The sequence below is a fragment of the Roseovarius sp. BRH_c41 genome (assembly GCF_000961715.1).
Taxonomy (GTDB): domain Bacteria; phylum Pseudomonadota; class Alphaproteobacteria; order Rhodobacterales; family Rhodobacteraceae; genus Roseovarius.
In genome coordinates this window covers 113,706-170,599 of record NZ_LADY01000047.1, presented here as the reverse complement: position 1 = coordinate 170,599, position 56,894 = coordinate 113,706, and the positions used below count along the sequence as shown (strand labels likewise).

At 63.8% G+C, this 56,894-nt stretch carries 53 protein-coding genes and 1 tRNA gene (2 of these 54 cut by a window edge); 20 read left to right on the top strand and 34 right to left on the bottom strand.

Translation table 11 applies throughout. The features are described from left to right. A protein-coding gene (locus tag VR71_RS14130) for an acetyl-CoA C-acyltransferase (protein WP_045684966.1) crosses the window boundary here: on the top strand, positions 1-403 show its 3' end. The gene continues 770 nt to the left of window position 1, outside the view; 403 of the gene's 1,173 nt are visible here — the last part of the coding sequence; its start codon lies off the left edge, out of view; its stop codon occupies positions 401-403. 6 nt (positions 404-409) lie between these two features. Here the strand turns inward: VR71_RS14130 and VR71_RS14125 are convergent, their stop codons facing one another. Next, on the bottom strand, positions 410-874 hold the full coding sequence (locus tag VR71_RS14125) for an N-acetyltransferase (RefSeq protein ID WP_045684963.1): 465 nt from the start codon (positions 872-874) through the stop codon (positions 410-412). 125 nt (positions 875-999) lie between these two features. Here VR71_RS14125 and VR71_RS14120 point away from each other — a divergent pair, with 125 nt between their 5' ends. Beyond that, positions 1,000-1,455 carry a GAF domain-containing protein gene (locus VR71_RS14120; protein ID WP_045684961.1) on the top strand — a complete coding sequence of 152 codons (456 nt, stop codon included), beginning with the start codon at positions 1,000-1,002 and terminating at the stop codon, positions 1,453-1,455. 328 nt (positions 1,456-1,783) lie between these two features. Here the strand turns inward: VR71_RS14120 and VR71_RS14115 are convergent, their stop codons facing one another. The 6 genes from VR71_RS14115 to VR71_RS14090 all read right to left on the bottom strand — a co-directional run bounded on the left by VR71_RS14115 (position 1,784) and on the right by VR71_RS14090 (position 9,086). Beyond that, on the bottom strand, positions 1,784-2,569 hold the full coding sequence (locus VR71_RS14115; RefSeq protein ID WP_045684958.1) for a carnitinyl-CoA dehydratase: 786 nt from the start codon (positions 2,567-2,569) through the stop codon (positions 1,784-1,786). After that, on the bottom strand, positions 2,566-4,611 hold the full coding sequence (locus VR71_RS14110) for an acetate--CoA ligase family protein (protein ID WP_045684955.1): 2,046 nt from the start codon (positions 4,609-4,611) through the stop codon (positions 2,566-2,568). The genes VR71_RS14115 and VR71_RS14110 overlap by 4 nt, the downstream gene beginning before the upstream one ends. A 231-nt stretch (positions 4,612-4,842) precedes the next feature. Next, a complete protein-coding gene (locus VR71_RS14105) occupies positions 4,843-6,003 on the bottom strand; it encodes an acyl-CoA dehydrogenase family protein (RefSeq protein WP_045684951.1) in 1,161 nt (386 codons plus the stop codon). A gap of 1 nt (position 6,004) precedes the next feature. After that, positions 6,005-7,414, bottom strand: a complete 1,410-nt coding sequence (locus tag VR71_RS14100; protein ID WP_045684949.1) for a carnitine 3-dehydrogenase — start codon at positions 7,412-7,414, stop codon at positions 6,005-6,007. After that, a complete protein-coding gene (locus VR71_RS14095; protein ID WP_045684948.1) occupies positions 7,414-8,175 on the bottom strand; it encodes an SDR family oxidoreductase in 762 nt (253 codons plus the stop codon). The genes VR71_RS14100 and VR71_RS14095 overlap by 1 nt, the downstream gene beginning before the upstream one ends. Further along, a complete protein-coding gene (locus VR71_RS14090) occupies positions 8,172-9,086 on the bottom strand; it encodes a 3-keto-5-aminohexanoate cleavage protein (protein WP_045684945.1) in 915 nt (304 codons plus the stop codon). Before VR71_RS14090 ends, VR71_RS14095 begins: the two co-directional genes overlap by 4 nt. 78 nt (positions 9,087-9,164) lie before the next feature. Between VR71_RS14090 and VR71_RS14085 the strand changes: the two genes are divergently transcribed. Next, positions 9,165-10,112 carry a GlxA family transcriptional regulator gene (locus tag VR71_RS14085; protein WP_045684943.1) on the top strand — a complete coding sequence of 316 codons (948 nt, stop codon included), beginning with the start codon at positions 9,165-9,167 and terminating at the stop codon, positions 10,110-10,112. Between the two features lie 6 nt (positions 10,113-10,118). Here VR71_RS14085 and VR71_RS14080 read toward each other — a convergent pair whose 3' ends face one another. From VR71_RS14080 to VR71_RS14065, 4 genes are all read right to left on the bottom strand, one after another. Then, positions 10,119-10,622: a periplasmic heavy metal sensor gene (locus VR71_RS14080; protein WP_045684941.1), complete on the bottom strand. Its 504-nt coding sequence runs from the start codon at positions 10,620-10,622 to the stop codon at positions 10,119-10,121. Further along, a complete protein-coding gene (locus tag VR71_RS14075) occupies positions 10,622-10,984 on the bottom strand; it encodes a hypothetical protein (protein ID WP_296430423.1) in 363 nt (120 codons plus the stop codon). Before VR71_RS14075 ends, VR71_RS14080 begins: the two co-directional genes overlap by 1 nt. After that, positions 10,968-11,561: an RNA polymerase sigma factor gene (locus VR71_RS14070; protein ID WP_009817602.1), complete on the bottom strand. Its 594-nt coding sequence runs from the start codon at positions 11,559-11,561 to the stop codon at positions 10,968-10,970. The genes VR71_RS14075 and VR71_RS14070 overlap by 17 nt, the downstream gene beginning before the upstream one ends. Before the next feature lie 75 nt (positions 11,562-11,636). Next, positions 11,637-12,113: an EF-hand domain-containing protein gene (locus tag VR71_RS14065; protein ID WP_045684935.1), complete on the bottom strand. Its 477-nt coding sequence runs from the start codon at positions 12,111-12,113 to the stop codon at positions 11,637-11,639. A 223-nt stretch (positions 12,114-12,336) separates the two neighbouring features. Between VR71_RS14065 and VR71_RS14060 the strand changes: the two genes are divergently transcribed. Beyond that, on the top strand, positions 12,337-12,726 hold the full coding sequence (locus VR71_RS14060) for a DUF983 domain-containing protein (protein WP_009817604.1): 390 nt from the start codon (positions 12,337-12,339) through the stop codon (positions 12,724-12,726). A gap of 21 nt (positions 12,727-12,747) precedes the next feature. Continuing rightward, the gene (locus VR71_RS14055; protein ID WP_009817605.1) at positions 12,748-13,440 is read left to right on the top strand and encodes an NUDIX hydrolase; all 693 of its coding nucleotides are present in this window, start codon (positions 12,748-12,750) and stop codon (positions 13,438-13,440) included. A gap of 213 nt (positions 13,441-13,653) precedes the next feature. Here the strand turns inward: VR71_RS14055 and VR71_RS14050 are convergent, their stop codons facing one another. Together VR71_RS14050 and VR71_RS14045 are read right to left on the bottom strand one after the other, a co-directional pair. Then, entirely contained in the window at positions 13,654-14,556 is a 903-nt protein-coding gene (locus VR71_RS14050) for an EamA family transporter (RefSeq protein ID WP_045684932.1), read from the bottom strand. A gap of 36 nt (positions 14,557-14,592) precedes the next feature. Further along, a complete protein-coding gene (locus VR71_RS14045; protein ID WP_009817607.1) occupies positions 14,593-15,609 on the bottom strand; it encodes a ribose-phosphate pyrophosphokinase in 1,017 nt (338 codons plus the stop codon). A gap of 101 nt (positions 15,610-15,710) precedes the next feature. On the opposite strand from VR71_RS14045, the gene VR71_RS14040 reads away from it, so the two are divergent. Next, a complete protein-coding gene (locus VR71_RS14040; protein ID WP_045685000.1) occupies positions 15,711-16,310 on the top strand; it encodes a 2-hydroxychromene-2-carboxylate isomerase in 600 nt (199 codons plus the stop codon). After that, a complete protein-coding gene (locus VR71_RS14035) occupies positions 16,231-17,130 on the top strand; it encodes an alpha/beta hydrolase (RefSeq protein WP_296430421.1) in 900 nt (299 codons plus the stop codon). The genes VR71_RS14040 and VR71_RS14035 overlap by 80 nt, the downstream gene beginning before the upstream one ends. Before the next feature lie 57 nt (positions 17,131-17,187). Here the strand turns inward: VR71_RS14035 and VR71_RS14030 are convergent, their stop codons facing one another. Continuing rightward, positions 17,188-20,046 carry a type I secretion protein gene (locus VR71_RS14030; protein WP_045684927.1) on the bottom strand — a complete coding sequence of 953 codons (2,859 nt, stop codon included), beginning with the start codon at positions 20,044-20,046 and terminating at the stop codon, positions 17,188-17,190. 167 nt (positions 20,047-20,213) lie between these two features. Between VR71_RS14030 and VR71_RS14025 the strand changes: the two genes are divergently transcribed. After that, complete coding sequence (locus VR71_RS14025; RefSeq protein WP_045684926.1) at positions 20,214-20,717, top strand: L,D-transpeptidase family protein; 504 nt, start codon at positions 20,214-20,216, stop codon at positions 20,715-20,717. Here the strand turns inward: VR71_RS14025 and VR71_RS14020 are convergent. Beyond that, on the bottom strand, positions 20,708-21,361 hold the full coding sequence (locus tag VR71_RS14020; RefSeq protein WP_045684925.1) for a YggS family pyridoxal phosphate-dependent enzyme: 654 nt from the start codon (positions 21,359-21,361) through the stop codon (positions 20,708-20,710). The two genes, VR71_RS14025 and VR71_RS14020, sit on opposite strands and share 10 nt — an antisense overlap. A 112-nt stretch (positions 21,362-21,473) precedes the next feature. On the opposite strand from VR71_RS14020, the gene VR71_RS14015 reads away from it, so the two are divergent. Continuing rightward, positions 21,474-21,977, top strand: a complete 504-nt coding sequence (locus tag VR71_RS14015) for a DUF3576 domain-containing protein (RefSeq protein WP_045684924.1) — start codon at positions 21,474-21,476, stop codon at positions 21,975-21,977. On the opposite strand, the gene VR71_RS14010 is transcribed toward VR71_RS14015, so the two are convergent. Further along, positions 21,958-22,596, bottom strand: a complete 639-nt coding sequence (locus VR71_RS14010; RefSeq protein WP_045684923.1) for a cation transporter — start codon at positions 22,594-22,596, stop codon at positions 21,958-21,960. The two genes, VR71_RS14015 and VR71_RS14010, sit on opposite strands and share 20 nt — an antisense overlap. Positions 22,597-22,669: 73 nt before the next feature. Between VR71_RS14010 and VR71_RS14005 the strand changes: the two genes are divergently transcribed. Then, a complete protein-coding gene (locus VR71_RS14005) occupies positions 22,670-23,122 on the top strand; it encodes a helix-turn-helix domain-containing protein (RefSeq protein WP_009817615.1) in 453 nt (150 codons plus the stop codon). On the opposite strand, the gene VR71_RS14000 is transcribed toward VR71_RS14005, so the two are convergent. After that, positions 23,083-24,324 (bottom strand): glycosyltransferase, encoded by a 1,242-nt coding sequence (locus VR71_RS14000; protein ID WP_045684919.1) that lies wholly within the window; start codon positions 24,322-24,324, stop codon positions 23,083-23,085. The genes VR71_RS14005 and VR71_RS14000 overlap by 40 nt on opposite strands. Before the next feature lie 149 nt (positions 24,325-24,473). Between VR71_RS14000 and leuS the strand changes: the two genes are divergently transcribed. From leuS to VR71_RS13980, 4 genes are all read left to right on the top strand, one after another. After that, positions 24,474-27,017: a leucine--tRNA ligase gene (leuS, locus tag VR71_RS13995; protein ID WP_045684916.1), complete on the top strand. Its 2,544-nt coding sequence runs from the start codon at positions 24,474-24,476 to the stop codon at positions 27,015-27,017. Beyond that, entirely contained in the window at positions 27,004-27,507 is a 504-nt protein-coding gene (gene lptE, locus VR71_RS13990; RefSeq protein ID WP_045684914.1) for an LPS assembly lipoprotein LptE, read from the top strand. The genes leuS and lptE overlap by 14 nt, the downstream gene beginning before the upstream one ends. Continuing rightward, on the top strand, positions 27,504-28,532 hold the full coding sequence (gene holA / locus VR71_RS13985) for a DNA polymerase III subunit delta (RefSeq protein ID WP_045684912.1): 1,029 nt from the start codon (positions 27,504-27,506) through the stop codon (positions 28,530-28,532). The genes lptE and holA overlap by 4 nt, the downstream gene beginning before the upstream one ends. Positions 28,533-28,751: 219 nt before the next feature. Then, entirely contained in the window at positions 28,752-29,339 is a 588-nt protein-coding gene (locus VR71_RS13980; RefSeq protein ID WP_045684997.1) for a glutathione S-transferase family protein, read from the top strand. Here the strand turns inward: VR71_RS13980 and VR71_RS13975 are convergent. From VR71_RS13975 to rpiA, 8 genes are all read right to left on the bottom strand, one after another. Further along, the gene (locus tag VR71_RS13975) at positions 29,315-30,487 is read right to left on the bottom strand and encodes a TIGR03862 family flavoprotein (RefSeq protein ID WP_045684910.1); all 1,173 of its coding nucleotides are present in this window, start codon (positions 30,485-30,487) and stop codon (positions 29,315-29,317) included. The genes VR71_RS13980 and VR71_RS13975 overlap by 25 nt on opposite strands. Continuing rightward, on the bottom strand, positions 30,484-31,827 hold the full coding sequence (locus tag VR71_RS13970; RefSeq protein WP_045684906.1) for a mechanosensitive ion channel domain-containing protein: 1,344 nt from the start codon (positions 31,825-31,827) through the stop codon (positions 30,484-30,486). The genes VR71_RS13975 and VR71_RS13970 overlap by 4 nt, the downstream gene beginning before the upstream one ends. Before the next feature lie 216 nt (positions 31,828-32,043). Continuing rightward, positions 32,044-33,453, bottom strand: a complete 1,410-nt coding sequence (locus VR71_RS13965) for a Do family serine endopeptidase (RefSeq protein WP_296430433.1) — start codon at positions 33,451-33,453, stop codon at positions 32,044-32,046. A gap of 198 nt (positions 33,454-33,651) precedes the next feature. Further along, complete coding sequence (locus VR71_RS13960; RefSeq protein ID WP_045684900.1) at positions 33,652-33,849, bottom strand: DUF2065 domain-containing protein; 198 nt, start codon at positions 33,847-33,849, stop codon at positions 33,652-33,654. Beyond that, positions 33,846-34,724, bottom strand: coding sequence for a protease modulator HflC (gene hflC, locus VR71_RS13955; protein WP_045684896.1), 879 nt, complete (start codon positions 34,722-34,724; stop codon positions 33,846-33,848). Before hflC ends, VR71_RS13960 begins: the two co-directional genes overlap by 4 nt. A 4-nt stretch (positions 34,725-34,728) precedes the next feature. Beyond that, complete coding sequence (gene hflK, locus VR71_RS13950) at positions 34,729-35,883, bottom strand: FtsH protease activity modulator HflK (protein ID WP_045684894.1); 1,155 nt, start codon at positions 35,881-35,883, stop codon at positions 34,729-34,731. A gap of 69 nt (positions 35,884-35,952) precedes the next feature. Next, positions 35,953-37,308 carry a glutathione-disulfide reductase gene (gene gor / locus VR71_RS13945; RefSeq protein ID WP_045684891.1) on the bottom strand — a complete coding sequence of 452 codons (1,356 nt, stop codon included), beginning with the start codon at positions 37,306-37,308 and terminating at the stop codon, positions 35,953-35,955. A gap of 9 nt (positions 37,309-37,317) precedes the next feature. Further along, the gene (gene rpiA, locus VR71_RS13940; RefSeq protein ID WP_040650512.1) at positions 37,318-38,106 is read right to left on the bottom strand and encodes a ribose-5-phosphate isomerase RpiA; all 789 of its coding nucleotides are present in this window, start codon (positions 38,104-38,106) and stop codon (positions 37,318-37,320) included. Between the two features lie 155 nt (positions 38,107-38,261). Here rpiA and VR71_RS13935 point away from each other — a divergent pair, with 155 nt between their 5' ends. Next, positions 38,262-39,776, top strand: a complete 1,515-nt coding sequence (locus tag VR71_RS13935) for a YifB family Mg chelatase-like AAA ATPase (RefSeq protein WP_045684887.1) — start codon at positions 38,262-38,264, stop codon at positions 39,774-39,776. Here the strand turns inward: VR71_RS13935 and VR71_RS13930 are convergent. Genes VR71_RS13930 through rsmI form a run of 4 tightly spaced genes read right to left on the bottom strand, consistent with a single transcriptional unit; the run spans position 39,763 to position 42,945 of the window. Continuing rightward, entirely contained in the window at positions 39,763-40,641 is an 879-nt protein-coding gene (locus VR71_RS13930; protein WP_045684885.1) for an alpha/beta hydrolase fold domain-containing protein, read from the bottom strand. The two genes, VR71_RS13935 and VR71_RS13930, sit on opposite strands and share 14 nt — an antisense overlap. Continuing rightward, positions 40,638-41,573, bottom strand: a complete 936-nt coding sequence (gene gshB, locus VR71_RS13925; RefSeq protein WP_045684882.1) for a glutathione synthase — start codon at positions 41,571-41,573, stop codon at positions 40,638-40,640. Before gshB ends, VR71_RS13930 begins: the two co-directional genes overlap by 4 nt. Positions 41,574-41,631: 58 nt before the next feature. Beyond that, complete coding sequence (locus tag VR71_RS13920) at positions 41,632-42,066, bottom strand: YraN family protein (protein ID WP_045684880.1); 435 nt, start codon at positions 42,064-42,066, stop codon at positions 41,632-41,634. A gap of 3 nt (positions 42,067-42,069) precedes the next feature. Then, on the bottom strand, positions 42,070-42,945 hold the full coding sequence (gene rsmI / locus VR71_RS13915; RefSeq protein ID WP_040651312.1) for a 16S rRNA (cytidine(1402)-2'-O)-methyltransferase: 876 nt from the start codon (positions 42,943-42,945) through the stop codon (positions 42,070-42,072). A gap of 88 nt (positions 42,946-43,033) precedes the next feature. Here rsmI and VR71_RS13910 point away from each other — a divergent pair, with 88 nt between their 5' ends. The 3 genes from VR71_RS13910 to VR71_RS13900 all read left to right on the top strand — a co-directional run bounded on the left by VR71_RS13910 (position 43,034) and on the right by VR71_RS13900 (position 49,735). Further along, positions 43,034-44,212 (top strand): penicillin-binding protein activator, encoded by a 1,179-nt coding sequence (locus tag VR71_RS13910; protein WP_045684878.1) that lies wholly within the window; start codon positions 43,034-43,036, stop codon positions 44,210-44,212. 46 nt (positions 44,213-44,258) lie between these two features. Then, a complete protein-coding gene (locus VR71_RS13905) occupies positions 44,259-47,024 on the top strand; it encodes a [protein-PII] uridylyltransferase (protein WP_045684875.1) in 2,766 nt (921 codons plus the stop codon). Positions 47,025-47,383: 359 nt separating this feature from the next. After that, positions 47,384-49,735, top strand: a complete 2,352-nt coding sequence (locus VR71_RS13900) for a DUF6851 domain-containing protein (RefSeq protein WP_045684873.1) — start codon at positions 47,384-47,386, stop codon at positions 49,733-49,735. Between the two features lie 121 nt (positions 49,736-49,856). On the opposite strand, the gene VR71_RS13895 is transcribed toward VR71_RS13900, so the two are convergent. Further along, positions 49,857-49,933, bottom strand: a tRNA-Pro gene (locus tag VR71_RS13895). A gap of 262 nt (positions 49,934-50,195) precedes the next feature. Between VR71_RS13895 and VR71_RS13890 the strand changes: the two genes are divergently transcribed. Next, positions 50,196-51,062, top strand: a complete 867-nt coding sequence (locus VR71_RS13890) for a GAF domain-containing protein (RefSeq protein WP_045684871.1) — start codon at positions 50,196-50,198, stop codon at positions 51,060-51,062. A gap of 122 nt (positions 51,063-51,184) precedes the next feature. Then, complete coding sequence (gene adh / locus VR71_RS13885) at positions 51,185-52,705, top strand: aldehyde dehydrogenase (protein WP_009817639.1); 1,521 nt, start codon at positions 51,185-51,187, stop codon at positions 52,703-52,705. Between the two features lie 285 nt (positions 52,706-52,990). On the opposite strand, the gene leuB is transcribed toward adh, so the two are convergent. The 4 genes from leuB to leuD all read right to left on the bottom strand — a co-directional run. Then, a complete protein-coding gene (gene leuB / locus VR71_RS13880) occupies positions 52,991-54,097 on the bottom strand; it encodes a 3-isopropylmalate dehydrogenase (protein WP_009817640.1) in 1,107 nt (368 codons plus the stop codon). Between the two features lie 78 nt (positions 54,098-54,175). Further along, positions 54,176-55,216 carry an endonuclease/exonuclease/phosphatase family protein gene (locus VR71_RS13875; protein WP_254656401.1) on the bottom strand — a complete coding sequence of 347 codons (1,041 nt, stop codon included), beginning with the start codon at positions 55,214-55,216 and terminating at the stop codon, positions 54,176-54,178. Between the two features lie 14 nt (positions 55,217-55,230). Further along, the gene (locus VR71_RS13870) at positions 55,231-56,043 is read right to left on the bottom strand and encodes a hypothetical protein (RefSeq protein ID WP_296430430.1); all 813 of its coding nucleotides are present in this window, start codon (positions 56,041-56,043) and stop codon (positions 55,231-55,233) included. A gap of 370 nt (positions 56,044-56,413) precedes the next feature. Further along, a protein-coding gene (gene leuD, locus VR71_RS13865) for a 3-isopropylmalate dehydratase small subunit (protein ID WP_009817643.1) crosses the window boundary here: on the bottom strand, positions 56,414-56,894 show its 3' portion. Its footprint extends 125 nt past the window's final position; only the last 481 of its 606 coding nucleotides appear in the window; its start codon lies beyond the right edge, outside the window; the stop codon is at positions 56,414-56,416.

Here is a 56,894-nt window from a genome sequence, read left to right as displayed (position 1 = left end):
GTCGCGCGCGGCAGCAGAGGCGCGGGGCTTGCAAATTCGCGCCCGGATCATGGGGCATGCGAGCCATGCGCAGGCCCCCGGCCTCTTTACCACCGCGCCGGTGCCTGCGGCGCGCAAGCTCTTGGACCGGCTGGGCTGGAGCGTGGCGGATGTCGATCTCTGGGAGGTGAACGAGGCCTTTGCGGTGGTGCCCATGGCCTTCATGCACGAGATGGGCGTGGCGCGGGAGCGGATCAACGTCAATGGCGGGGCCTGTGCGCTCGGTCATCCGATTGGTGCGTCCGGCGCGCGGATCATGGTGACGCTGCTCAACGCATTGGAAACACGCGGGCTGCGCCGTGGCGTGGCCGCCATCTGTATCGGTGGCGGCGAGGGGACTGCGATTGCGATTGAACGGGTCTGATGCTGATCAGGCCGCCTCTAGATCGCGCCGCATGGTGGCCATGCCCCGGCGGCGCGACAGTTCCTCGTATCCCGCCTTGCGATAGAGGTTGAGCGCGGGCGCGTTGTCGAGCTCCACCTTGAGGGTGATGGTCAGCGCGTTGAGTTGGCGCGCGGCCTCTTCGGCGAGGGACAAGAGCACCTCGCCGGTGCCGCCGCGCATACGTTCTTCGACAAAGACATAGGTGAGGTGGCGCACTTCGGGGCCGACGCCGACGCGCAGGGCGAAAAAGCCCACTTCGTGCCCGTCTTCGTCACAGAGATAAAAGGTCTCGTCCTCAAGATCGCCCACCCATTTCAGCGCCCATTCGCGCGCGTCGAACGGATGGCTGGCCTGCGGATTGACCAGCGCCAGATCATCCTTGTCAGTCAAAAGCCGCGCCAGCGGTTCCAGATCACGGGTCAGGTTGCGGTGCAGGCTCAGACGGGACATGTGTCGGTTTCCTTATAGTCGATGTCGGATTCGTATTCGGGGCGCGTCTTTGCCATGGTCGGGCACAGGATGCAACCGGATCGCAGGCTCTGGTATTGGATCGCAGGGCGTGGCATATCGCGGGCATGCGGATTGATTATGACCATATTGCACGGACCATCGCCGCGCTCACCGACGGGGAGAGCGACGAGGTTGCGCTGATGGCCACTGTGGTGTGCGAGGTGCATCATGCCGATGATCGGTTTGACTGGACCGGGTTTTACCGTGTGACAGCGCCCGAAATGCTCAAGATCGGACCCTATCAGGGCGGGCATGGATGCCTGAGCATCCCGTTTTCACGCGGTGTCTGTGGCGCTGCGGCGCGCATGGGCACGGTGCAATTGGTGCCGGATGTCGAGGCCTTTCCGGATCATATCGCCTGTGCCAGTTCCACCCGGTCCGAGATCGTGTTGCCGGTGCGGGATGGGGCGGGGCGGGTGATTGCGGTGTTCGATATCGACAGCGATCAACAGGCGGCCTTTACCGAGGAAGACGCCGCACGGCTTGGCGAGATACTGGCGGCTGTGTTCGGACGGATTTGAGGGGCTGGGAGGCGGCAGGACGGGTTTTGGCCTGAAGCTGTCGTTTAATTTGACACGCGCGCGGAACAAGGCGCGAAGCGCCGCCGCGCGATCGCTGGGCCGTCCGTCGCACCGAAGGTGCGCCGCTTTGCCTCGGCACGCCTTTGGCGTGACGGCCTAGCGATTTTGAGATGTAGTGCATCTCTTAGAAGTCATACGGACTTTGCTTGCATTAAGTGGCAGTTGCCGCCGTTGCATCGCTAGTCCCCGGCCCAGCGACCGCGCGGCTCATCGCTCAGGTCCAATGTCCCCTTCAGGCCATTCCCCGCTCTGCCCAATCGAAACCTAGTCAACGCCCCTTCCACACCGGATCACGCTTTTCGGCAAAGGCGCGCGCGCCCTCTTGCTGATCCTCAGAGGCGTAGAGACTATCCACCGTCTCGAACTGTCGCCGGGTGATCCGGTTCATCGCATCCTGAAAGCGTAGCGCCTCGGCCTCGCGCACGATTTCCTTGATCGCGGCATAGACGAGCGGCGGGCCACTGGCGATGGTCTGGGCCATGGCGCGGGCCTCGGTCATCAGCCGGTCGGCGGGATGGACGTGGTTGACCAGCCCCCAGTGCGCGGCCTCTTTTGCATCAAACCAGCGGCCCGTGATCAGGAGTTCCATGGCGATGTGATAGGGGATGCGTTTGGGTAGTTTCACGCTGGCGGCATCGGCCACGGTGCCGGACCGGATTTCGGGCAGGGCAAAACTGGCGTGCTCAGCGGCAAGGATAATGTCCGCCGACAGCGCCAGTTCCAGCCCGCCGCCACAGGCGATGCCATTGATGGCGGCAATCACCGGCTTGTTCATCCCGCGCAATTCCTGCAATCCGCCAAAGCCGCCGACGCCATAGTCGCTGTCCGGCGCCTCGCCCTCTGCGGCGGATTTGAGATCCCAGCCGGGGCAAAAGAACTTTTCGCCCGCCCCGGTCAGGATCGCCACGCGCAGCTCGGGATCGTCGCGGAACGCGCGAAACACCTCGCCCATGATCCGGCTGGTGGCGGCGTCGATGGCATTCGCCTTGGGGCGGTCCAGTGTCACCTCAAGCACGGCTCCGTTGCGTTCGGTGCGAATGGGGGTGTCGGTCATGGTCTCTCTCCCTTGGTAATGAGCGCATCCACGGCAACTGCGTCCTTGGCGGTGCAGAGGAGCGGGTTGATTTCCACCTCTTCCAGGCTGTCGGCATGGGCGGTCACATAGTCCTGAACCGCCATGACCGCCCGGAGGATGGCGGCGCGGTCGGCGGCGGGCTGGCCGCGATAGCCGCCCAGCAGGGGTGCAAGGCGCAGGCGGTTCAACGCCTGCGTAATGTCCGCCTCCGTCACCGGCAAGAGCAGGCAGGTTGTATCGCGCAGGATCTCGGTGAGCGTGCCACCCGCGCCCAGCGTCAGCACGAAACCATGCGCCGGATCACGCAGCACACCGATCAGCAGTTCCGCAATCGTGCCCGCGATCATCTCCTCGATCAGCCAGCTTTGACAGGGCATGGCGCGGGCCGTGGCCTCTGCCTCGGGACGGTCGCCCGCGTGGCGGACAAAGACCACGCCGCCGGCTTCGGTCTTATGCGCCAGCCCCTCGGCCTTGATCACCAATGGCAGGGGCATGGCGGTGAGGATCGGGGTGAGATCAGCAGCAGAGGTGGCGCGGCGGGCCTGCGGGATGCGCAAACCATGGGCGGCGAGCGCGGCCTTGGCCTCGGCCTCGGTCAAGGTGCGGGGCTGCGCGGGCGTGCCGGGCAGAAGCAGGGGGGCCGGTGTGGTGCGCGCCTGTCCCAGCCACGCGGCGTGGGCAATGGCGGCAAGACCATCATCCAGCCCGGCCAGTGGGATCAAACCGCTTGCAATGGCGCGCTCGGCCACGCTCTCGGACAGGCAATCGGGCAGGGTGGCGATCAGGGCGAGCGGCTTGCCCACCCGGCCTTGCGCCTCTGCGCCCGCCTCGAAAATACAGTCCCAGGCAGCGGGATCGCAGCGGTCGGGACGCGGAAAATCGGCGATCAGCACGCCGATGTCGGCGGGGCCATCAAGGGCGGCGGTGAATGTCGCGGCCATGGCAGGCACATCGCCCCAGATAAAGGTGTGGTAGTCCAGCGGGTTGGCCAGAGCCACCCGTGGTCCGAGGGCGGCGCGCAGGGCGCTGGCCTGTGCGGGGGTGAGCGGCGGCAAGGTAACGTCGTGTTCAAGGGCGGTGTCGGCCATCAGGCTCGCCTCGCCGCCAGAACAAGAGATCGAGGCTATAGCATTGCCCGGCAAGGGGCCTGCAAAATGCAGCAGTTTCAGGGTTTCCAGCATCTGTGGCAGGGATGTGACCTGCGCGATGCCCAACCGCGCCAAGAGGGCGGCCGCCCCCGCGCCACTCCCGGCCAATGAGGCGGTGTGCGATTGCGTGGCGGCGCGCGCTTGGTCCGAGCGCCCGGATTTGAGCGCAACGATGGATTTGCCCGCCTTGTGCCCAGCCTCGGCCAAGGCCTCAACGGCGCGCAGATCACCCACCCCCTCGATATGCAGGCCAAGGGCGGTGACGCGGGGATCCTCAAGAAGCGCACGGCCAAGGTCGGCAAGACCCAACTGCGCCTGATTGCCCACCGTCATGAGATAGGCAATCGGCAGGCCGCGCGCCTGCATGCTGAGGTTGATGGCGATGTTCGAGCTTTGCGTGAGGATCGCCACGCCGCTCTTGCAGCGTTGCCCGCCATGCTGATCAGGCCAGAGCAGCGCACCATCGAGGTAATTGACGAAGCCATAGCAATTGGGGCCGATAATCGGCATCGCGCCCGCCGCTTGCAGCAGTCGCGCCTGCATCTGCGCACCGTCGCCCAGCTCTGCCTCGGCCTCGAGAAAGCCTGCGGCAAAGCAGACAGCGCCGCCCGCGCCCATATCCCGAAGCTGCGCAATGGTTGTGATCGTCGCCTCGCGGTTAACGCCGACAAAGACCGCATCGGGCACGCCGGGCAGGGCGTCAAGCGACGGATAGGCGCGCGCGCCGCCGATCTCCGCCTTGGTCGGATGCACTGGCCAGACCGGCCCGGCAAAGCCCATGGCCGCGCATTGGCGGATGAGATTGGCACACCATGTGCCGCCGCCAATCACGGCGATGGAGGCGGGGCGCAGGAGGCGGGAGAGGTCACGCATGGGGCTGGCCTTGAGAAAAGAGGTCGGATGCCTCCGGCGGGGATATTTCTGGCAAGAAGAAGCGGCCATAACGGTCTGTTAACCGCGCATCGCTAATCATGTCCCACGGTACAGGCGGGGACGCCGATGACCGTGCAAGGAGAAAGGCATTGTCCTCTCCGGGGGATGGCCGGACGCCGGTCTCCCCCTTTCTTCTTGCTGCAAATATCCCCGCCGGTGGCATCAAAACTCTTACGCTCCCAAAGGCCGCAGCATCTCGCGGCTGATGATATGGCGCTGGATCTCGGACGTGCCGTCCCAGATGCGTTCGACCCGTGCATCGCGCCAGAACCGCTCGATCGGGAGGTCGTCCATCAGCCCCATACCGCCGTGGATTTGCAGCGTGGCATCGGTCACGCGGGCCAGCATTTCCGAGGCATAGAGCTTGGCGCTGGCGATCTCGCGGTTGGCGGGCAGGCCCTGATCGAGCCGCCAGGCGGCATTGAGGGTCAAAAGATCGGCCGCGTCGATCTCGGTGATCATGTCGGCCAGTTGAAAGCTGACGCCCTGGAACTTGCCGATCGCCTGCCCGAATTGTTCCCGCTCCGCCGCATAGCGCAGCGCGTGGTCAAAGCAGCGGCGCGCGCGGCCCACCGCCATGGTGGCTACGGTGATCCGCGTGGCGTAGAGCCAGTCGTTCATGACCGCAAAGCCGCCATCGACCTCGCCCAGCACCTGGGCACCCGGCAGGCGGCAATCGTCGAATTCCAGCACCATGTTCTTGTAGCCGCGATGGCTGACGGATTTGTATCCGTCGCGGATGGTAAAGCCCGGCGTGCCGCGATCCACGAGGAAGGTGGTGATCCGCTTTTTCGGCCCCTTGTCGGTCTGATCCTCGCCGGTGGCGACAAAGACGATGACGAAATCGGCGTGATCGGCGCCCGAAATGAAATGCTTGGTGCCGTTGAGCACCCAATCACCGCCATCCCGGCGCGCCGTGCATTTCATGCCGCGCACGTCCGATCCGGCCCCCGGTTCGGTCATGGCGAGCGCATCCATCCGCTCGCCGCGCACCGCCGGATGCAGGTAGCGCTCGATCTGTTCGCCCTTGCAGGCCATCAGGATATTCTGCGGCCGCCCGAAGAAATGCGTGAGCGCCATGGAGCCGCGCCCCAACTCGCGCTCGACAAGGGCGAACTCGAGGTGGCTGAGCCCCGCGCCGCCGACAGCCTCGGGAAAGTTGCAGGCGTAAAAGCCAAGGTCGATGGTTTTCTGCTTGATGGCTTGGGCCACGTCGGCGGGCACCTCGCCGGTGCGCTCGACAAGGGCTTCGTGGGGGTAAATCTCATTCTCGACAAAGCTGCGCACGGTGGAGACGATCATGTCCTGCTCGTCAGTCAATCCGAAATGCATGTCACGCCTCCTTGTGCCGTTTGGCGAGCGCCTCGACTCGCGCCAGCACATCGGCACGCGGATCACAGGATTTGCGGGAGGTGAGATCGACATGCAGCATGAACTGGTCGGAGGTGGCCAGAAGCGCGCTATCGCTCTCGCGCTTCATCTCGTGGAAACAGCGCAGCTTCTTGCCTTCGCCTTGGGTCACACGCGTCTCGACGCGGACATATTCGCCGGCATGGGCTTCGGCCAGAAAGCTGATGGTGTTCTCGACCGTGAAATAGCTGAGACCGCCCGCGATATACGCGGCATCCGCGCCGACATGGGCCATCACCGCATCGGCGGCGTCACTGAAAAGCTGGCCAAAGCGGCCCTCGTTCATATGGCCGTTGTAATCAGTCCAATCCGCTGGGATCACGCGGCGGGCACTGATAATGGGCGTGCTGTCGCTGAGCGGGGCAGTGATCGTTGCCTGATGTTCGTTGATCAGCCGTCCCGCCGCATTGCCCTGTTGGCGCAGCGCGCGCAGCATGGCGACAAGGTTATTGTCGCGTTTGCGTTCGAGTTCGCGGATCGTCAAATGACCCGATTGCGCATCCGATTGATCGGCGATCATCTGGGCCAAGTCCTCGGTCAGTTCCGGCACATCCATCAGCTTGGTCCAGGGCCATTGCAGACAGGGGCCAAACTGGTCGATGAAATGTTTCATGCCTGCCTCGCCACCCGCAATGCGGTAGGTCTCGAACAGGCCCATTTGGCCCCAGCGCAGGCCAAAGCCATAGCGGATGGCGTTGTCGATTTCCTCGGTGGTGGCGATGCCGTCCTTGATCAGCCAGAGCGCCTCGCGCCAGACGGCCTCAAGGAAGCGGTCGGCGATATGAGCGTCGATTTCCTTTTGCACATGCAGGGGGAAATGGCCGAGCGAGGTGAGGATGTCCTTGCTGCGCGCGATAAGGGTCGCGTTGTTTTTGTCGGTGGTCACCAGTTCGATCAGCGGCAAGAGGTAGACCGGGTTGAACGGATGGGTGACTACGATCTGTTCGGGGCGCGTGGCGCAGCCCTGCAATTCCGAGGGTTTGAAGCCGGACGTGGACGAGCCGATGATGGCCGCCGGATCGCAATGCTCTTGCAGGGTTTGAAAGACCTTGCGTTTCAGTTCCAGCCGCTCGGGCACGCTTTCCTGTATCCATTCTGCGCCCATGACGGTTTCGGACATTGTCGTGTGAAAGCTAAGCGTGCCTTCTGGGGGGAGGGCCACGTCATAGAGCATGGGCAGGGCGTGGCGGGCATTGGCCAGCACCGCGTCGATCTTGCGTGCGGCCTCTGGGTCGGGGTCGAACACCCGCACATCCCAGCCATTGAGGAGGAAACGCGCGGCCCAGCCGCCGCCGATCACGCCACCGCCGATGATTGCTGCTGTTCTCGTCATTAGACCATGCTCTCCGTATGTCCGTCCACGGCCAGTATCTGGCCCGTTATCTTGTTTGCTGCGGGGGAGGCGAGGAAAAGCGCCATATCCGCCAGATCATCCGCCGTGACCCATGTGCGCAGGCTGGTGCCGCGCGCGTAAAGCGTGCGAACCTCATCCTCACTCCGGCCAGAGGCGCGGGCCTCCATCTCCACGACACGCTCCATGCGCGGGCCTTCGACCGCGCCGGGGGCGATGGCGTTGACGCGCACGCCTGCGGGGCCAAGCTCCATCGCCAGCGTCTTGGTCAGCCCCACCAGCCCCCATTTGGCGGCCACATAGGGCGTGCGATAGGGCACGCCGTGCAGGCCCGAGGTGGAGGTGGTGATCAGGATCAGCCCCGCGCCTTGCGCCCGCATCACCCGTGCCGCCCATCGGCACGCGAGGAAGGTGCCAAAGAGGTTGACGCCGACACAGGCCTGCCACGCGGCATAGTCCAGATCCTCGATCCGGCCCGCAGGACCGCCGGTGCCGGCATTGGCGCAGAGCACATCGGCCCCACCCCATGTCGCCTCGACATCGTCCAGAAAGGCCGTCATCTGCGCCTCGTCGGTCACGTCGGCCTGATGCGCGATCATCGCGGGATGATCGGCCTGCATCCGGGCCACCGCATCGCCATCGGCATCGCAAATCGCCACCCGGTCGCCGCGTGCGGCAAAGCGTTCGGCCAGCCTGCGCCCGATCCCCGACGCGCCGCCGGTGATCACGACGCGCTGGTTCATCCGCGCGGGGCCCGTTTGGTGAGGCGCAGTTTCTGCCGGACCTCGGCGGGGGTCATCAGGCGCGCGCCCAGACCTTCGATAATGCCACGGGCACGCTCGACCAGTTGCGCATTGGTGGCCAGAACGCCCTTGTCGAGCATGAGATTATCCTCAAGCCCGACGCGCACATGCCCGCCCGCCAGCACCGAAGCCGCAACATAGGGCATCTGGTGGCGACCAAGGGCAAAGGCGGAAAAGGTCCAATTCTCTGGCACGTTATTCACCATCGCCATGAAGGTGTTGAGATCGTCCGGCGCCCCCCATGGCACGCCCATGCAAAGCTGCACCAGCGCGTCGGGCTCCAGAATGCCATCCTTGACCAGCTGCTTGGCAAACCACAGATGGCCGGTGTCAAACGCCTCAATCTCGGGCTTTACGCCCAGGTCTGTCATCATCCGGCCCATGGCCTGCAACATGCCGGGGGTGTTGGTCATGACATAATCGGCCTCGGCGAAATTCATCGTGCCGCAGTCGAGGGTGCAGATTTCTGGCAGGCATTCGGCGACATGGGCGACACGCTCGGTGGCACCGGCCATATCGGTGCCCTTGGGCGAGAGCGGCAGAGGCGATTCCACGCCGCCAAAGATCATGTCGCCACCCATCCCCGCCGTCAGATTGAGCACCACATCGGTGTCGCTGTCGCGGATGCGGTCGGTCAACTCGCGAAAGAGTTTGAGATCGCGCGAGGGCGCGCCGGTTTCGGGGTCGCGCACATGGCAATGCACCACGGCGGCCCCTGCCTTGGCGGCGGCAATCGCGCTCTCGGCGATGTCCTTGGGCGAGCGCGGGACATGCGGGCTTTTGTCCTGCGTCGCCCCCGATCCGGTGACGGCACAGGTGATGAAAACCTCGCGGTTCATGGTGAGCGGCATGGTATCCTCCGGCTTGGGTGTTGGCCTCAGCCTAACGTGCTGGCAGGGCGATTGAGTGTGCGCTATAAGACAATAATCATGCCGCAATGGACAAAATCATCCAGCGCCCCGGTGCGCATCGCGCTCCTGCTCTTTGACAGGTTCTCGAACCTGTGCCTTGCCAATTGTCTGGAGCCATTGCGCGCCGCCAATACGCTGGGGCCGCGGCGCGGGTTTGACTGGCAGATCCTGACACTGGACGGCGCGCCCGCGCGCTCATCCAGCGGGATCGAGGTGCTGGCGCATGGTGGGCTGGGGGCGCTGACCGCCTGCGATTACCTCTTTGTGCTGGCGAGCTACGATCACGACCGGCACGACACCGCCGCCACCCGCCGCGCGCTGCAAGGCGCGGCGCGGCGGGCGGAGGTGACGGTGGGGCTGGATAGCGGACCGTGGCTCTTGGCCTCTGCGGGGCTCTTGGATGGGCGGCGGGCGACGGTGCATTGGGACTTGCTCGATGCCTTTACAGAGCGGTTTCTGGCGGTCACGCCAGAACGCGCGCGGGTGCTGCGCGACGGGACGCGGATGACCTGTGCGGGGGCGATGTCGGCGCTTGATCTCACGCTGGGGCTGATCAGCGATCATCTGGGTATGGCGGTGCGAATTGATGTCGAGGCGCTGTTCCTGCATGGCGATCCGCCTGTCACCCCGGCGCGCGAGGATGCGGCGGTGGGTGATCCGCTCTTGCGACGGGCGCTGGGGCTGATGCGCGACAATGTCGAGCGGCCTTTGTCGCTGAGCGATCTGGCGCGGCGACTGTCGTGCCAGCCGCGCACGTTGGATCGGCGGTTTCGGGCGGGCCTTGGCGCACCGCCGGGGGCGGTCTATCGCCGTCTCAGGCTCGCGGCGGCGCGCAAGCTGGTCGAAAACACGCGGCTGGGTATGGCGGAGATTGCGCTGCGCTCGGGCTACGAATCGCCTGCGGCGCTCACTCGCGCGCTGCGGCGGCAGTATGGCACCACGCCGCGCGCCCTCCGGCGGGGGTGAGGCGCGTCAGTCCTTGCGATGCTTCTCGCGCTTGGCGCGGTAATCGGCGATCTGCGCCTCCAGACGGTCGGCATAGGCGGCGCGATCAGCATCAGACATGGCCGCGAGATGCGTCAAAAGCACCTCCTGCCCCATCTCGAAGCGCGCGGCAAATCCGTCGCGCTGGGTGCGCATCTGCGCCGCGACCCGGTCGGCGTCAAACGGCACGGCGCGCAGGTCTGCGACCAGCCCGTCGAAACTCTCGCCGATGCTGGGGGCGGTATCAGCGCGGTCGCGCCAGGCATCCCGCATCGCGCGGCCAATGGCGCGGCGGTCCGCATCCGAGAGCGCGCGCGTGAGCGGCCCCCCGGCCATGTCGAGCCGCGAGGGGTGATGACCGGCATGATCGCCGCCATGGCGCAGCGCCCAGCCCGCCGCCAACCCCGCCACCGCAAGGTTGAGCGCCAGAGAGGCCACCAAAAGCGCCCGCACCCAAGGCTTGGGCCGCGCTGTGGTCTGCTGCTCTGCCATCAGAAATCCCCTGCCAGTTCAAACACCGCTTCGGGTGTGATATCGACCAGATAGGCCGCCTCACTGCTGCCGGATAGTCCCTCGGGCAGGGCGGTGCCGATCCAGACGCCCGCCAAAACGGCCGTTGTCAGCCCGGCCATCGCGGGCCAGCCGCCCAACAGGCGATAGAGCTGTTCCAAGAGACCAGAGCGCGGCGCGGCGCGGGCGGTCTCTGCCCGGCGGGTGATCCAGACCTGTTCGGCCTCTGCATCGCTGAGGACGCGCGCCAGCAACTCTGCCGAAGGCGCCGGCGGATGGGCACGGGCGGCGTCAAAGAACGCGCCAAGCCCGCCAATATCCTGATCCTTATCGCTCATCGACATATCCCAACTCCTCTTGTCGCCCCGCCAGAAGCGCACTGAGTGCGCGCTTGCCGCGTGAGGTCAGACTTTCGACCGCCTCGACGGTCACGTCCATGATGTCGGCGATATCCGGGTTCGCCAACCCTTCGATATGGCGCAGAACCACCGCTTGCCGCTGCCGTTCGGGCAACTGATCCAGCGCGGATTGCAGCGCATCGGCGCGGGCGCGGTCCTGCATCTGCTCGGCGGCGCTGGCTTGCCCATCCTCGGGCTCGGGGATCGCCTCAAGCGGCAGATTGCCGCCGCGCGCCCGTCTGCGCCGGTCGATGCAGAGATTGGCCACCACGCGGTAGAGCCAGGTGCTGACCTTGGCCTCGCCGGGGCGCCACTCGGGGGCCTGCCGCCAGAGCCGCAAGAGTGCCTCTTGCGCCACATCCTCGGCCTCTGTGCGGTTGCCCAAGAGGCGGTAGCCATGCGCCATGACACGCGGTGTGAGGCGCAGTGTCAGGATGCGCGCGGCCATGGCGTCACCCTCCGCGAACCGCGCCAAGAGCGCGTCGTCGGGCAAATCCTCCATGGCGTCGAATGGCATGCGCATCGCCCTCTAGCGTATCCTTCGGATCGGCCCCTGACCAGAGGCCCGGCGCGGGGGCGTGCCCCGCGCCGGCAAATGTTACTCGCTTGCCTTCTTGTCCTTCATCTTGCCGTGATGCTTGCCGCGCATCTCGGAGAACTCTTCCTTGGAAATCGCGCCATCGCCATCGGCGTCGATCTTTTCGAACATCTTGCCCTTGTTGCGGGCCTGCATTTCGTCGGGGCTGAGCTTGCCATCGCTGTTGGCATCGTGCCGCTCGATCATGTGATCGGCATAGGCGGCCATGCGTTCGGCCTGACGCTCGGTCATGCGCGCGACCAACTCGTCCTTGGACAGGGCCCCGTCGCCATCGCTATCGGCCCCCTCGAAACGGGCCTGCATATGGGCGGTCATTTCCTCGGGTGTGATCTTGCCATCTGCATCGGCATCCAGCTCTTCAAAGCTGTGGCGCATGCCAATGCCCATCTTGCCCTTGTGGCTGTCGGCCTGTGCCACACTCAGCCCACCGGCCAGAATCGCAGTCGTCAGACCCACCATCAACGCTGTCTTTTTCATCGTCTTGATCTCCCTCAGGGATTTGATGTCATCTCGCGAAGCGCCCCGCTCTTCGGGGCGTTTCTAAGGTCTCTAACGCGGGGTGCTGCCCGCTCCGTCGCAGGAGATGAAATTAATTGCGGACAGCCGCGGTTTTTGCGACATCGCGCCGCAAGGACGGTCTGTCACCTTTTCTCTAGGACCGGCATGCGCCATATTTGCGTAAACCCAGAGCGAGGCCACGATGCGCGACACAACGATACCCCAAACCGACCGGGCCCTGTGGCCTGCGCTGCGCCGTGGCTTTTCCCGCAAATGCCCGAATTGCGGCAGCGGTCCGATTCTCAGCAGCTATCTCAAACTGCGCGACACCTGCCCGGTCTGCCGCGAGGATCTGAGCCATGCGCGCGCCGACGATGGCCCGGCCTATCTGACGATTCTGATTGTGGGGCATCTGATGGCCCCGCTGCTGCATATCGCCTTTGTGCAGTTCCGGCCCGAACCTCTGGTGCTCTTTACCATATTCGCTATTGGCACCATCGCGCTGTCGCTCTACCTTTTGCCACGGTTGAAGGGGGCCATTGTGGCCTTTCAATGGGCGCGGCTGATGCATGGGTTCAAGATGAGCCACTAGCCCCGCCGCAAAGGGGCAGGCATGACCGCAATCGACAAGACCGCCATTCGCGACGCCGCGACCGTGATCGTATTGCGCGATCCGGACCGCCCGCATGTGCTTATGGGGCAGCGCGGGGCGACCGCCGCGTTCATGCCCAACAAATTCGTCTTTCCCGGTGGGGCGGTCGATGCGGGGGACGCGGGTATTCCGCTGGCACGCCCTCTGCCGCCGCTCTGCGCCACGCGGCTGACCGAGGATTGCGACCGCGATCTGAGCCACGCGATTGCCGCCGCCGCCATTCGGGAACTGTGGGAGGAAACCGGGCTGGCGCTTGGGATGCCCGGCGCATGGCCGGGGGCGGTGCCCGGCGATTGGGCGGGCTTTGCCGCGCGCGGTCTGGTGCCGGTGGCTGATCCGCTGCAATTCGTGTTTCGCGCCATCACCCCGCCGGGCCGCCCGCGCCGCTTTGATGCGCGGTTCTTTCTGGTGCATGCCGAGGCATTGGCCGGAGACCCGGACGATTTTTCCGCCGCCTGCGAGGAATTAAGCCATTTGCAGTGGATTCCCTTGGAAGAGGCGCGCCGCTTTGACCTGCCGTTTATTACCGAGGTGGTGCTGGCCGAGGTCACGGCGCGCGCACATGACCGCAACCCGCCCGTGTCGGTGCCGTTCTTCCGCAATGATGACGAGGAGAGCCTGTTTTTGCGATTGAAGGGCGCGGCGGCTGGGTGACAGGGGGGCGTTTCGTTTACTTCTGCGCGGAACAAGGCGCGTAGCGCCGCCGCGCGGATCGCTGGGCCGTCCCGCGGCCTAGCGATTATGAGAAGGCGCGACTCGCTGTGAGGTCATACGGACTTTGCAGGCATAAAGTGGCAGCCACGGGTGTTGCTTCGCTAGTCCCCGGCCCAGCGACCGCGCGGATCAGCGCTCCCGCCCACACCCGCCTTACCTTAGCGCCACCACCGCGATCACCGAGAGCGTGATGAGCGCAATCCCCCAGCCCTCCCGCCGGGAAATCCGCTCGCCGAAAAACAGCACCGAGGCGAAAAGCGAAAAGATCACCTCGACCTGTCCCACCGCAAACACCATCGCCGCATTTTGCAGCGTAAAGGCGGTAAACCAGCAGAGACTGCCCGCCATGCCCGTCAGCCCCATCCAGACCGCCGTGCGCCGCGCCGCGATCACACGCCCCACCTGACCCGGTTCGCGCCACATCAGCCAGAGCGTGAGCGCTACCGCCTGCATCACCGTCACCACCATCAGCGACAGACCTGCGCGCAGCAGCGGGTCGTCACTCGCAATCTCCAGCGTAGCGCCGCGATAGCCCACGGCAGAGACTGCAAAAAACGCCCCCGAGGCCAGCCCAAGCGCTGCCGCGCGATTGCCAAAACGTCGCCACCAGCGGCCCTCAAATCCCGGTGTTTCGGACAGGATCAGCACGCCGATCAGCCCCAACAGGATCGCACCGAGGCCCAGCCATGTGATCCGGTCACCCAGAATCACAAGGCCCACGAGGGCGGTCTGCACCACCTCGGTTTTCTTGAAGGTGATGCCAACGGCGAAATTACGCTCCGCAAAGAGCGCCACCACACACCATGTCGCCAGAATCTGCGTCAGCCCGCCCACGACGGCATAGGCCCAGAACATCGGCGTGTACCCCGGCCAAGTGGCCCCTGTAGCGGCCAGATACCCCAGCGACAGCGCCACAACGAAGGGCGCGGAATAGAAGAACCGCGCCAGGGTCGCGCCACCTGCGCTGAGTGCGCCCATGCTCAGGTGCTTTTGCAGCATGAAGCGCAGCGTTTGAAACGCCGCCGCCGCAATCGAGAGAAAGATCCAAGGCTCCATGCCGGTCATGCGCCCCGCAGTGGCGCAAAACCGGGATCAGCCGCCAAACTGGCCCTCATAGACCGGTTCCAGGGTCGGCGTGTCAAAGAGCGACGACACGCTGGTGCCGCTCCAGATGTTGAGAATGGCTTGGGCAAAGACCGGGGCGGTCGGGATGATGCGGATGTTTGGCGTCGCCTTGACCGCCTCTGTGGGCAGGATCGTGTCCGTGATCACCATGGATTTCAGAACGGATTTGGTGATGCGCTCGACCGCCGGGCCGGACATGACGCCATGGGTGGTATAGGCATGCACCTCGCGCGCGCCGTTTTCCATCAGCACTTCGGCAGCCTTGCACATGGTGCCCGCCGTGTCGCACATGTCATCGACGATGATACAGATCTTGTCCGTCACATCGCCGATCACGGTCATTTCCGCAACCTCGCCCGCCTTCTCCCGGCGCTTGTCGACAATCGACAGCGGAGCGGTGATCCGCTTGGCCAGTTCGCGTGCCCGCGCCACGCCGCCCACGTCCGGCGAAACCACCATCACATCCTGCGTCCGACCTTTGAATTGCGTCATGATATCCAGCGCAAAGATTGGCGAGGCGTAAAGGTTGTCCACCGGAATGTCGAAAAAACCCTGAATTTGTGCGGCGTGCAGGTCCATGGTCAGCACCCGCTCAACCCCGGCCTCGACAATCATATTGGCGACAAGTTTTGCCGAGATCGGTGTCCGTGCCTTGGAACGGCGATCCTGCCGCGCATAGCCGAAATAGGGAATCACGGCGGTGATGCGCGCCGCCGAGGACCGGCGCAGCGCGTCGGCCATGATAAGCAGTTCCATCAGGTTGTCATTGGCCGGGTTCGACGTGGGCTGGATGATGAACATATCCTCGCCGCGCACATTTTCGTAGACCTCAACAAAGATTTCCTGATCGTTGAACCGTTCGACCCGTGCGTCGACCAGTCCGACGTTGACGCCGCGGTGCATCGACATTCGCCGGGAAATGGCCGTGGCAAGCGGCATGTTGGCATTGCCCGAAATGAGCTTCGGTTGCGATGTGGCTGGCATGATGTGTCCCCGGCTGCACAGTGTGACAGATTCGTGATGTTGACACCGCTTAGCATGTGGTCATGCTCAGGCAAAGCGATGCAGCAAAGGAACGCGCCGAAATGGCCCATATTGACTATTATTTCTCGACCCTCTCTCCCTATGCCTATCTGTCGGGCGCGGGGCTGGAGGAGAGCGCGGCGCGCCATGGCGCGAGCATCACCTACAAGCCGCTCGACATCATGGCGCTCTTTGCGCGCACCGGCGGCGCTGCCCCGGCGGATCGCCACCCGTCGCGCACCGCCTATCGCAATCAGGAATTGCCGCGTCAGGCGAAAAAGCGCGGCATGGCCCTGACGCTGAAACCGGCGTTCTGGCCCACCAATCCCGCGCCCTCGTCCTATGCCATCATCGCCGCGCAGAGCGCGGGCGGTGGTGATCTGGGCGGGCTGGTGCAGTCCATCCTGCGCGCCTGCTGGGCGGAGGAGCGCAACATCGCCGAGGATGAGGTGATCCGCGATTGCCTCAAACGCGCCGGATTTGACCCGGCATTGGCCGACACGGGGCTTTTGAGCGGCGCGGAAACCTATGCCACCAATCTTGAAGAGGCGGTGGCCGCCGGCGTCTTTGGCGCGCCCTTCTATGTGGTGGACAGCGGCCAGAATTTCTGGGGTCAAGACCGGCTCGAGGATCTCGACCTGCATCTGGCGGGCAAGCTCTGATCCGATGCCAGAGGGGCTGAGGGGCGGGTTTCCGACCCATTGGACAGAGCTGGGCGCTGGCCCGCGCCGCGCTTTGGCGATCCATTGCTCTCTGTCGCATAGCGGCAGTTGGGGGCCCTTGGCGCGCGAGGTGAGCGGCGCGCTGCGGCTGACGGCGTTTGATCTGCCGGGGCATGGGCAAAGCGGGGCTTGGTCCGGCGCGGACGAGATTCAGGCGGTCAGCACCGCGATGGCCGCCGATTTTCTCGACGCACCCACCGATATCATCGGGCATTCGTTCGGCGCGACGGTGGCGTTGCGGTTGGCGGTCGAGCGCCCGGATCTGGTGCGCTCGCTGATCCTCTACGAGCCGGTGTTCTTCGCCGTGGGTCTGCACGATCAGCCCGGCTTGCGGGCGGGCCATGTGGCGGAAATGGCGGAGTATGCGGCGGGCATGGCGGTGGGCGATTTTCTGCGCGCCGCCGAGGGGTTTACCGGCGTTTGGGGCGACCGGCGCGGATGGACGGCCCTGCCTGAGGGCGCGCGCGCCGCGATGGCGGCCCAGATGCCGCTGATCGAGGCGGCGACTGCTGCGCTCTATGAGGACGCAGGCAGGATGCTGTCGAGCGGTGCCTTGGAGCGGATCGGCGTGCCGGTTTTGCTGATGGAGGGCAGCGCCTCGCCCGAGGTCATTGCCGCGATCAACGCGGGGCTTGCCGCGCGGATACCAGATGCGCGCCGCGTTGTGGTGCAGGGCGCGGGGCATATGGGGCCGATCAGCCATGCGCGCGTTGTGGCGGAGGAGATTCGGGGGTTTCTCGGAGGGATGAAGGAGGATTAACGCGGGACGGTCCAGCGATCGCGCGGTGGCGCTCCGCGCCTTGCTCCGCGCGGGGGGCTACATCAGATCGCTGAGCGCCACCGGTTGACCGGGCGCATCGGCGAACTCCACCGCTTCGACATCGACCAGCACGACTGCCCCGCGCGGTCCCTCAAGAATCACCCGCGTGCCCTCGCGCCCGATTCCGTAAGCCTCCCGCGCCCCCGGCAGAATCGCCAGATCGCGGCCCGCGCCGCCGTGCATCCGGTCATTCCCGCCGGAACCGACCAAGACATCGTCCCCGGCAGCACCCAGCAGAATATCCGCCTTGGCCGTGCCCTCAAGCCGCGCGCCATCCGGTCCGGCGCGCTGCGTTACACCATGCAGGAAAACGCCCTCCGCGCGCCCTGCATCCCAATCCGGCGTCACCGCATTCGCGCGCATCAAAGCCTCCCAGCGAGGCGTCATATCGTCGAGATGCCGGAGTGCGCCCCAACTGCCCCATTTCGAGGACGAAGCCACATCGACAAAAGCGTTGAAAAGCGTGCCGCCCGCCGCTGTCCAGCCGCGCAGCAATTCGTCATAGAGTACGCCCATCTGCGGGCTGTAATTGAACCCGACAAAGAACTCGGTCAGCGCGTCATTCTCGACCACGGCCCCTTGGCCCACCACATGCGTGCCACCCTCATACATCACCAACCGAAGCCCATGCCGGGCCGCGACCCCGGCGTGATAGGGCAGGGTATCGCGCAGCAACGCGCCCAAGGAGCCCTGCCGCAGCGCCTCAGCGGCCAGATCATACGCCAGATCATAGCGATGCGCGGCCAGATACGCCTCGGGATCAGCGCCGGTCTCGACCGCCTTGGCGCGGGTCACCGCCTCGCTTGCGGCGATCCAGCCCAGCACCGCAGCCACCTCATCCTCACCGCCCAGCTCATAGCCGAAATACCCGGTCACGGCATAGGCATCAAAGCGGGTGACGGGCGGTTCGGTCAACTGTCCGTGCTGCAGGGCGAGAGGGGCCATCAAGAGCGGCTCTTCCAGCCCCGGCCAGCCGGTATGGGTGCCGACGACGACCTGCAAGCGGTCCTCTTGGCCGGCAAATTCCGCCCGCCAGATATCCGCCATCTGCGCCGCACGCAGCCCCGCGAATTGCATCCAGGCATCGTCGCCCGCGTCGTCACCCCAGAGCGCCAGCGCCTGATCGCGGACCCAAGCGGTCTGGGGAAACATGAAATTCCAGACCTCGTTGGAATATTCCACATGCGCTTTGAGGGCAGAGTCCAAATGGTCGCGCAGATAGGTGGCAAAGCCCCGGATATAGCCGTCATCGGCCATATGTGGCATGTTCACCCAAGGGTCGGCACCGATCTGGTTGGCGAGATCCACCATCACCTCGACCGGCACGCCGCGCCAGATATAGGTGGCATCTTCTGGCACCGGGCGGTCGTCCCATGTGACCTGCGGCGCGCCATTGGTGAACATCCAGTCCATAAAGCGGATCACGCGCAGATCGGCCACCTTGTCGATCCAGAGCGGGTTGAAGATCACGCCCAACTCATGCAGCGCCACCTGATCCTCGCGCACCACGGTGATGTCGCGCAGCGGGTCGGCGGCATCGGTCTCCAAGAGGCTGAGCGCCACCGGCCCTTCGCCGGGCGTCACATCGAACCGCACCTCGCGCTTGCCATAGTCATAGCGCACGTTATCAGCGCGCCCTACGACCCGGATCACGCCGGTGCCGGTGTAGCGCAGCAGATACCGCCCGCTCAGATGGCTCGCCGCCTCAGGCTGATCGGTCAGGATGAACGCCTCCAACGCCTTGGCCCCGTCGGGCAGCGCCAGCGGCCAGCCGAAGGCGTCAAGATAGCCGCCTGCCCGCAAGGCCTCGGTCGAAAAGGCACCCCATTGATCGGCGGTATGACCCACCCAAGGGCGCGCAGTCTTCATCACATCGACAAAGGGGTGCTGGCTCGACCAATCCGCAATCCCGTTCAGCCCCATGCCAAGGCTGGGGTTGGCCAGACCCACGCCGTGGGCGGCCTCTGCCGCTTGCCCCGGCGCCGTGACCTGCGCCGCGTCGCGCAGCCCCAAACCCTGCGCGATCTCTTCGGTCAGGCGCATATAGGTCTCACGCACCAGCGGGTGCAGGCTGTCGGGCAGTTGAAATGCCGACAGGGCAGGGGTCTCGAACAGCCCGGAATAGGTGATGAGCGCCGCCAGAAAATAGAGCGTGGCGGTGCCGTGCGGCGCGTCATCGGAATAGAGCGCCTCGACCGGAATATCCTCCAACAGGCCGGTTTGCAGGCCAGAGAGCACGGATGAGACCGGCAAAAGCGTGATCTCGACCTCGGGGCGCGCGGCTTGCAAACCCGCCACATAGTCGCGGAACCAGTCGTGATAATCGCTGAGCGCATAGCCATGCCAGCGGCGCAGATTACGCGCTGAGGGCGGAAAACCTCGGGTGAAGCCGCCCATGTCAGGCCAGCCTTCGTAGATCACGATGCGCGCGCCGGGCCAGTCGGCGATGGCGCGGTCGATCACGTCGAGTGTCACCGAGACCGGGCTGGCATTGCCGGGATTGTCACCCTCGAACTCCGCATCAGGCGCTTGATATTGAATGAAATTCGCAGGCGTGATCAGCACGGTATCAGCCGCACCGCGCCGCGCGGTCACGCCCTCGAAGGACCAGTTCGGGGCGACGCCCTGCGCCGCGAAATCGCGCAGAAATCCCCATTGCCCCGAGAGCGCCAGATCGCGCCCCCCCGCCTGCGCCAATCGCGCCAGCCAATAGGGCACATTGGTGGCCGGATCGTCGCTGAGGTGATGCACCAGCGAATTGCCGAACACATGCGCGCTGAGCGCTGCGCGCTCGGCCTGCACCGGGGCCGTGCCCAGAATGAAAAGCGCCCCGATGAGGCCAATCAGATGTCGCACGGTCCGTTCCCCCTGTCTTTTCCCCAATATAGAGGCGGGACGCGCGTCTTGCCACTCTCTGCGGTGCCATGCGGGGAGAAGGGGATTCTTGAGTATTTTAACCAAGATAAAGCAGGGGCCTGCACTTCCTCCTTTGCCCGCGCAGGGGGATCGGGCAAAAGGAGGGGATGACGCCTGATGATCTGGTTCTCACCCCTCTTGGTCTGCGATTCCGCGGGCAGCGCTATCCCTGCACCCTCGGGCGCGGCGGCGTGTCGGCGCGCAAACGCGAGGGGGATGGGGCGACGCCGGTTGGCAGTCACCGCATCGTCGGCCTGCTCTATCGCCCCGACCGGATGGCGCGGCCCACCGATTGGGCGGTGCCGATCCGACCCGGTGATCTGTGGTCGGATGATGCGAGCCATGAGGATTACAACCTCATGGTGCGCGCGCCCTATCCGCATAGCCATGAGGTGCTGCGCCGGGCCGATCCGCTCTATGATCTGGTGCTGATCACCGATTGGAACTGGCCGCAGGCGGTGCGCGGGCGCGGATCGTGTATCTTTGTTCACCGCTGGCGGCGACCGGGGTTTCCCACGGCGGGCTGTATCGGGTTGCGCCCGGATCACCTGCTCCGCATCGCGCGCCAGATCACCTATGGCGCGCGATTGATCGTGCCGCCTCAGCCGTAATCGCGGTCGCCGAAAATGGCAGAGCCCACGCGGATATGCGTCGCCCCCTGCGCAATCGCGCTCTCGAAATCGCTGCTCATGCCCATCGACAGGCCTGAGAGCCCGTTGCGCGCCGCCATTTTCGCCAAGAGCGCGAAATGTAGGCTCGGCTCCTCTTCGACCGGCGGGATGCACATCAGCCCCTTGACGGGCAGATCGAGCGCGCGACACTCGGCCACGAACCCATCCACGGCCTCGGGCAGCACACCCGCCTTTTGCGGCTCTGCGCCGGTGTTGACCTGCAGAAAGAGGTCAGGGCAGCGCCCCATTTCCTGTGCCAGACGTGCAATCGCCTGCGCGATCTTGGGCCGGTCCACGGAATGGATGGCCTGAAACATCTCCATCGCCTGCCGTGCCTTGTTGCTCTGCAAGGGGCCGATGAGATGCAGAACGATCCCGGCATAACGCTCTTGAAAGGCCGGCCAGCGGCCAGCGGCCTCTTGCACCCGGTTTTCACCAAAGACCCGGTGGCCCTGATCGAGCACGGCGGCAACGCGCTCGTCAGGTTGCACCTTGGAGACTGCGATCAAGTCCACATCCTCCGGTGCGCGCCCCGCCGCGACGCAGGCCTTGTCCATCCGTGCCTTGATTTCGCTCAGCCCCATGACCGCTCCCTCATATTGCCTGTGCCTTGCATGCCACAGCCCACGGGCCCGGCACAAGTGCGCGACAAACCGTCAAACGGCTTGCCCCTCCGCCCCGGCTTGGATAGTAGGGATGGAAACAATCTCGGACGGTGCCATGACCCATTCGCGTCTCAAGATCCTCGGCCTCACTGCGACCTGTCTCGTGCTTCTGAGCGGGTGCGGCGGGTTCAAGAACGCCACGCTCGACGAAGAGGCGATGCGCGTGAAGGGCGGGCGCGAGCGACAGGTCGCGGCGGGAGACGGCTCGATCCTTGATGCCTTTCGCGGCGCCAAGGACACAGTCAAGGTCAACCGCTTTCTCTGGACCGCCTCGCTTCAAGTTCTCGATTTTCTTCCCATCGAGGCCGCCGATCCCTTTACCGGCGTGATTTCCACCGGCTATGGCACCCCGCCGGGCGGCGGCCAGTCCTACCGTGCCACGATTCTCATCAGCGACCCGGCGCTTGACGCTCGCTCGCTCAACGTCGCCCTGCAAACGCGAGGGGGGGCGGTCAATGCCGCCACTGAACGCGCGGTCGAAGATGCGATCCTCAACCGCGCCCGGCAATTGCGGATCAATGCGGCGCGCTTCTGACCAATCCGTCGGCATGGTGGCGCTCGTCTAGCGCCTGCCGGATAATCTGCTGCGCCGAATTGACAAAGAGCGAGGCCATAAGCCCCGCCACGATCAGGTCGGGCCAGCCAGAACCGGCCCCCCAGACCGCCAGCGCCGCGACCATCACCGCGACATTGCCAATCGCATCGTTGCGCGAACACAGCCAGACCGAGCGGACATTGGCGTCGCCATCCTTATAGGCCATGAGCAGGAGCACGCTCGCTACATTCGCGGCCAGTGCCAGAAACCCGATGCTGCCCATGATCCCGGCCTCTGGCACACCCAGATAGAACACCCGGTAGACGGTTGTGCCCAGCACCCAGAGCCCCATCGCCATGAGGCTGAGCCCCTTGAAGAGCGCCGCCGTGGCCCGCACCCGCATCGACATGCCGATCACAGCCAAGGACAGCCCATAGGTCAGCGCATCGCCCAGAAAATCCAGCGCATCCGCCTTGAGCGCCTGCGACTGCGCCGCTTGCCCTGCGACCATTTCCACCCCGAACATCGTCGCGTTGATGGCGATCACCATCCACAACCTCCGCCGGTAAACCGTTGACACACCGTCGAACCGCGCCTCATGGCCACAACATCCCGCCATTGCGAGCCTCCTTTGCATTTGCGTCACAGGCAATGTAATCTCTCTAGTGACTAGAGCTTCAAGAGGGTGTTGCATGTTTTTCTCGATTGGCGATCTGGCGGCGCGCACTGGCGTCAAGGTGCCCACCATCCGCTATTACGAATCCCGTGGCCTGCTCTCGGCCCCGCTGCGCAGTTCGGGCAATCAGCGTCGCTACGGGCATGCCGAGTTGGAGCGTCTGGGCTTTATCCGGCACGCCCGCGATCTGGGGTTCTCGCTCGAGGCCATCTCTGCGCTGATCGAGTTGCAGGACCACCCCGACCGCGCCTGCACCAGCGCCACCCGGATCGCGCAGGGCCAACTGGACGCGGTCCGCGAGAAAATCCGCCGGTTGCGCGCGCTCGAGTCGGAATTGGCGCGAATCGCAGAGGGCTGCACGGGCGACGGCGCCGCGCGCGATTGCTACGTGCTGGCGTCACTGGCGGATCACGATCTCTGCGTTCAGGATCATGCGCGCGACACCAGCCCCTCGACCCAACTCACCTGACGCGGCAGGCAGATCGTGCGCAAATCATACTGCGCGCGGATCAGGTCGCGCGCATTGGCGCCCAATCGCGCCCGCTCGTCTGCGTCCTCCAAGAGCGCACAAACCTCACCCACCAGCGCATCGCGGTCAAAGAAATCCACCAGCCGTCCGGTCTCTCGATCCGTGATGACCTCGCGCACCGGGGCGGTATCGCCTGCGACAATCGCCGCCTCGCAGGACATCGCCTCCAACAGCGACCAACTCAGGACAAAGGGATAGGTCAGGTAGACATGCACGCGGCTCACCTGCAACAGCCGCAGGAACTGATCATAGGGAATGCGCCCCAGAAACTGCACCCTCTGCCAGTCGGGCGTGGAAATGCGGCCGCGCACCTCGTCAATGAATATCTGCTTCCAGGTCCGGCCCTTGGGGGCGCGCGCGCCATAGCTCACCTCGTCGCCGCCCACGATCAGCACCGTGGCATTGGGCCGCTCGCGCAAGAGGCGCGGCAGCGCGCGCATGAACACATGATAGCCGCGATAGGGCTCCAGATTGCGGTTCACAAAGGTGATCACCTCATCGGCGCGGGTCACGTCGCATTGCCCCTCGATCGTCAGCCGCACATCGGGCATGGGGCAGGCCTGAATCGTATCGACCCCGTCATGGCTGACCGTGATCCGCTCGCGAAACGGGCTGGGAAAGGTATCCGCCTGAAACCGCGTCGGGCTGATGCCCGCGTGTCCCTGCTCGAAATGCAGGTGGTTGTTGATGTTCTTCATCCGGATGCGCAGCGTTTCGGCCTCGATATCCGTGCTGGCGAATTCGGGATCGAAATTCAGATGCGGATAACCCGCGAGATGATACAGTTCGCAATAGAGCCCCAACCGCGCCTCAGGCCAGACATCCCGCAGAAAGAGCGATTCACCCCAACCCGGATGGGCCAGAATGACATCGGGCGTATAGCCCTGGTTCCGCAGGGCGACCGCCGCCCGCCAGCACGCCTCGCCGCGCGTGACTTTCGTGTCAAGATCGACCAGCCAAGGGTGCAGCTTTTGCCCATCCCGCTTGGGCAGGGCATAGGGGATCACCTGCACCCCTTGCCAATTGGTCGCCTCCTTGACCCGCAGCGTCAGCGCCACGCACTCATGCCCCTGCCGCGCCAAAAGCGGGGCCAGATGTTTGTATTGGCCGGGAAAATTCTGATGGATGAAAAGGATTTTCATGTCTATCCGCACTCGGTCTGCCCGCAGCCGTTATAATCAGCGCATCCGCCCACGCAAACCCCCCGCATTTTTGCGCGCGCCCACTGGACCCGCGCGCCCCAACCGCCTATCACCCCCTGCAACAACCCTATCAGCAAGAGGCTCGCCCCATGTCGCGCTATTCAGCCAGTGACGTCGAAGCGAAATGGCAATCCGCGTGGGACGCGGTCGAGGTTTTCCGCGCTCGTCGCGACGAGACGCGCCCGAAATATTACGTGCTGGAAATGTTCCCCTATCCGTCGGGACGCATCCACATGGGCCATGTGCGCAACTATACGATGGGCGACGTGGTGGCGCGCTACAAGATCGCGACGGGGCATAACGTGCTGCACCCGATGGGCTGGGACGCCTTCGGCATGCCCGCCGAGAATGCCGCGATGGCCTCGGGTGGCCACCCCAAGGACTGGACCTACAGCAATATCGCCGACATGCGCGCCCAGATGAAGCCGTTGGGCCTCAGCATCGACTGGTCCCGCGAATTCGCCACCTGCGATCCCGAATATTACGGCCAGCAACAGGCGCTCTTCCTCGACTTTCTGGAACATGGCCTCGTTTACCGCAAGAACGCCGTCGTGAACTGGGACCCGGTCGATATGACCGTTCTGGCCAATGAACAGGTGATCGACGGCAAGGGTTGGCGCTCGGGCGCAGAGGTGGAGCGGCGCGAACTCACGCAGTGGTTCTTTCGCATCTCCGACTTTGCCGAGGACCTGCTCGAGGCGCTGGACACCCTCGACAACTGGCCCGCCAAGGTGCGGTTGATGCAGGAAAACTGGATCGGCAAATCGCGCGGGCTGCAATTCGCCTTTGGCCTCATCGACGGCCCGGACGGGCATGACCGGATCGAGGTCTACACCACCCGCCCCGACACCCTGATGGGCGCCAGTTTTGTCGGCATTTCGCCCGATCATCCGCTGGCCAAGACGCTTGAACGCGAGCGCGCCGACGTGGCGGCGTTCTGCGCCGAGGCGCGCAAGGGCGGCACCACCGCCGAGGCGATTGAGAAGGCCGAGAAGCTGGGCTTTGATACCGGCCTGCGCGTGCGCCATCCCTTTGACACCGCTTGCGAATTGCCGGTCTATATCGCCAATTTCATCTTGATGGATTACGGCACAGGCGCGATTTTCGGCTGTCCGGGCCACGATCAGCGCGACCACGAGTTCGCGCGCAAATACGACCTGCCGATCCTCGATACCTTTCTGCCGCTTGAGGGGGATCACGACATTGAGGCCTCGCCCTATGTGCCGCTCAAATCCGAGCGCGTGCGCTACACGCGGCTTGTCGCGGGCGAGGAAATCCAGAGCGGCGAGGCGGGCGTCAATGCCGCGATCGAGTTCTGCGAAACCAATGGCGTAGGGCAGGGCGTCACCAAATTCCGCCTGCGCGATTGGGGTCTCTCACGCCAACGCTACTGGGGTTGCCCGATTCCGGTCGTGCATTGCGACACCTGCGGCGTGGTGCCCGAGCGCAAGGAAAACCTGCCCATCCGCCTGCCCGACGATGTCACCTTTGATGCCCCCGGCAACCCGCTGGACCGCCATCCGACATGGCGCGACTGCACCTGCCCGCGCTGCGCTGCGCCCGCCCGGCGCGAGACCGACACGATGGACACCTTCGTCGATTCAAGCTGGTATTACGCCCGCTTCACCGCGCCCCACGCCGCCACGCCCACCGACATGGCCGAGGCCGAGTACTGGATGAACGTCGACCAATATATCGGCGGCATCGAACACGCGATCCTGCACCTGCTCTACTCCCGCTTCTTCGCCCGCGCGATGCAGATCACTGGGCATCTGCCGCAAAAGGCGATCGAGCCATTTGATGCGCTCTTCACCCAAGGCATGGTGACGCATGAGATCTACCAGACCCGCGATGCGGCGGGACGCCCCGTTTATCACCTGCCCGAAGAGGTGAGTGAGGGGCGTTTGGCGAATGGCACTGGAGTTGAAATCATCCCCTCCGCCAAGATGTCGAAATCCAAGAAGAACGTCGTCGATCCTTCCACCATCATCGCGCAATATGGCGCTGATACCGCCCGCTGGTTCGTTCTCAGCGATAGCCCGCCCGAGCGCGACGTCGAATGGACCGCATCAGGGGCCGAGGCCGCGCATCGCCACCTGAGCCGGGTCTGGCGCATCGCCGCCGAGATTGCCGCGAGCGACGCCCCCGCCACGCTGGACGATGACACGCTCTTGCGCGAGATGCACAAATGCATCGACGAGGTCACCAAGGGCATCGACAGCTTCGGCTTCAACGCCGCCATCGCGCGGCTCTATGCCTTCACCAACACGCTCGCCAAATCGCAGGCGGGGCAGGGCGCAAAAACCAGCGCCGCGCGCGCCTTGGCGCAGCTCATGTCGCCTATGACCCCGCATCTGGCCGAGGATATCTGGGCCATGTTGGGGGGCGAGGGGCTGGTCACAACCGCGCCTTGGCCCATCGCTGACTCGGAGATGCTGATCGACGACACGGTGATTCTACCCATTCAGATCAACGGCAAACGGCGCGGCGAAATCACCGTTCCCGCCGATATGCCGAAATCCGAGGTTGAAAAACTGGCGCTGGCCCACAATGCTGTGCTCAAGGCGCTGGATGGGGCCCAGCCCAAGAAAATCATCGTTGTCCCCGGACGGATCGTGAATGTCGTCGTTTAACCGTCGCCTCCTTCTGCTCTCGGGCTTGGCCTGTGGACTTGGCGCAGTGGCAGCCTGTGGTTTTGCGCCCGCCTATGGGCCGGGCGGGGCCGGGACGGCCCTGATGGGGCGGGTCGAGGTCGACGCCCCCAACACACGCGCGGGCTATCTGCTCACGCAGGAAATCGAGACGCGCCTTGGCCGCGCAACCCAACCGCGTTACGCCCTCAGCCACACGATCACCCTCGACACCCAGGCCATGGCCATCAACCGCAACAACGTGGCCTCGCGCTTTAACCTCTTGGGCAGCGTTGCCTACAGCCTGCGCGATCTCGAGACCGGCGCGATTGTCACCTCCGGCGACGTCAACAGCTTTACCGGCTATTCCTCGACCGGCAGCACCGTGGCTGTGCAGGCCTCCGAGCGCGACGCCGAAACGCGGCTCATGTCCATTCTGGCCGATCAACTGCTGACCCGCCTTCTGGCCGCAGACCTGCCGCCGCCGGAATGAAGCTCTCGCCCCGCGATGCCATCCGCTATTTCGCCAAGCCCGAGGCGCAGCGCACCGGGCTCCTGATCTATGGGGCGGACGCGATGCGCGTGGCGCTCAAACGGCAGGAAATGCTGGCCGCACTGCTCGGCCCCACGGCGGATGCCGAAATGCGCCTCACCCGGATGCCTGCGGCGGACCTGCGCAAGGATCCTGCCGCGCTGATGGATGCGGTCAAGGCCCAAGGCTTCTTTCCCGGCCCGCGCGCCGCCTTTGTCGAGGATGCCAATGATACCGCCGCCGATGCCATTCTGGCGGCGCTCAGCGATTGGCGGGCAGGGGATGCGCAGATCGTCGTGACCGCAGGCGCGCTCAAGGCGACGTCGAAAATCCGCAAGGCGTTTGAAAGCCATCCCAATGCCTATGCCGTTGGCCTCTATGATGACCCTCCGAGCCGCGAAGAGATCGAGGCGGCGCTCACCCGCGCCGGTCTGCGCGATCTGCCGGGGCCTGTCATGGCTGATCTGACCGCACTCGCGCGGGATCTCGACCCCGGTGATTTTCGCCAGACCGTCGAGAAACTGGCGCTCTATAAACTGGGCGATGCAACGCCGCTCAACGCGTCTGATATTGCCGCCTGCGCACCCGCCTCGACCGAGGCGGATCTGGACGATATCCTCAATATCGTCGCCGAGGGGCGATCGTCCGAAATCGGCCCGGTCATGCGGCGGTTGAAGGCGCAGGGCACCCAGCCAGTCGGCCTCTGCATCGGGGCCACGCGGCATTTTCGGGCGCTCTATACTGCGGCCTCTGATCCCGGAGGGGCGGCGCAGGGCATCGCGCGCATGCGCCCGCCGATTTTCGGGCCGCGTCGCGACCGCATGCTGCGACAGGCGCAGGGCTGGGGCGCGGAACGGTTGCAACAGGCGCTGACAATCCTGACGGATACGGACCTCACCCTGCGCTCCGCCGCCCAACGCGCGCCGGAGATGGCGCTTGTGGAGCGGGCGCTCATTCGCCTTGCCATGCTCGCCAGCGCGCGGTGATCCGGGCGGCCCCGTGCGGCGCAGGGCCACATGCCGTTTGATCATCGCCCAGAGCCACCTCATGCCACGCCCCTTTCGACACATGCCGCGCCCCGGCGCGACTCCCCTCCCGCTCAGCCTAAGCACAGTCTGTTGATAAATCGTTAAACCCTTGCCCATTGCGCGCGGTCCCGCTTTGCAGCAAAGCTGCGCATGAACCACCTCAACAAGGACAATTCCATGTATGACGTCATCGGCTCACGTGCCAGCCGCGCCTTTCGCGTGCTCTGGCTCGCAGAGGAAATGGGTATCCAATACACTCACTTGGCCGTTGCATCCGGCTCTCCCGAGGCGCTCGCGGCGAATCCGTCGGGTAAGATCCCGGCGTTGCGCGATGGCGAGGCGGTGCTGACAGATTCCACCGCGATCATGACCTATCTTGCCGACAAGCACGGGCAATTCACCCATGCCCCCGGCACCGTTGCCCGCGCGCGTCAGGATGCGCTGACCCATCAGATTCTCGATGAGATCGACGGCACGCTCTGGACCGCCGCGCGCCACAGCTTTGTTCTGCCCGAAGAGCGCCGTGTGCCGGCGGTCAAGGACTCGCTCAAATGGGAATATGCCCGCAATATCGCGCGCCTCTCCGACGCGCTGGCCGGTCCTTTTCTGCAAGGCGAGACCATGACCATCGCCGACATCCTGCTGGCCCATTGCCTGATATGGGCGGGCAAGGCCGGGTTTTCGGATCCCGGTGAAAAACTCAACGCTTACCTTGGGATGATGTCCGGCCGTCCCGCGTGTCAGCGCGCCTCGGCCCTCTCCTGAGCATGGGCGGCGGCATGCCGTCCCGCCCAATGTCCCGTGGCAAGACAAGCGGTCAGCAGATAGCCGCCCGTCGTCGCCTCCCAATCGAGCATTTCCCCGGCGGCAAACACGCCGGGGCATGCCCGCAGCATCAGCCCGGGATCAAGCGCCTCGAACCGCAGACCGCCTGCGGTCGAGATCGCCTCATCCATCGGGCGCGGCCCCGCGAGGGGTACGGTCAAGCGCTTGAGAAGGCGGGGTAAATCCGCAGCACCCCGCCCAAATTCCATCACCAGCGCCAGTTTCACAGGATCCAGCCGAAAGGCCTTGCGCAGCCGGTTCTTGAGGCTGTCGCTGGCCTTGCTCTGGCTCAGGCGGTCCGTGACCTGCGTCACGCTGAGGTCGGGCAAAAGATCGAGCGTGAGCGGCGCGCCATCGCGCAGCGCCGCACTCACCTCATAGATGCCGCCGCCCTCTACCCCTTGGGAGGAAATCACGAACTCCCCGCGCGAGCGCAGGGCCCCGGCGTGCAATTCCACGCCCTTGACCGGCTGTCCGAACTGCGCCGCCATATGCGGCGACCAGTCGACCAGAAAGCCCATGTTGGCGGGGCGGAACGGTGCCAGCGCCGTGGGATCGAGATGCGCCGCCCATGCCCCGTCCGAGCCGAGCCGCGCCCAGCTTGCGCCGCCGCAGGCCAGCACCGTGACGGTGGGGTGTAGGCGTTGCACGCCCATCGGCGTGTCGAATACCGCGCCATTGTCCCAGCCGCGCCAGCGCCAACGGGTGCGAATCTCTACCCCAACCCCCGTCAATTCCACAAGGAAACTGCGCAGAAGCGGCGAGGCTTTCATCAGCTTCGGAAAGACCCGGCCGGTCGATCCGACAAAGACCTCCTGCCCCAGCGCGCGCGCCCAATCCTGTACCGCCTCCGGTCCGAACGCCGCGATCATCGGGCGCAGGGTGTCGGCGCGGGGGCCGTAGGCCGCCATGAACGCCACGAACTCTTCCGCCTTGGTCAGGTTCAACCCCGATTTGCCCGCCATCAGAAACTTGCGCCCGACCGAGGGTTTGGCCTCGGCCACTGTGACACGCAACCCGGCGCGCGCCATCTCCCGCGCCGCCATGAGACCCGCAGGCCCGGCCCCAATGACAAGAGCGTCGGTCATGCGACCGGGGCCAAGCTCAGGTTCGGGTCCAATGCCAACCCCCGGTGATGCACCACGCGCTGCGGATAGGGCATCTCAACGCCGCGGGCGCGCAGCACGCTCCAGATCGCAAAGAGCACGTCGGACTGATACTTGCCGGTCACGTCCTCGATCCCGTCGACCCAGTATTCCACCGAGAAATCAACGCCGCTTTCGCCAAAGGCCTTCAATTCGCATTCCGGCGCGAATTTCCCTTCGGCCAACACTGCATCCACCGCCGCGACTGCCGGTTCCACCATCGCCGGGATCAGGGTGATATCGGTGTCGTAGCTCACGGAAAATGCCGCCTCATAGCGGTGCCGCTTGCCTGCGTCAGAGTAGTTGACGACGCGGCTGGTGATGAAATCCTCGTTGGGCACCACGATCCAGCGCCCGTCCACCGTTTCCAGAATGGCGGCGCGGGCGGTCATCTTGACGATGGTCCCCTCGGATCCGTCATTGAGCACGACGTAATCGCCCACCGTCGTTTGCCCCTCCAAGAGCAGGATCACGCCCGAGACGAAATTGGCCGCGATCTGTTGCAGACCAAGACCGATGCCCACGCCAAGCGCACCGCCCAAGACGGCAATCGCCGTGAGGTCGATGCCCATGATCGACATGAGCAAGAGAAACGCCGCACCAAAGATCACGATTTGGCTGGCCTTCATCGCGAGTTCGCGGGTGGCGGGGCGCAATTCCTGCTGGCGCTTGATGAAATCCTCGGATTGGCTGTTGGACCACCGGCCCAGCCAGAACAAGAGCGCCGCCGAGACCGCGCCGCGCAAGAGCGCCAGCGCCGAAAAGCTGATATTGCCCAGATCGACCGAAATCGCGGCCAACCGCGCATTGGCCAACCCCAGCAGGTCAAAAAGATAGAGCAGCATGACCGGCATCAGCACATAGCGCCCCAACATCCGCAGGAACGGATCGGTCAGGATTTCGCGCACAAAGAGCCGGGCCGCCAGAACCAGAAACAGACGCTTGCCAAAGGCGATCACATCGCCCGACCCAAAGATCTGACGTGTGACGCCTTCGCCCATGCCAGTCAGGCCATAGGCCAGGAGCGGCATCAAGAGCGGCAGGAACATGAGGACAAAGCGCCGCGTCGAGGCAATCATAGTATCTTGACCCGCAGGCGGCGTCAGAAGGCGTGCAACTGCCGGACGCAAACGGCGCGTGATCATCACCGCCAAGAGCCAGGCCACCACCAGCACCCCGAATTGTGACCAGGCGGCGGGGCTCAGGAGCCAGCCCTTGGCCAGATCCCATCCCTGTATCGCGTACCCCAGAACCTGCCCGACAATCTCCGGCTGCCCGTCCATCACACACCCCTTGTTCTTTGACCCAACCGCGCCATCCTCTTGCCCGCAGGCGGCACAAGGATCAAGTCAAACTGTCGGAAACCGCTCTTTGCCCGCTCTGACAGCGCCCATTCCGCGCAGGGCGCGGGGCAACTGTCACCTTCAGGCCTTCATCACCGCCTCAAATGCAAAAGGCACCCCAGTTTGGGGTGCCTTCTCTGCCTTCGTCAGCGCCTTTTACTTGGCGTCCTCGATGGACAGCGCCACAAATCGCGGATCACCGGAACTGCGCACCAAGAGCAGCAGCGATTTGCGTCCCGCCTCCTTGGCCTCCGCGATCCGGTCGTCCAGATCGGCAATGCTCGCCACCTTTTGTTGACCGGCTTCAGTGATCACATCGCCCGCCCGCATGCCCTTTTCAAAGGCTTCCGACAACTCGTCGATATTCACCACGACCAGTCCGGTCGCGCTGCTGTCGAGCTCGAGCTGGCCGCGCAACTCTTCGTTCAGCGGGGTCACTGTCAGACCGAGTATGGTCTTTTCGGCCTGTGCCTCGGGTGTATCCTCACCGGGCTGCGCTACGGGTATGGCGCCTTCCGCTTCTTCGCGGCGGCCCAGCGTGATCTTGAGCGTGACAGTCTTGCCCTCGCGGAACACGACGACGCGCACGGTCTTGCCGACCTCGGTATTGCCGACCGTGCGCACAAGGCTGCGCGTATCGGTCACGTCCTGACCGTCGAACGACACGATGACGTCCCCTGCCAACATGCCGGACTCGGCGGCCGGACCTTCTGGAACATCCGTGACCAACGCGCCTGCGGCTTTTTCCAGCCCCATTGCCTCGGCCACATCCTCGGTCACGTCCTGAATGCGCACACCCAGCCAGCCGCGCCGGGTCTCGCCGAATTGCTGCAACTGATCGACCACGCGCTTGACCACGTTCGAGGCCATGGAAAAGCCGATCCCGATCGACCCGCCGGTCGGGCTCAGGATCGCTGTATTCACGCCCACAACCTGTCCGTCGAGATTGAACAGCGGCCCGCCAGAGTTGCCCCGGTTGATCGCCGCATCGGTCTGGATGTAATCGTCATAGGTGCCGCTCAGCGCGCGGTTCCGGGCCGAAACGATCCCCGCCGAAAGCGAGAATCCCTGACCCAGCGGGTTGCCCATGGCCAGAACCCAATCGCCAACGCGCGCCGTGTCGCTATCGCCAAAGCTGACGAATGGCAGCGGCTTGTCCGCCTTGACCTTGAGCAGCGCGATGTCGGTCTTGGGATCGGTGCCGATCACTTCGGCGGGCAGGGTTTCGCCGGAAAAGAACTCGATGATGATCTCGTCGGCGCTCTCGATGACGTGGTTGTTCGTCACCACAAAGCCATCCTCGGAAATCACGAAACCAGAGCCGAGTGCCGATGATCGTTGTGGCCGGTCGCCTTCGCCCAGACGGTCGCGAAACTGTTCAAAGAAATCCTCGAACGGAGATCCCTCAGGGACGATTGGCGCCGGGCCGGTGCCCCGCTCGACCACGGTCGAGGTCGTGATATTGACCACCGCCGGGCTGATCTTGTCGGCCAGATCGGCAAAGCTGTCGGGCCGCGCCTGCGCGGCCAGTGCCTGCGCCAGCAACAGACCCACCATCAGCGCCATGGCCCAGAGCGCGCGCAGGCTGAGCGCGCTGGATCGTGTTTCGGAAATCGTTTGGGTGTTCACACCAATGTCTCCTTTGGTTCGTGCAACTGGCGGCACGCGCGTGCCACTCTTGCTGTTGAATGTAGGTCTCCGGCACTGGATCGCCAAGGTTGCAATAGCAGGTCACGGTCATGTGACCTCTTTGCCCCGCCGAAATCAAGCGCCAAGCGTCTTGGCGGCCCAGACAAGGATCAATCCCAGCACCAGCGCAATCGCGCCCATCAACCGCCGCGCCTCAGCCGGTAGCGCGCTCAGCGCCACCAGCATCTGTTCGATGAGTGAGGGGGCCAGCGCATAGACCAGCCCCTCCACAATCAGCACAAGTCCCAGCGCAAGAAGCGCGGTTTCGATCATTCCGGCGCAGTCCCTGACCGCAGATAGTCAAAGAATTCGCTGTCTGGTGTCATAACCATCGACGAATTGCCCCCGGTCAGCGCCTTCTCATAGGCTTCGAGCGAGCGATAGAAGGCGTAGAACTCGGGGTCCTGACCATAGGCCTCGGCATAGATTGCGCTGCGTTCCGCATCTGCCTCGCCTCGGATCACCTGCGCTTCGCGCTCCGCATCCGACAACGTTTCGGTCACGGTTCGATCCGCCAGGGCGCGCACCCGCTGCGCCGCCTCGTTACCACGGGCGATCTCATCGGCGGCTTCGCGCTCGCGCTCGGCCCGCATCCGGGCAAAGGTCGCCTCCAGGTTCTGCTCGGGCAGGTTGGTCTGCTTGAGACGCACGTCCACCACGTCAAGACCCAGCCCCTCGGCGCTGCGCTGCGCCTGCCGTTGAATGCGGCGCATCAACTCGCGGCGATCCTCAGACAGGATGGTGTCCGACGTCACCTGATCAGCACCCAGAACTTCACGGATCTGCGCGTTCAGGATCGACGACAGCCGGTCCTCGGCGACGCGGATACCGCCCACGCCGACCGCCTGCCGGAACTGCACCACATCGCGGATGCGGTAGCGGGCAAAGGCATCGACCACCAGCCGGCGGTCATCCGACGGCGTCACCTCGATCGTGTCGGTATCGAGCGACAGAATCCGGTCGTCATAGCGCACGACCTCCTGAATGAACGGGATCTTGAACGACAGGCCCGGCTCTTCCTTCACGGATTTGATCTGACCGAATTGCAGCACCAATGCCTTTTCGCGCTCATCCACCACAAAGACCGAGGACAGACCCAAAAAGCCCAGGATGACAACAACGGGGATTAGAAATTTTGTAGTGCCCATGATCTCAGTTCCCCTCGCTGGTGGTATTGCGGCGCAGCTCGTTCAGCGGCAGATAGGGCACGACGCCATTGCCGCCGCCTTCGGTCCCCACGATCGAACTGTCGAGGATGGTCTTGTCGATATCGCCCAAGACCCGCTCCATCGTCTCGAGATAGAGACGCTTGCGCGTGACGTCCTGCGCTTTGGAATATTCCGTCAGAACCGACGTGAACCGGCTCGCGTCACCCTGCGATTCGTTGACCACGCGGGCGCGGTAGCCCTCTGAATCCTCAAGAATTTGTGCGGCCTGACCGCGCGCTTCGGCGAGCGCCCGGTTGGCATAGGCATCCGCCTGCCGTTGCAGCCTGTCGCGCTCCTGCTCGGCGGCCTGCACCTCGCGGAAGCTGTCGATCACCTCGTTCGGCGGATCCGCCTTGTCGAGGTTGACCCGAACGATCCGGATACCGCTGTCATATTCATCCAAGGATTCCTGAATGTTCTGCATCGCCGTATCCGCGATGATCCCACGATCCCGGTTGAGGATCGGCGCAAGGTTCGACGCGGCGATGATCTCGCGCATCACCGATTCCGACACGGCCTGCACCGTCAGTTGCGGATCGCGGATATTGAACAACAGCTTGCCGGGATCAGAGATATTCCACACCACCTGAAACCCGATATCGACGATATTGGCATCCGTCGTCAGCATCAGACCCTCTTCGCGCGCGCCGGTGCTGCGGCCAACGTCTTCGGTCCGTTCCGACGTCACATTGACAATCTCTGCCGTGACCAGCGGCCAAGGGGCAAAGTTCAGACCCGGATTGCCGGTCTTGTAATATTCACCCAGAAACAATTCGACCGATTGCTCCTCCGGCTTGACCGTGTAAACGCTGGCAAAGACCCAGAGCGCCACAGCCCCCAACACAGCCAGACCAACCGTGCCCTTGCCGAATTGTGGCCCGTCGCCGCCGCCGGTGCCGTTGCCCCGGTTGCCGCCGCCACGCCCGCCCATCAGAACGCGGAGCTGATCCTGACCCTTGCGCACCAATGCGTCGATTTCAGGCAGTTGCGGTCCTCCCTCGGGGGGGCGTTTTCCACCCCCTGTGTTGCGGTCGCGGTCATCGCCGCCACCGCCCGAATTTCCGCCGCCGCCCCACGGGCCGCCAGAGTTTCCAGCCATACGTATGTCTTCCCTTGTTGTCCTGCCGCTCCCGGCTTGGTTCATTACCTGTGCAGCACAGGTGAAAAATCAAGCGGTGCGCACAGGCGTTTTCATCGTCACCAGTTCTTCCGACATGGTCGGATGCACCGCCACGGTGCGGTCAAAATCCTCTTTTGTTGCCCCCATCTTGACGGCAATGCCGGCAAGCTGGATCAATTCCCCCGCACCGGGTGCTACGATATGACACCCCAGCACTTTGCGGGTGGCCTGACTGACGATCAGTTTCATCAGCACCCGGTCGGGCCGTCCGGCAAAGGCGGTCTGCATGGGCCGGAACGAGGTTGCATAAACCTCAATCGCCTCTTGGTCGCGCGCCTCTTCCTCGCTCAGCCCCACCGTGCCCATCTCGGGCTGGGTGAAAACCGCCGTGGGGATGAGATGGTGATCGACCGGGGTCGGGTTGCCCTTGAACACCGTCTCGACAAAGGCCATGCCCTCGCGGATTGCCACCGGCGTCAGGTTGACCCGGTCGGTCACATCGCCAATCGCATAGACCGACGGCACGCCGGTCTGGCTATAGCTATCGACCAGGATCTCACCCTTGCGCCCGACCGCGACGCCCGTGGCATCGAGCCCCAGATTTTCCGTGTTGGGCGCGCGCCCGGTGGCAAACATCACCTGCTCGAACACGGCCTCGCTGCCGTTGGTGCCGGTCACGCGATAGCCGCCCTCGACCACGCCCATCGCCTCGATATTGGTGCCCAGATGCAATTTGATCCCAGAGGCGATCATCTCCTCCGACACGAGGCCGCGCGCCTCGTCGTCAAAACCGCGCAGGACTTGTGCGCCGCGATAGAACTGCGTGACCTGCACCCCCAACCCGTTGAGGATACAGGCAAACTCACAGGCGATATAGCCGCCGCCAATGATCAATATCGACCTTGGCAGCTTCTCCAGATGGAAAATCTCATTGCTGGTGATCGCATGCTCTGCCCCCGGCAGATCGGGTTTCACGGGCCGCCCGCCCGTGGCAATGAGGATATGCTTGGCGCTCAGCCGCGTGCCATCGGCCAATTCCACCGTATGCGGATCAACCAGCGCGGCGCGGCAGTCATAGGTCTCGACTCCGTTCGTCTCGAGAACGCCGCGATAGACCCCTTCCAGCCGGTCCAACTCGGCATGCAGCTTGTCCCGGAACGTGGGCCAGTCGAACCCGCCCGCATGCACCGTCCAGCCATAGGCCTGCGCATCGGCCATCGCGCCGCGATATTCCGAGGCAAACACCATCAGCTTTTTCGGCACACAGCCGCGAATGACACAGGTGCCGCCGTAACGGTCCTCTTCGGCCAAGGCCACGCGCGCGCCGCTCTGTGCTGCGACCCGCGCCGCGCGCACCCCGCCAGAACCGCCGCCAATTACGAAAAGATCATAGTCAAACGCCATGCTGCTCCCTCAGTCCGTCAGATCACGAAAGAGATTGTCGGTCTCGACGAAATCGAGCCGATCTTCCTCGACCGTGCCCTCGTTGATGTCGCGTGTCTCGACCCGCCCATCGCCATAGCCCAGAATGACCACATCACAAATATCAAGGAACAGCCCGTTCTCCACTACCCCCGGCATCTGGTTGAGCGCCATCGACAGTTGATGCGCAGCACCAATCCGGCCCAGATGCAAATCGAGGATATAATTGCCCTCATCGGTGATAAACGGCCGCGCGCCATTCATCCGCAGCGAGGTGTTGCGCCCCAGCACATCCATATTGATCAGCAATTCCTCGACCAGCGATTTTGTGGTCTGCCAGCCAAACGGGATCACCTCAACCGGAAGGGGAAACGCGCCCAGCGTCTCCACTTCCTTGCCGACATCGGCAATCACGATCATCTGATCCGAGGCTGTCGCTACGATCTTTTCCTGCAAGAGCGCACCGCCGCCACCTTTGATCAGGTTGAGATTGCTGTCGAACTCGTCCGCCCCGTCAATCGTGAGATCCAGCCACTTGGCCTCATCCAGACTGATCACCTCAATGCCGACTTCCCGCGCCAATTCCGCTGTGCGCGTCGATGTCGGTACGCCGCGAATGCGCAACCCGCCCTCGCGCACCATCTCGCCCAAACAGCGCACCATCCAGGCGGCGGTCGATCCGGTGCCAAGACCCACGCGCATCCCGTCTTCGACGAAATCCACCGACCGCTTGGCGGCGACAAACTTGGCCTTGTCGATCGGCGACAATTCTCCGGTCATGGCAGCGACTCCCAGCATGTTTCGCAGGGGTTATATGAGAGATGCGGCGCAGGTGCGAGACCGAATTCGCCCCGGTTGTCCGCCCCGCGCCCGTTAACCATTCCTAAACCCCTGCCGCGCTAGGCATTAATACGGCATCAACCATAGGGGACCGCATGGTCGCGCGCGCCTATACCGTGGCTTTTGAGGGGGTCGAGGCGCGGCCAGTCGAGGTGCAATGTGCCATCACCGCAGGCGTGCCAGCCTTCTCGCTCGTCGGCCTGCCCGATAAGGCGGTGTCCGAGGCCCGCGACCGGGTGCGCGCGGCGCTCTCGGCCATGGCCATCGCCCTGCCGTCCAAACGCATCACCATCAATCTCTCGCCCGCCGATATGCCCAAAGAGGGCAGCCATTTCGATCTGCCCATCGCGCTCGCCCTCTTGGCCGCCCTCGAAATCATCCCGCATGACGCGGCAGAGGGCACCACGGCCCTCGGAGAACTGTCGCTCGACGGTACACTCATCGCAGTGATCGGCGCGCTCCCCGCCGCCATGGCCGCCGCCGAGGAAAACCGCATCCTGCTTTGCCCCAAATCCTGCGGCCCCGAGGCGGCATGGGTCGGCGCGGTGCAGGTGATCGCCGCCGCCTCGCTCACCGATGTCGTGCGCCACTACACCGGACAGGCGCTCATTGCTGCCGCGAACCCCGGCGAGGTGATCGCCGCTCCCGCCACCCGCGACCTGCGCGACGTCAAGGGGCAGGAGCGCGCCAAACGCGCGCTCGAGATCGCCGCCGCCGGGCGCCACCACCTGATGATGATCGGCACGCCCGGCTCCGGCAAATCCATGCTCGCGGCGCGCCTGCCCGGCATCCTGCCGCCGCTCTCCGCGCCCGAGGCGCTCGAAACCTCGATGATCCATTCCCTCGCCGGGCTGCTGACCGAGGGCGGCATCAACCGTGCGCGCCCCTTTCGCGAGCCGCATCACACCGCCTCGATGGCCGCCATCGTCGGTGGAGGGCGCAGTGCCAAGCCCGGCGAAATCAGCCTCGCGCATAACGGCGTGCTCTTCATGGATGAATTCCCCGAATTCCCCCGCACCGTGCTCGAAACCCTGCGCCAGCCGATCGAGACCGGCGAGGTCATGGTTGCCCGCGCCAATGCGCATGTGAAATATCCCTGCCGTTTCATGCTTGTAGCCGCCGCCAACCCCTGCAAATGCGGCTATCTCTCGGACCCGAATCGCGCCTGCGCGCGCGCGCCCAACTGCGGCGAGGATTACATCGGCCGCATCTCCGGCCCCCTGATGGACCGCTTCGATCTGCGCGTCGAGGTGCCCCCCGTCGCCTTCTCCGATCTCGATCTGCCCGCCTCCGGCGATGCCTCGAGCACGGTCGCAGGCCGGGTCGCGGGGGCGCGGGCGGTGCAGGCGGCGCGCTTTGCCGGCCATGCCCATATGCGCCTCAACGCCGATGCCGAAGGGGCGGTGCTCGACGACATCGCCACCCCCGATCCCGACGGTCGCGCGCTCATCACCCGCGTCGCCACCCGCTTTGGCCTCACCGCGCGTGGCTATCACCGCGTCCTTCGCGTCGCGCGCACCATCGCCGATCTCGACGGCTCTGTGGATGTCCGCCTGCCGCATGTCGCCGAGGCGGTCAGTTTTCGCGTGGCCGGTCTCAAAGAGACCTGATCCACCCCGCCAGATCGCGCAGGCTCGCCCCCGCTTCGGGCAGGACATTGTGAAAGAGGGGCCAGACATGCGGATGATCGGGCTTGACCGAGAGCACGCCTTGCACGCCCTGCACCTCCAGCGCGGCCTGCATCCGCAGGGCATCATCGCGCAGGATTTCCGTATCGCCCACCGTCATCCACACCGGCGGTGCGCCGGTAAAACGGCCAAAGAGCGGCGAGGCGCGCGGATCGCGCGGGTCATCTGTGCCCAGAAACATCTCCAGCATCTCGCCGATTCGACCTGCGGAGAGCACACAATCGCGCGTGTCATTCTCGATCACCGAGGCCCCGGAATAGGTCATATCCGTGAGCGGCGAAAAGGCAAAGACGCCCAAGGGCGGGGCGAGATCTTGCGCCAGAATCTCATGCAACAACGCCAGCGCCAGCCCGCCGCCTGCACTGTCCCCGCCGATGATCACATCCTGCGCGGCCCGGAGCGCGCGGTACGCGGCCAGCGCATCCTCGATCTGCGCCGGAAAGCGATGCTCGGGCGCCAAGCGATAATCAGGCAGGCAAGCGGGCAGGCCTGTCAACGCCGACAGCTTGGCCAGCATCGCCCGATGGGTGGTCGAGGTGCCAAAGACATAGGCCCCGCCATGGAAGTAGAGGAGCACGGGCGCAGGCCGCGCACCACGGGCCCGCGCCCATTGCACCGGCACCCCGCCCAGCATGTCGCGCTGAAACATAGTGCCGAAGGGGGCATGGAAATAGAGCCGCGACTTGAACGCAAAGGACCGCCGGAGACGGTCTTTGTCATGGCGTGCCAGCGCCGGTTTCTCGAACCAGCGCAGATGGCGGTTCAAAAGGGCCAGCTGCCAACTCATGTCCGCCGCGCCTCGATCGCCTCCCACACCTTGGCCGCGATGTTCACCCCGTCGAACCGCTCCAGCTCTTGAATGCCTGTGGGCGAGGTCACGTTGATCTCGGTCAGGTAATGACCAATCACGTCAATCCCCACGAAAACCTGTCCCTTTTCGCGCAAGAGCGGACCAATCGCGGCGCAGATTTCCAGATCCCGCTCGGTGAGTGCAACCTTCTCGGCGCGCCCGCCCACATGCATGTTGGACCGTGTCTCGCCTTGGGCGGGCACGCGGTTGATCGCGCCGACGGCTTCTCCATCCACCAGAATCACCCGCTTGTCGCCCTTGCTCACGGCAGGCAGGTATTTCTGGACAATAAGAGGCTCGCGGCTGAACCCGGTGAACATCTCATGCAGGCTGGCGAGATTGCGGTCGCTCTCGGGCAGGTGGAACACGCCCGCGCCACCATTGCCATAGAGCGGCTTGAGGATCACATCGCCATGCCGCGCCCGAAACGCCCGGATCGTGTCCAGATCGCGGGCAATCGCGGTGGGGGGCATCAGGTCTGGAAAATCGAGAATCAGCAGCTTCTCGGGATAGTTCCGCACCCAGAACGGATCATTGACCACCAATGTTCCGGGGCTCAGACGCTGCAATATATGCGTCGTGGTGATGTAGAACATGTCAAACGGCGGATCCTGCCGCAGCCAGACCACATCAAACTCTGCCAGATCGACCGTCTGTTCCTCGCCCAGCCGGAAATGGTCGCCCTGAACCCGCTGCACCGTCAGCGGCCACCCCCGTGCCGTGACCCGCCCCTCGTCATAGGCCAGCCGGTCGGGCGTGTAATAAAACAGCTCATGCCCCCGCGCCTGCGCCTCTTCCGCGAGGCGAAAGGTGCTGTCTCCGTTGATATTGATCGGCCCGATCGGGTCCATCTGAAAGGCGATTTTCATGTCCTGCCCCTTTTTTCGGTCTCCCGCTTACATGCGGCATGACGGGCGGGCACGCAATTCAGAAATGGCCAAAGGCATTCTCGAGTATGCGCACATCGCCCCTGCCATCCACGATCCCCAGATCAAAGCGGACAGGGGCCAATTGCCCCTCGGGTAAGAGGCCCAGATATTCCGACGCCGCCGCATAGATCCGCCGCATCTGCCCCTGATGCAATCGCTGCAATGCCAGATCAAAACTGGCCGCTTGCTTGACCTCGCAGAACACATAGGTATCGGGCGCACGCAGGATCATGTCGATCTCACCGCTTTGCCCGCGCCAGCGCTGATGCAAGAGGGATGCCCCCCGCCGCTCATAGGCGCGCAAAACGCTCGCTTCCGCCGCCTGACCCGAGAGATAGGCCCGCCGCCCCCGGTCCTGACGGCGCAAGACATCTGGGGCCAGCACAATCGCCGCCACGCCAACCGCCTCAAAGTCAAATGCCAGTTGTCGCATCTCTTACTCCGTCTCTTCTTGCCTGCCCTTTGCCAAAAGCAAGGCGCGTTGATAGACCTCACGCCGCGGCGTGCCCGTCTCTGTCGCCACCAGATCCGCCGCATCGCGCACAGAATGCCCTTGCAGCGCCTCCAGCACCATCTGGTCTAAATCAACTTCCCTAATTTTCTCCAAACTTCCGCGATCAATAATCACGACAATTTCGCCCTTTGGCGGCGCATCGGCCCAGATCTGCGCCAATTCCTCCAGCGTTCCGCGCCGGACCTCCTCGAATTTCTTGGTCAGCTCGCGGCAGACTGCGGCGGATCGTGTCCCGCCCAGCACCTCGGCGGCATCGCGCAGCATGCCCGCCACCCGCTTGGGTGATTCGTAAAAGGCCAGGGTTGCGGGCACCCCGGCCAACTCCTTCAGCACCGCCTTGCGCTTCGAAGCGGTGTTGGGCAGGAACCCGGCAAAGAGAAACCGATCGGTCGGCAATCCGGCGAGCGTCAACGCCGTGATCACCGCCGAGGGTCCGGGGGCCGAGATGAGGGTATAGCCCTCCGCCACCGCCGCGCGTCCCAGATCAAACCCCGGGTCCGCGACCATCGGCGTCCCGGCCTCAGAGGCGTAAACCACCGATTGCCCCGCGTCCAGCGCCTCAAGGATCTTGGGCCGCATGCGCCCGCCATTGTGGTCATGATAGGCCCACATCGGGCGATCCCGGAGCGGGACGCCATGAATTTCCATCAGCCGGCGCAGGCTCCGCGTGTCTTCGGCCACCAACACATCCGCCGAGGCGAGAATGTCGAGCGCGCGCAGCGTGATGTCGCGCGCCGCCCCGATCGGGGTCGCGATAAGGTAAAGACCACCGGCCAGTTTCTGCTCTATGGGATTCACCACTGGACCCGCTCCGTATGACCGTTATGATTGCCCGCAATCGCGTCTGGCCACAGGCAAACCGCAAAAAAGGGAGTGAGACCTGACCATGTTCGCCGTTTTACAAACGATCCGCAAGCCGTTCACCCGCCCTCTCCTGGTTCTGGCCGCTCTCGTGCTGGCGGCTTGCCAACCGATTTCGGTCGCCACACCCGGCGGCGGCGGCACCGTACCCTCCGGCTCTGTGCCCGTGGCGCTCCTCGTGCCACATGGCAGCGGTGACGCCCAAGAGGCGCAGTTGGCGCGCGATCTGGAAAACGCGGCGCGGCTCGCCGTCTCGGACCTCGCAGGCGTTCAGATCGACCTGCGCGTCTATGGCACGGCCGGTCAGGCTGGACAGGCGCAGCAGGCCGCCCTCAACGCCGCCGCAGATGGCGCGCGCATCATCATCGGGCCGCTGCATGCCGAATCGGCCAATGCCGTGGCGGTCGCCATGGCCCCGCGCAACATCAACGTGCTGGCCTTTTCCAACAACCCAACCATCGCGGGCGGCAATCTCTTCATCCTCGGTCAGACCTTCCAGAACACCGCCAACCGGCTCGCGAATTTCGCCACCCGTCAGGGGAAATCCCGCATCATGGCCGTCTATTCGGACAATCTCGCAGGGCAACTTGGCCGCGCCGCCATCGAACAGGCGGTGCGCGACAACGGGGCGACGTTGGCGGGCAGCGTCGGCTATGAGTTTTCCCAAACCGGCGTGATCGACGCCATCCCCAAGATCAAGACCGCCGCCGAAACCAATTCCGCCGACGCCATTTTCCTCACCGCCAACTCTGCCGGTGCCCTGCCGCTCTTTACCCAGATGCTGCCGGAGAACGGGCTTGGTCCCGACCGGGTGCAGTATATCGGCCTGTCGCGCTGGGATACCCCGCCGCAGACGCTCGATCTGCCGGGCGTGCAGGGCGGCTGGTTCGCCCTGCCGGACCCGGCCCGCGCCAACCAGTTCACCGGACGCTTCAGCGCCGCTTATGGCAACACGCCGCATCCCATCGCCAGCCTCGCCTATGACGGCATCGCCGCCGTGGGGGCGTTGGTGAAATCCGGCAGCCGCGAGGCGCTGGGTCGCAATGCGCTGACCCAATCGGCCGGGTTTCAGGGTGTCAGTGGCGTCTTTCGCCTGCGTCCCGATGGCAGCAATGAACGCGGCCTTGCCGTCGCCACCATCAGCGACAAGCGTGTGTCCATCCTGTCACCTGCCCCCCAGAGCTTTGGCGGGGCCGGATTTTGAACCACGCCTTTCTCTCGGCCTCTGAAACGGGTGCGAAACGCATAGCATGAGGCAGGCCATATCAGCGCGGGACGATCTGATCTGTCCGGCCGAGACGATTTTTGACATCCCCGCCGTCGCGGCGGAGATTGACCGCGCGGTGGCTGAGGCGGGCGGCGACATGGTCGCGCTGCGCCGTGCCGTCGTCACCTGCCTTGCGGCGCAAATCAAACAGGGCCGCGACGCCATTGCCACAGGGCTTGCGGCGCAGCCCTTCGAGGCCCGCCCGACGACCCGCGCCTATTGCTGGCTCACCGATTGCGTGATCCTGACCACGCTCGATATTGCCACCCGCATCATGCACCCGCTGCCCAACCCGACCGAGGCCGAGCGTATCGCCGTCTTTGCCGTGGGCGGCTATGGGCGCGGTGAAATGGCACCACATTCCGATGTCGATCTGCTCTTTCTCACGCCCTACAAGATCACCCCTTGGGCCGAGAGTGTCATCGAATCGATGCTCTACATGCTCTGGGATTTGCGCCTCAAGGTGGGCCATGCCAGCCGCACCATCCGCGACTGCCTGCGCTTGGGCGGGGATGATTACACCATCCGCACGGCGCTCTTGGAAAACCGCTTTCTGGCGGGCGAGGCGCCGCTGGCCGAGAAACTCAACCAACGCCTCTGGGACGATCTCTTCAAGGGCACCGAGCGCGCCTTTACCGAGGCCAAGCTGGAAGAACGCGACGCCCGCCATGAAAAGCAGGGCGAGCGCTATATGGTCGAGCCCAATGTCAAAGAGGGCAAGGGCGGATTGCGCGACCTGCAATCGATGTTCTGGATCGCCAAATACCTGCACCGCGTCCGCGACGTCAGTGACCTTGTGGCGCTGGGCATGTTCACTCCCGAGGAATTCTCGACCTTCGCCAAGGCCGAGAATTTCCTCTGGGCGGTGCGCTGCCATCTGCACCTGATCATCGGGCGGCCCAATGACCAGTTGACCTTTGACATGCAGGTCGAGGTGGCACAGCGCATGGGCTATGTCGACACCGCCGCCCGGCGCGGGGTTGAAATCTTCATGCAGGAGTATTTCCGCCATGCCACCTCGGTGGGCGACCTGACGCGCATCTTCCTGACCAAACTTGAGGCGACACAAGTCAAATCCCAACCGCTGTTGCAACGGCTTCTGCGCCGCCGCAAGACGCTGAAACAAGGCTATGTTGAGGTGCATGGGCGTCTTGGCATAGCTGATCCCAAAACCTTTCTAGCGGACCCGCTCAATCTTTTGCGGCTGTTTGAAGAGGGGCTGCGCACCGGCCTTTTGATCCACCCTGACGCGATGCTCTTGGTCTCCGCCAATATCCGGCTGATCGACGAGCGCATGCGCAACGACCCCGCCGCGCAAAAACTGTTTCTCGACCTGCTGCTGAAACACGGCAACCCCGAACGCGCCCTCAGACGCATGAACGAACTGGGCGTGCTCTCTGCCTTTATCCCGGAATTCGAACCCATCGTGGCGATGATGCAATTCAACATGTATCACCACTACACGGTGGATGAACACATCATCCAATGTATCTCGCATCTGGCTCAAATCGAACGCCGCGAGTTGATCGAGGAACTCCCGGTGTCTTCCTCCATCCTCAAGGAGGGGATCAACCGCCGCGTGCTTTACGTGGCGCTCCTCCTGCATGATATCGGCAAAGGGCGCGAAGAGGACCACGCCATCTTGGGCGCCCGCATCGCCCGCCGCGTCGGGCCCCGTCTGGGATTGAAGCCGCGCGAGGTGGACACCGTTGAATGGCTGGTGCGCTATCACCTCCTGATGTCCGACATGGCCCAGAAACGCGACATCGCCGATCCGCGCACCGTGCGCGATTTTGCCAAGGCAGTGCAGACCCGCGAGCGGCTTGACCTGCTGCTCTTGCTCACCGTCTGTGACATTCGCGGCGTCGGCCCCGGCACTTGGAACAATTGGAAGGCCTCGCTCCTGCGCGCCCTCTACCGTCAGACCCGCCGCGCCATGGAAGGCGGGCTTGAGGATCTCAACCGCGAACAGCGCGGCTCGGACGCCAAGCGCAATCTGCGCGAGGCGCTGCCCGGTTGGGACGCCAAGGATCTCAAACACGAGACCTCGCGCCACTATCCGCCCTATTGGCAGGGGCTGCATGTCACCGCGCATGTGGTCTTTGCCCGCCTCCTGCACAACCTGACCGAGGACGAGATTGCCATTGATCTGGCAATTGACGAGGACCGAGACGCCACCCGCGCCTGTTTCGCGCTGGCCGATCATCCGGGCATCTTCTCACGGCTGGCCGGGGCCCTGGCCCTCGTTGGGGCCAATGTGGTGGACGCGCGCACCTATACGTCCAAGGATGGCTTTGCGACGGCCGTGTTCTGGATACAGGATGCCGATGGCCACCCGTTCGAATCCGACCGCCTGCCGCGCCTGCGCAACATGATCCAAAAGACATTGAAGGGCGAGGTGGTCCCCCGCGAGGCCATCAAATCCCGCGACAAGCTCAAGAAGCGCGAGCGCGCCTTTCGCGTGCCCACCCATATCACCTTCGATAATGACGGGTCCGAAATCTACACCATCATCGAGGTCGACACACGCGACCGTCCCGGCCTGCTCTATGACCTCACCCGCACGCTCGCGGCCAACAACGTCTATATCGCCTCCGCCGTGATCGCGACCTTTGGCGAGCAGGTGGTCGATACCTTCTATGTCAAGGATATGTTCGGGCTGAAATTCCACTCCGAGAGCAAACGCGCCGCCCTGGAACGCAAACTCCGCGCGGCCATCGCCGAAGGCGTGGAGCGCGCCACCACCTGACCGGGGCGGGGACGGGGGCAGGGACGGGGGCAACGAAAGGGCAAATGTCATGCCGCGCCCAAAAACGCGCGGCGTTTGCCGCGCGGGGACTCGCCTCTTGCGCCACGCAAGTCCTTCGGCCTGATACGGCCCGACGCCGACGTACGTTTTCACCGCACAACCGTACGGCGCGGTTATGCGCCTTGTAGCTCGCGTTAAGCGGTGCTTGCGCCTGAACGAGGCGACAATCCCTAAAAACCTGCTCTGATCGGTGAATTTGATCATAAATTACTTGATCAAAATGACGTTTACACGCAAACGTGACGCTACGTGAAGTCATGTGAAGACCGGCGAAACGCATATATAAATAGGACAAATTCATGGAAAACATTGAACAATCTGTCGTTGCCCAGTGGAACGAGCTTCAACTTCAAGTCATCCGCGAGGGTGGCCCGGCCCCCACACCGACAACCTATCAACTCCATATCGTCAGCGCTGCCGTCTATGACGCCTATGCCGCCCTGTCCCCAAGCGCCTCCGGTCATTACTCCGAGATCGCGACATCGCTCGCAAATACCGAAGAAAACAAGGCCGAAGCGGTCAGTTTCGCAGCCTACACCGCGCTCGTCGCGCTCTATCCTGAGCGGACCGCCGATTTCGACGCGCTGATGCAAGACCTGGGTTACGATCCCGCTACCGCATCGACCGATCCCGAAACCCCCGCAGGTCTCGGCACCCTAGCCGCCCAAAACGTCTTCACCGCCCGCGAAACCGACGGCTCCAACGCAGAAAACGGGTTTGCCGACACAACGGGCTTTGTTCCGGTGAACGAGGCCGACCCGACCTCCGACCGCGCGCCCGGTGGTGAGAATTTCGATCCCAACCTGTGGCAGCCACTGCGCGAGGCAAATGGCACGCTGACGGATGTGAACGGCATTCCGATCTTTGATAATGACGACCCCAGCACCTTTAAGGATCAGGTGGCCCTGACCCCGCATTGGGGCGGCGTCGAGGGTTTTGCCCTGACCTCAGGCGACCAGTTCCGCCCGGCTCCTCCGCCACTCTTGGGCGATTTTTCCGAGTATACAGATGGGCTTGGCAATGTGACGACAGGCGATCAGGCCTACCGGGACCAGATCGCTCAAGTGCTTGAGATTTCCGCCAACCTCACCGATGAACAAAAGGTGATTGCTGAATATTGGGCCAATGGTCCGCGTGGCGAGACCCCTCCGGGGCATTGGTTCCAGATCGCCCAGGATCTCGCCCTGCGCGAAGGTCATGGGATCGACCAGGATGCCGAGATGTTCTTTGCCCTGAGCACGGCCATCCTCGATGCCGGGATCGCAACTTGGGAAGCGAAATACACCTATACCTACATCCGCCCCTACTCGGCCATTCGCGATCTCTTCTTCGATCAAGAGATTCAGGCCTGGGGTGGCCCAAATCAGGGCACGCAGACGATCCTTGGCCAGAACTGGCTGCCGTATCAGAATGTGACGGCACCTACGCCGCCCTTCCCGGAATTCGTCTCGGGTCACTCGACCTTTTCGATGGCCGCTGCGCGTACCCTTTCCGCTTATCTCGGCAGTGACACCTATTACGACGGAACCAGCCTCAGCAATTACGATCTTGATGGGGTCGAAGGTGTTGATGTGATTGGTGAATTTGTCACAAGCGATCTCGCCTTCGAGGATTTTGTTGCAGGCGGCGACCCGGTTGTGCTGCGGTGGGAAACCCTCACCGAAGCGGCCCAAGAAGCAGGCATGTCGCGTATTTTTGGCGGCATCCACATTCAGGATGGCAACCTGCGTGGCCTTGAGGTCGGTGAAAACGTCGCCGCCAACGCCGAAGTCCGGTGGAGCGCGCTTTTCCGCAACGGCGGGTCGGATTTCACCACCCTCTCCGATGACGGAGCCCTTGCACTTGAGGGCGCTGGCAATGACAGCGTCGTCGGCGGTGCTGGTGACGACACGATCGAAGGCGGTGCTGGCGATGACGTGCTGGCTGCCAGCGATGGCAATGACAGCGTTCTCGGTGGGGATGGCAATGACCGGATCGGTGGCGGTCTGGGCAATGACACGATCGACGGTGGCACCGGCGATGACGTGATCGGCGCGGGCCAAGGCGATGACATCGCCGCAGGCGGTGACGGCAATGACGTGGTCAGCGGTGGTGCCGGCAGCGACACTCTGGGAGGTGGCGCTGACAACGACTCGATCTCCGGCAGCTTTGGCAACGACAGCATCGACGGTGGCGATGGCGACGACCTCATCGGCGGCGGCACCGGACAGGACACGATCCTGGGCGGTGCTGGCAATGATCAGGTCGGTGCCGGAGAAGGCGATGACGATCTCTTTGGCGGTGACGGCGACGATTTCCTCGCTGGTGGCGGGCGTGACGATCTCATCGACGGTGGTGCCGGAAACGACACGATCAATGGCGGCGCAGGCAATGACGTGATGACCGGCGGTGACGGTGTGGAACTCTTTGTGTTTAACGAGTTCGTCGCGGGCGATGTCGATGTCATCACCGATTTCGAAGTAGGCGTCGACAGCGTCCTGATTCGCGTCAACGATCTCGACAACGGCGGCAACGGGCTTCAGGGCTTCTTTGATGCTCTCGGCATCGTTGACACGTTCGCGGGTGCCCAGTTCAACGTCAATGGCAACGACGTGCTGCTCGAGTCCGTGCTCGCGGCGGATCTCACGATCGACAGCTTTAGCTTCCTCTGATCATGGGCGTGGGGCGGCGCAGGCGGCCCCCCTCTGACCCAGCGAAACGCGGATCACAGCAGACAAACCAAAGGCCCCGAAAGGGGCCTTTTGCGTGCGGCTTTCGTCTGAGCGAAGTCACTGGTCGGGCTGAGAGGATTCGAACCTCCGACCCCCTGCTCCCGAAGCAGGTGCGCTACCAGGCTGCGCTACAGCCCGACCGTGAGACAGGCGATTATACCGCGAGGCGGTGCATTGCAAGGGGTTTCGCGGTCTTTCGCCCGGACTTGCCAACCGGTCCGAAGGTCGGATTGACAGGGCGGGTGGGCAGGGCGTCTAAGGTGTCCTGAAACCACAGTGTTGCAGGCTCCGGAGGCCCCAAATCACCCATCGCCGCACCCATGTCGACAAGGTTCTCGCGGAATCGCAGTCTGGCTCCGCCCCGGCACGCTCGCGCATCGTGGCCTCATGGCGGCGCTCCATGCTCAAACATGGGCTGGACCCGGCAGAGCACCGCGCGCCTGAGCGGGTTGATGCCCGCAATCTTCTGGTTCGGCAGAGCGACCATGCGCAATTCCTTCAGGTGGCCGCCCCCAAACTCGACCAGCTATTCGGTCTCGTCGGGCATTCCGGCTGCGCCGTGCTCTTGACCGATGCCGAAGGTGTCGTGCTCGATCAACGCTGCGCTCAGGGTGACGCCGCGATCTTTCAGGACTGGGGACTCTGGCAAGGGGCCGATTGGTCCGAGGCGGCAGAGGGCACCAATGGGATCGGCACCTGCATCGCCGAGGATCGTCGCGTGATCATCCACCGCGATGAGCATTTTCTCGCCCGCAACACCGCGATGAGCTGTATGGATGCGCCGATCTATGGCGCCGACGGGCGCATCATCGGTGCGCTCGATGTGTCCTCGGCCCGCGTCGATCAGACCGAGGCGTTCAACCGCCTGATTGCTGCGATGGTGGCCCAGACCGCCCGCCAGATCGAGGCCGACAATTTCCGCGCCGCCCATCCACGCGCCCGCATCCTCTATGCCGACCATGACGAGACCGAGGCGGCGATGCTGCTGGCGGTCGATGCCGATGACATCGTCGTAGGCGCCACCCGTGCCGCGCGCAAGGCGTTCAATCTGGGGGCCATCGGCCCGATCCGCCCCATTCCCGCCTCTGACATCTTTGGCCGCGACGACGGCCCCAGCGGCTTTGAACGGGCCGAGCGGGCAGCGGTGATTCGTGCCCTCACGCGCGCCTCTGGCAATGTGTCCGAGGCCGCCCGCGCCTTGGGTATCGGGCGCGCCACACTCTATCGCCGGATGAAACGGCTGGGGATCGGTGAAAATCTGCATTGATGTGTCTCAGTCCTGAGACAGGTTGCCTCATGCACCGCGCGCCCCCCCGGTGACGGCACATGGGGCAGGGCGCATTCTCTGGTTATTCCCGGCGGAGGACCGGGGGCAACGGAGGAACCCCAATGAACGAGATGACCCAAGTCGCGGGCAGCTATGCCTCGCCCTTCAAGACGCGCTATGACAATTTCATCGGCGGCACATTCGTGCCCCCCGTGAATGGGCGCTATTTTGACAATGTCACACCCATCACCGGCGAAGTGGTCTGCGAGGTCGCCCGCTCTGACGCGATGGATGTGGAACTGGCGCTTGATGCCGCCCATGCCGCGCGCGAAGCGTGGGGACGTACCTCTGCAACCGAGCGCTCCAACACCCTGCTCAAGATCGCCGATGTGCTCGAGGCCAATCTCGACCTTCTGGCGCAGGCCGAGACCTGGGACAATGGCAAGCCCATCCGCGAGACCACATTTGCCGACATCCCGCTTGCCATCGACCATTTCCGCTATTTCGCGGGTGTCCTGCGCGGGCAAGAGGGCACCATGTCCGAGATCGACAATGACACGGTCGCCTATCATTTCCACGAACCCTTGGGCGTTGTGGGCCAGATCATCCCGTGGAACTTCTCGATCCTGATGGCGGCCTGGAAACTTGCCCCGGCCCTCGCCGCAGGCAATTGCATCGTGCTGAAACCGGCCGAGCAAACGCCCGCCGCGATCATGGTGCTGGCTGAACTCATCGCCGATCTGCTGCCCGCGGGTGTCTTGAACATCGTCAACGGCATGGGGGCCGAAGTGGGCTCGCCGCTCGCCCGCTCAACCCGGATCGCCAAGATCGCCTTTACCGGCTCGACCGCGACGGGCCGCAAGATAATGCAGGCCGCCACTGAAAACCTCATTCCCGTCACGCTGGAACTGGGCGGCAAATCCCCCAATATCTTCTTTTCGGATGTGATGGCCGCCGATGACGCCTTTCTCGACAAGGCGGTCGAGGGCTTTGTTCTCTTTGCCTTCAATCAGGGCGAGGTCTGCACCTGCCCCAGCCGCGCGCTGATTCAAGAAGACATCTACGAGGAATTCATCGCGCGCTGCATCGCCCGCGTGAAGGCGATCCAGCAGGGCGACCCGCGCGAGATGAACACGATGGTCGGCGCACAGGCCAGCCAACAGCAATTCGACAAGATCATGTCCTATTTCACCATCGGGGTGGAAGAGGGGGCCGAAGTGCTGGTGGGCGGCGACGCTGCACGCTTCAACGGCGAGATTGCGGGCGGCTATTACATCCAGCCCACCATCCTCAAGGGGCACAACAAGATGCGCGTGTTCCAGGAGGAAATCTTTGGGCCGGTTGTCAGCGTGACGACCTTCAAGGACGAGGCCGAGGCGCTCGCCATCGCCAATGACACGATGTACGGCCTTGGTGCCGGTGTCTGGACCCGCGATGGCACACGGGCCTACCGCTTTGGCCGCGCTGTCGAGGCGGGCCGCGTCTGGGTCAACAATTACCACGCCTACCCGGCTCATGCGGCCTTTGGCGGCTACAAACAGTCCGGCATCGGGCGCGAAAATCACAAGATGATGCTGGACCATTACCAGCAGACCAAGAACATGCTGGTCAGCTACAACCCCAACAAGCTCGGGTTTTTCTGAGTAGACGCAGGTGACGAGTGCGAGCCGCCGGGGTCTTCCCCTGCGGTTTTGTTTCGGCTTGAACGGTGCAGGAACCCTAAGCGAAACCGCGCGGTCGTTAGGCTGCGGGACGGCCCAGCGATCGCGCGGCGCCCTTCGGGCTTGATTCCGCGCGGGCGATGACTGCCGATCTCTCTTTCTTAAATAATGGCAACCTTTGTTTTGTGCGAACCAAAGAATGTGCGTTCGCCCAACGAAAAAGGCCCGCGACATTCGCGGGCCTCTCGAGCTTTAACCAACTTCGTCTCAGAGACTCGCGTCAAGCGCCGCCACAATCGCATCGCCCATTTGCGAGGTAGACACCGGCGTCACACCCTCTTCGCCCAAGAGGTCAGCGGTGCGCAGCCCATCGGCGAGCACCTGTTCCACGGCCTTCTCCAACCGCGTCGCTTCATCCCCCTGATCAAAGGAATAGCGCAGCGCCATGGCAAAGCTCAGGATACAGGCGATCGGATTGGCCTTGCCCTGACCGGCAATATCGGGGGCAGAGCCATGCACCGGCTCATAGAGCGCCTTGGGCCGACCATTGGCCATCGGCAGACCAAGCGAGGCCGAGGGCAGCATGCCCAAAGAGCCGGTCAGCATCGCCGCGCAGTCGCTGAGCACGTCACCAAAGAGGTTGTCGGTCACGATCACGTCGAATTGCTTGGGCGCGCGGACAAGCTGCATGGCCCCGTTGTCAGCATACATGTGGCTCAGCTCCACATCGGGGTAATCCGCGTCATGCACCTTTTGCACGACCTCGCGCCAGAGCACGCCGGATTCCATCACATTGGCCTTTTCCATCGAGCAGACCCGGTTGCCCCGCTTGCGCGCCAGCTCGAACGCAGCGCGCGCCACGCGGTCGATCTCGCTCTCGGTGTAGCGCTGCGTGTTGATGCCCACGCGCTCGTTGCCTTCGGTGAAAATGCCGCGCGGCTCGCCGAAATAGATGCCAGACGTCAATTCGCGCACGATCATGATGTCGAGACCGGCCACCACATCGCGCTTGAGGCTGGAAAAATCCGCCAGCGCGTCAAAGCATTGCGCCGGGCGCAAGTTGGCAAAGAGGTCCATTTCCTTGCGCAGCCGCAAGAGGCCGCGCTCGGGCTTGACGCTGAAATCGAGGCTGTCGTATTTCGGCCCGCCCACGGCGCCCAAGAGCACGGCATCGACCTCTTGCGCCTTCGCCATCGTGTCGTCATGCAGCGGGACCCCGTGCTTGTCATAGGCGGCCCCGCCCACCAGATCCTCGGACACGTCAAACGCCAGCCCCCGCTTGGCCCCGTACCAGTCGATGATCTTGACCACTTCGGTCATGACCTCGGGGCCGATCCCGTCACCGGGCAGAATAAGAAGCGATGGGTTGCTCATGGGGCGTTTCCTCGGGTTGCATTTGCTGTTGCCCGTTGGCCTATACGCAAGCCCTGGAATGGTCAAGAAACCCCGAAGTTACGGCAGACTCAGATCGACCCACACCAAACGATGAGGGCTGGCCGTGGCCGCCAAATCCCCCTCTGGCGTGTCCTCGGGCGGCCAATGCACGCCCGCGCCTGCCACGTTGAGATCACGAGAGGGCAGGATATAGGACACCCGCCGTGCGCCAGGGCCGGGCGGTGGCCAATGGACGGTGTGCAGGCGCATGGCATCCGGCCCCGGTTCGGGGCGCATCGGGCGCGGATCTTGCAGGCGTGGATCGGCCAGCAGATCATGGATCGCTTGGTGCTGCCCGTCACTGGCCTCGGGGTCCAGGTTGGCATCGCCCATCAGCACGAAGCGCCCCTGTGGCGGCGGCCCGAACACCCCATCAAAGTAAAGCTGCCAGAACCGGATTTCATCATGGTTGCGCCGCCCGTTCAAATCCTCCGGCCCGTCAAACACCGGCGGTGTGGCGTGAAATGTCATCACAAGCATCGGTCCCGATGCGAGCATCACCGGCACTATCCAATGTCCATTGGACGACAACCGTTGCACCGCCTGCGCGGCCTCTGAGGGAAACGGCAGGCCATCCCGCACCGGCAAGAGCGCGCCGGGTAGGTCGCGCCATAAGAGCGTGCTGAAATCCTGCGCTTCAGTCTGATCCACAGGATAGCGCGACAAGAGCGCCATGCCGCCCTGACCCGCAAAGTCGCCATACCCCTGCGCATCGCGTGGCCCGCCACGTCGCCCGTCGCCATCCATATCGAGCGCCGTTGCCATCCCACTATTGGGGCGGGGCGCAAAGAGATGATCATATCGCGGCCCGCCGCCCTGCGCGATCCGGTCCCGCAATGCTTTGACGGCAAGCAAATCAAGGTCGTGATCGACACCTTGCAACACTAGAATGTCGGGCCGAACGACCAACAGCACCCCTGCCACGGCCTCGATCTGCGGATCGCTCCCTGACAGAATATCCCGCAAGAGCAGCCCCGGTCCGGCGCGGTCCAGTTTCACATTCCAACTTGCAAGACGCAGGGTCTCGGAGTGCGCGGGCAGGGTGCAGAACGCCAGCACCAGCACCGCCGCAATCAGGCGCTTTGCAACCCTTTGCCGGTCATTGCATCGCCTTCGGCATAGGCACGGCGGCGCTTGTCCTCGATCATATCGGCGATCCGGCTCATCGCGATCCCGCGCATGAACATGCTGGCAGGAAGAAAGGCCCATGCGGTCATCGTCCAGATCAAGGTTTGCGGGTTCGCGATGGAGATCGGGTCTATCGCGTTCGAGGCGGCACGGACCGCCGCCGGGATCAAGAATGGCAGCAAAGATCCTAATACAATGTTAAGACCCGCATCCCGGCGCAAGCGGTGCAGCACATCGCCACCTCCAGTGGGGTCAAACAGCGGCAGGTTGACCCAGACGTTGAATGCACCCGAACGCGCAGGCCATCCCAAAAACCGCACCAGCGTCACGAAATATAGGATCATCGCCAGCGAGAACGTATAGGAAATACCCGAGGCAATCCGCACCATGTCGATCAGGGCGACATCGGCATTGGCTGGCATCATCAGTACAACCAGACGCACGGGGGAATAGGGAAAATCAATCGCTTCGCCCAAACCACGCCCAAACTGCGTCAACCCGTCAGTCCATCCAGTCGGATCGGTCGTTCCGCGCACGATCATCGACAGTGAAAACAGAATGGCCGCCAAGGCAAAGAACTTGCACCGGTTTAACGGCGGCGCAAAGCGGAATTCGATGATGCTGGGATACTTGCCGTAATATTCGATAAAGGTCATGAACCCCGCGAGTAACGACAAGACGATCACGATCTGCGCCGTGTCCGCCCCTGTCGATGGCACGACAAGAGAGGGTGTTGCCACCAGAATTACAATAAGCATCGCCCGCGCAAGCGCGCCTGGAATCAGTGAAAACACTGCCCGTTCCCCTACAACTTGGTCGGTCGCGGTACAGTGCCGCGCCCTTGTGCCAACTTGGTCCCGCGCTTTGTGGCGGGCTGCCTCAATCTTGCCCAATTTTTGCCTTCTTTCACCCTTCACCACAAGCCTTTGGTTAATAAGAAGAAAGATTTAAGGCCGATTGAGGGTGCAACTGGTGCAGGATTGCATCAAACTTGCAGCAGCTTTGTGACCTAAGATGCTGTAAACACTGTATCTTGTGGATTTCACCCAAGGCACCACAAGAGGGGCTGGTCAAAGAGAAAGCGCCGCGAGCAAGCCCGCGACGCTTCCATGTCTTCCCCAGTCTTGGTCAGACCCAGGGGCGCGCCTGTGCTGCGCTCGATTCAAACGCTTCAATGGCACTCGCCTTTTCGAGTGTCAGACCGATATCGTCCAACCCTTCGAGCAAGCAGTGTTTCTTGAACGCATCGACTTCAAAGGCGAATACCACCCCCTCCGATGTCGACACCGTCTGTGCCTCGAGATCGACCTCGATGCGCGCATTGGCGCCCTTCTCGGCCTCTTTCATCAGCACATCGACCTGATCCTGCGGTAGGGCAATGGGCAGGATGCCGTTCTTGAAGCAGTTGTTGTAAAAGATGTCGGCATAGCTCGGCGCAATGACGCAGCGGATACCAAAGTCCTTGATCGCCCAAGGCGCATGCTCGCGGCTTGATCCACAGCCGAAATTATCGCCCGCGACCAGAATTTGCGCGTCGCGATACTGCGGCTTGTTCAGCACGAACTCAGGGATCTCCTTGCCGTCATCATCATAGCGCATCTCATCAAAG

Coding starts and splice junctions, on each gene's coding strand:
- VR71_RS14065 (WP_045684935.1), bottom strand. CDS start 12,113: ATGAAAAAGACAGCGTTGATGGTGGGTCTGACGACTGCGATTCTGGCC.
- VR71_RS14040 (WP_045685000.1), top strand. CDS start 15,711: ATGGCCCATATTGACTATTATTTCTCGACCCTCTCTCCCTATGCCTAT.
- leuS (WP_045684916.1), top strand. CDS start 24,474: ATGTCGCGCTATTCAGCCAGTGACGTCGAAGCGAAATGGCAATCCGCG.
- adh (WP_009817639.1), top strand. CDS start 51,185: ATGAACGAGATGACCCAAGTCGCGGGCAGCTATGCCTCGCCCTTCAAG.
- lptE (WP_045684914.1), top strand. CDS start 27,004: ATGTCGTCGTTTAACCGTCGCCTCCTTCTGCTCTCGGGCTTGGCCTGT.
- VR71_RS14105 (WP_045684951.1), bottom strand. CDS start 6,003: ATGCATTTCGGATTGACTGACGAGCAGGACATGATCGTCTCCACCGTG.
- VR71_RS14005 (WP_009817615.1), top strand. CDS start 22,670: ATGTTTTTCTCGATTGGCGATCTGGCGGCGCGCACTGGCGTCAAGGTG.
- VR71_RS13970 (WP_045684906.1), bottom strand. CDS start 31,827: ATGGACGGGCAGCCGGAGATTGTCGGGCAGGTTCTGGGGTACGCGATA.
- VR71_RS14120 (WP_045684961.1), top strand. CDS start 1,000: ATGCGGATTGATTATGACCATATTGCACGGACCATCGCCGCGCTCACC.
- VR71_RS13975 (WP_045684910.1), bottom strand. CDS start 30,487: ATGACCGACGCTCTTGTCATTGGGGCCGGGCCTGCGGGTCTCATGGCG.
- leuB (WP_009817640.1), bottom strand. CDS start 54,097: ATGAGCAACCCATCGCTTCTTATTCTGCCCGGTGACGGGATCGGCCCC.
- VR71_RS14100 (WP_045684949.1), bottom strand. CDS start 7,414: ATGACGAGAACAGCAGCAATCATCGGCGGTGGCGTGATCGGCGGCGGC.
- VR71_RS14055 (WP_009817605.1), top strand. CDS start 12,748: ATGACCGCAATCGACAAGACCGCCATTCGCGACGCCGCGACCGTGATC.
- VR71_RS13935 (WP_045684887.1), top strand. CDS start 38,262: ATGGTCGCGCGCGCCTATACCGTGGCTTTTGAGGGGGTCGAGGCGCGG.
- VR71_RS14070 (WP_009817602.1), bottom strand. CDS start 11,561: ATGCGCATGCCATTCGACGCCATGGAGGATTTGCCCGACGACGCGCTC.
- VR71_RS14000 (WP_045684919.1), bottom strand. CDS start 24,324: ATGAAAATCCTTTTCATCCATCAGAATTTTCCCGGCCAATACAAACAT.
- rpiA (WP_040650512.1), bottom strand. CDS start 38,106: ATGACCGGAGAATTGTCGCCGATCGACAAGGCCAAGTTTGTCGCCGCC.
- VR71_RS13910 (WP_045684878.1), top strand. CDS start 43,034: ATGTTCGCCGTTTTACAAACGATCCGCAAGCCGTTCACCCGCCCTCTC.
- hflC (WP_045684896.1), bottom strand. CDS start 34,724: ATGGGCACTACAAAATTTCTAATCCCCGTTGTTGTCATCCTGGGCTTT.
- VR71_RS14125 (WP_045684963.1), bottom strand. CDS start 874: ATGTCCCGTCTGAGCCTGCACCGCAACCTGACCCGTGATCTGGAACCG.
- VR71_RS13965 (WP_296430433.1), bottom strand. CDS start 33,453: ATGGCGCTGATGGTGGGTCTGTTGCTGGCGCAGGCACTGGCCGCGCAG.
- VR71_RS14095 (WP_045684948.1), bottom strand. CDS start 8,175: ATGAACCAGCGCGTCGTGATCACCGGCGGCGCGTCGGGGATCGGGCGC.
- VR71_RS13920 (WP_045684880.1), bottom strand. CDS start 42,066: ATGCGACAACTGGCATTTGACTTTGAGGCGGTTGGCGTGGCGGCGATT.
- gor (WP_045684891.1), bottom strand. CDS start 37,308: ATGGCGTTTGACTATGATCTTTTCGTAATTGGCGGCGGTTCTGGCGGG.
- gshB (WP_045684882.1), bottom strand. CDS start 41,573: ATGAAAATCGCCTTTCAGATGGACCCGATCGGGCCGATCAATATCAAC.
- VR71_RS14080 (WP_045684941.1), bottom strand. CDS start 10,622: ATGGCAGAGCAGCAGACCACAGCGCGGCCCAAGCCTTGGGTGCGGGCG.
- VR71_RS14025 (WP_045684926.1), top strand. CDS start 20,214: ATGACGCCTGATGATCTGGTTCTCACCCCTCTTGGTCTGCGATTCCGC.
- VR71_RS14045 (WP_009817607.1), bottom strand. CDS start 15,609: ATGCCAGCCACATCGCAACCGAAGCTCATTTCGGGCAATGCCAACATG.
- VR71_RS13900 (WP_045684873.1), top strand. CDS start 47,384: ATGGAAAACATTGAACAATCTGTCGTTGCCCAGTGGAACGAGCTTCAA.
- VR71_RS14050 (WP_045684932.1), bottom strand. CDS start 14,556: ATGGAGCCTTGGATCTTTCTCTCGATTGCGGCGGCGGCGTTTCAAACG.
- VR71_RS13905 (WP_045684875.1), top strand. CDS start 44,259: ATGAGGCAGGCCATATCAGCGCGGGACGATCTGATCTGTCCGGCCGAG.
- VR71_RS14090 (WP_045684945.1), bottom strand. CDS start 9,086: ATGCCGCTCACCATGAACCGCGAGGTTTTCATCACCTGTGCCGTCACC.
- VR71_RS14015 (WP_045684924.1), top strand. CDS start 21,474: ATGGAAACAATCTCGGACGGTGCCATGACCCATTCGCGTCTCAAGATC.
- hflK (WP_045684894.1), bottom strand. CDS start 35,883: ATGGCTGGAAACTCTGGCGGCCCGTGGGGCGGCGGCGGAAATTCGGGC.
- VR71_RS13960 (WP_045684900.1), bottom strand. CDS start 33,849: ATGATCGAAACCGCGCTTCTTGCGCTGGGACTTGTGCTGATTGTGGAG.
- VR71_RS13890 (WP_045684871.1), top strand. CDS start 50,196: ATGCTCAAACATGGGCTGGACCCGGCAGAGCACCGCGCGCCTGAGCGG.
- VR71_RS14010 (WP_045684923.1), bottom strand. CDS start 22,596: ATGGCGGGATGTTGTGGCCATGAGGCGCGGTTCGACGGTGTGTCAACG.
- VR71_RS13870 (WP_296430430.1), bottom strand. CDS start 56,043: ATGCTTATTGTAATTCTGGTGGCAACACCCTCTCTTGTCGTGCCATCG.
- VR71_RS14020 (WP_045684925.1), bottom strand. CDS start 21,361: ATGGGGCTGAGCGAAATCAAGGCACGGATGGACAAGGCCTGCGTCGCG.
- VR71_RS14110 (WP_045684955.1), bottom strand. CDS start 4,611: ATGCGTGACCTCTCCCGCCTCCTGCGCCCCGCCTCCATCGCCGTGATT.
- VR71_RS14035 (WP_296430421.1), top strand. CDS start 16,231: ATGTGGTGGACAGCGGCCAGAATTTCTGGGGTCAAGACCGGCTCGAGG.
- VR71_RS13930 (WP_045684885.1), bottom strand. CDS start 40,641: ATGAGTTGGCAGCTGGCCCTTTTGAACCGCCATCTGCGCTGGTTCGAG.
- VR71_RS14060 (WP_009817604.1), top strand. CDS start 12,337: ATGCGCGACACAACGATACCCCAAACCGACCGGGCCCTGTGGCCTGCG.
- VR71_RS14115 (WP_045684958.1), bottom strand. CDS start 2,569: ATGACCGACACCCCCATTCGCACCGAACGCAACGGAGCCGTGCTTGAG.
- holA (WP_045684912.1), top strand. CDS start 27,504: ATGAAGCTCTCGCCCCGCGATGCCATCCGCTATTTCGCCAAGCCCGAG.
- VR71_RS13980 (WP_045684997.1), top strand. CDS start 28,752: ATGTATGACGTCATCGGCTCACGTGCCAGCCGCGCCTTTCGCGTGCTC.
- VR71_RS14075 (WP_296430423.1), bottom strand. CDS start 10,984: ATGTCGATGAGCGATAAGGATCAGGATATTGGCGGGCTTGGCGCGTTC.
- VR71_RS14085 (WP_045684943.1), top strand. CDS start 9,165: ATGCCGCAATGGACAAAATCATCCAGCGCCCCGGTGCGCATCGCGCTC.